Annotated in this window: 39 protein-coding genes and 1 pseudogene (1 of these 40 cut by a window edge); 23 read left to right on the top strand and 17 right to left on the bottom strand. The window is 40.7% G+C overall.

Features of this window, described 5'->3' with window-relative positions; all coding sequences use genetic code 11:
- Positions 1–328: 328 nt before the first annotated feature.
- The 4 genes from U2718_RS28900 (at position 329) to U2718_RS28885 (ending at position 3,906) form a co-directional block, all read left to right on the top strand.
- Positions 329–1,204 carry an SDR family oxidoreductase gene (locus U2718_RS28900; RefSeq protein ID WP_341993613.1) on the top strand — a complete coding sequence of 292 codons (876 nt, stop codon included), beginning with the start codon at positions 329–331 and terminating at the stop codon, positions 1,202–1,204.
- A gap of 2 nt (positions 1,205–1,206) precedes the next feature.
- Entirely contained in the window at positions 1,207–1,851 is a 645-nt protein-coding gene (locus U2718_RS28895) for a cysteine hydrolase (RefSeq protein WP_341993615.1), read from the top strand.
- A gap of 251 nt (positions 1,852–2,102) precedes the next feature.
- A complete protein-coding gene (locus U2718_RS28890) occupies positions 2,103–3,152 on the top strand; it encodes a S1C family serine protease (protein WP_341993616.1) in 1,050 nt (349 codons plus the stop codon).
- Positions 3,153–3,255: 103 nt separating this feature from the next.
- A complete protein-coding gene (locus U2718_RS28885) occupies positions 3,256–3,906 on the top strand; it encodes a restriction endonuclease subunit R (RefSeq protein ID WP_341993617.1) in 651 nt (216 codons plus the stop codon).
- Positions 3,907–4,047: 141 nt separating this feature from the next.
- Here the strand turns inward: U2718_RS28885 and U2718_RS28880 are convergent, their stop codons facing one another.
- The 3 genes from U2718_RS28880 to U2718_RS28870 form a co-directional block, all read right to left on the bottom strand.
- The gene (locus U2718_RS28880) at positions 4,048–4,269 is read right to left on the bottom strand and encodes a hypothetical protein (protein ID WP_341993618.1); all 222 of its coding nucleotides are present in this window, start codon (positions 4,267–4,269) and stop codon (positions 4,048–4,050) included.
- 218 nt (positions 4,270–4,487) lie between these two features.
- The gene (locus U2718_RS28875; RefSeq protein WP_341993619.1) at positions 4,488–4,769 is read right to left on the bottom strand and encodes a hypothetical protein; all 282 of its coding nucleotides are present in this window, start codon (positions 4,767–4,769) and stop codon (positions 4,488–4,490) included.
- Positions 4,770–4,814: 45 nt separating this feature from the next.
- Positions 4,815–5,066, bottom strand: a complete 252-nt coding sequence (locus tag U2718_RS28870; protein ID WP_411813383.1) for a helix-turn-helix transcriptional regulator — start codon at positions 5,064–5,066, stop codon at positions 4,815–4,817.
- Between U2718_RS28870 and U2718_RS28865 the strand changes: the two genes are divergently transcribed.
- The 3 genes from U2718_RS28865 to U2718_RS28855 are packed head-to-tail and all read left to right on the top strand — an operon-like array spanning position 5,016 to position 6,072.
- Entirely contained in the window at positions 5,016–5,258 is a 243-nt protein-coding gene (locus tag U2718_RS28865; RefSeq protein ID WP_341993621.1) for a hypothetical protein, read from the top strand. The genes U2718_RS28870 and U2718_RS28865 overlap by 51 nt on opposite strands.
- Positions 5,243–5,731: an iron-containing alcohol dehydrogenase gene (locus tag U2718_RS28860; RefSeq protein ID WP_341993622.1), complete on the top strand. Its 489-nt coding sequence runs from the start codon at positions 5,243–5,245 to the stop codon at positions 5,729–5,731. Before U2718_RS28865 ends, U2718_RS28860 begins: the two co-directional genes overlap by 16 nt.
- Positions 5,686–6,072, top strand: coding sequence for an EamA family transporter (locus tag U2718_RS28855; RefSeq protein WP_411813382.1), 387 nt, complete (start codon positions 5,686–5,688; stop codon positions 6,070–6,072). Before U2718_RS28860 ends, U2718_RS28855 begins: the two co-directional genes overlap by 46 nt.
- A 219-nt stretch (positions 6,073–6,291) precedes the next feature.
- Here U2718_RS28855 and U2718_RS28850 read toward each other — a convergent pair whose 3' ends face one another.
- Positions 6,292–6,756, bottom strand: a complete 465-nt coding sequence (locus tag U2718_RS28850) for a hypothetical protein (RefSeq protein WP_341993624.1) — start codon at positions 6,754–6,756, stop codon at positions 6,292–6,294.
- A 291-nt stretch (positions 6,757–7,047) separates the two neighbouring features.
- Here U2718_RS28850 and pruA point away from each other — a divergent pair, with 291 nt between their 5' ends.
- The gene (gene pruA / locus U2718_RS28845; RefSeq protein ID WP_341993625.1) at positions 7,048–10,041 is read left to right on the top strand and encodes an L-glutamate gamma-semialdehyde dehydrogenase; all 2,994 of its coding nucleotides are present in this window, start codon (positions 7,048–7,050) and stop codon (positions 10,039–10,041) included.
- 160 nt (positions 10,042–10,201) lie between these two features.
- A complete protein-coding gene (locus U2718_RS28840; RefSeq protein WP_341993627.1) occupies positions 10,202–10,642 on the top strand; it encodes a GNAT family N-acetyltransferase in 441 nt (146 codons plus the stop codon).
- A 181-nt stretch (positions 10,643–10,823) separates the two neighbouring features.
- Here U2718_RS28840 and U2718_RS28835 read toward each other — a convergent pair whose 3' ends face one another.
- Complete coding sequence (locus U2718_RS28835) at positions 10,824–13,067, bottom strand: PAS domain S-box protein (RefSeq protein ID WP_341993629.1); 2,244 nt, start codon at positions 13,065–13,067, stop codon at positions 10,824–10,826.
- Between the two features lie 438 nt (positions 13,068–13,505).
- Between U2718_RS28835 and U2718_RS28830 the strand changes: the two genes are divergently transcribed.
- Positions 13,506–14,435 carry a cobalamin-binding protein gene (locus U2718_RS28830; RefSeq protein ID WP_341993631.1) on the top strand — a complete coding sequence of 310 codons (930 nt, stop codon included), beginning with the start codon at positions 13,506–13,508 and terminating at the stop codon, positions 14,433–14,435.
- A 97-nt stretch (positions 14,436–14,532) separates the two neighbouring features.
- Here U2718_RS28830 and U2718_RS28825 read toward each other — a convergent pair whose 3' ends face one another.
- The 3 genes from U2718_RS28825 to U2718_RS28815 all read right to left on the bottom strand — a co-directional run bounded on the left by U2718_RS28825 (position 14,533) and on the right by U2718_RS28815 (position 17,404).
- A complete protein-coding gene (locus U2718_RS28825; RefSeq protein WP_341993633.1) occupies positions 14,533–14,829 on the bottom strand; it encodes a protealysin inhibitor emfourin in 297 nt (98 codons plus the stop codon).
- Between the two features lie 150 nt (positions 14,830–14,979).
- Positions 14,980–16,059 carry a M4 family metallopeptidase gene (locus U2718_RS28820; protein ID WP_341993634.1) on the bottom strand — a complete coding sequence of 360 codons (1,080 nt, stop codon included), beginning with the start codon at positions 16,057–16,059 and terminating at the stop codon, positions 14,980–14,982.
- Positions 16,060–17,137: 1,078 nt separating this feature from the next.
- Positions 17,138–17,404 carry a hypothetical protein gene (locus tag U2718_RS28815; RefSeq protein WP_341993635.1) on the bottom strand — a complete coding sequence of 89 codons (267 nt, stop codon included), beginning with the start codon at positions 17,402–17,404 and terminating at the stop codon, positions 17,138–17,140.
- 523 nt (positions 17,405–17,927) lie between these two features.
- On the opposite strand from U2718_RS28815, the gene U2718_RS28810 reads away from it, so the two are divergent.
- On the top strand, positions 17,928–19,253 hold the full coding sequence (locus U2718_RS28810) for a sensor histidine kinase (protein WP_341993636.1): 1,326 nt from the start codon (positions 17,928–17,930) through the stop codon (positions 19,251–19,253).
- Positions 19,254–19,301: 48 nt separating this feature from the next.
- On the opposite strand, the gene U2718_RS28805 is transcribed toward U2718_RS28810, so the two are convergent.
- The 5 genes from U2718_RS28805 to U2718_RS28785 form a co-directional block, all read right to left on the bottom strand.
- A complete protein-coding gene (locus U2718_RS28805) occupies positions 19,302–20,282 on the bottom strand; it encodes a glycerophosphodiester phosphodiesterase (protein ID WP_341993694.1) in 981 nt (326 codons plus the stop codon).
- Positions 20,283–20,332: 50 nt separating this feature from the next.
- Complete coding sequence (locus tag U2718_RS28800; RefSeq protein ID WP_341993637.1) at positions 20,333–21,007, bottom strand: hypothetical protein; 675 nt, start codon at positions 21,005–21,007, stop codon at positions 20,333–20,335.
- 23 nt (positions 21,008–21,030) lie between these two features.
- A complete protein-coding gene (locus U2718_RS28795) occupies positions 21,031–21,690 on the bottom strand; it encodes a DUF2834 domain-containing protein (protein WP_341993638.1) in 660 nt (219 codons plus the stop codon).
- Positions 21,691–21,823: 133 nt separating this feature from the next.
- Positions 21,824–22,903, bottom strand: coding sequence for a heat-inducible transcriptional repressor HrcA (gene hrcA, locus U2718_RS28790; protein ID WP_341993639.1), 1,080 nt, complete (start codon positions 22,901–22,903; stop codon positions 21,824–21,826).
- Positions 22,904–23,298: 395 nt separating this feature from the next.
- A complete protein-coding gene (locus tag U2718_RS28785; RefSeq protein WP_341993640.1) occupies positions 23,299–23,658 on the bottom strand; it encodes a rhodanese-like domain-containing protein in 360 nt (119 codons plus the stop codon).
- Between the two features lie 485 nt (positions 23,659–24,143).
- Here U2718_RS28785 and U2718_RS28780 point away from each other — a divergent pair, with 485 nt between their 5' ends.
- The 3 genes from U2718_RS28780 (at position 24,144) to cysE (ending at position 27,477) form a co-directional block, all read left to right on the top strand.
- Entirely contained in the window at positions 24,144–25,799 is a 1,656-nt protein-coding gene (locus U2718_RS28780) for a DUF3352 domain-containing protein (protein ID WP_341993641.1), read from the top strand.
- A 177-nt stretch (positions 25,800–25,976) separates the two neighbouring features.
- Entirely contained in the window at positions 25,977–26,468 is a 492-nt protein-coding gene (locus tag U2718_RS28775; protein ID WP_341993642.1) for a hypothetical protein, read from the top strand.
- A 244-nt stretch (positions 26,469–26,712) separates the two neighbouring features.
- Positions 26,713–27,477, top strand: a complete 765-nt coding sequence (gene cysE / locus U2718_RS28770) for a serine O-acetyltransferase (RefSeq protein ID WP_341993643.1) — start codon at positions 26,713–26,715, stop codon at positions 27,475–27,477.
- A 97-nt stretch (positions 27,478–27,574) separates the two neighbouring features.
- Here the strand turns inward: cysE and U2718_RS28765 are convergent, their stop codons facing one another.
- Together U2718_RS28765 and U2718_RS28760 are read right to left on the bottom strand one after the other, a co-directional pair.
- Complete coding sequence (locus U2718_RS28765) at positions 27,575–28,159, bottom strand: Npun_F5749 family FMN-dependent PPOX-type flavoprotein (protein ID WP_341993644.1); 585 nt, start codon at positions 28,157–28,159, stop codon at positions 27,575–27,577.
- Between the two features lie 3 nt (positions 28,160–28,162).
- On the bottom strand, positions 28,163–29,023 hold the full coding sequence (locus U2718_RS28760) for an alpha/beta hydrolase (RefSeq protein ID WP_341993645.1): 861 nt from the start codon (positions 29,021–29,023) through the stop codon (positions 28,163–28,165).
- Between the two features lie 237 nt (positions 29,024–29,260).
- Here U2718_RS28760 and U2718_RS28755 point away from each other — a divergent pair.
- The 6 genes and pseudogenes from U2718_RS28755 to U2718_RS28730 all read left to right on the top strand — a co-directional run bounded on the left by U2718_RS28755 (position 29,261) and on the right by U2718_RS28730 (position 34,899).
- Positions 29,261–30,076 (top strand): annotated as a pseudogene (locus U2718_RS28755) (DUF1206 domain-containing protein).
- 165 nt (positions 30,077–30,241) lie between these two features.
- Positions 30,242–31,396 carry a glycoside hydrolase family 10 protein gene (locus U2718_RS28750; protein WP_341993646.1) on the top strand — a complete coding sequence of 385 codons (1,155 nt, stop codon included), beginning with the start codon at positions 30,242–30,244 and terminating at the stop codon, positions 31,394–31,396.
- A 12-nt stretch (positions 31,397–31,408) separates the two neighbouring features.
- Positions 31,409–31,876 carry a DUF2358 domain-containing protein gene (locus U2718_RS28745; protein ID WP_341993647.1) on the top strand — a complete coding sequence of 156 codons (468 nt, stop codon included), beginning with the start codon at positions 31,409–31,411 and terminating at the stop codon, positions 31,874–31,876.
- A 459-nt stretch (positions 31,877–32,335) separates the two neighbouring features.
- Complete coding sequence (locus tag U2718_RS28740; RefSeq protein ID WP_341993648.1) at positions 32,336–33,043, top strand: phosphatidate cytidylyltransferase; 708 nt, start codon at positions 32,336–32,338, stop codon at positions 33,041–33,043.
- 96 nt (positions 33,044–33,139) lie between these two features.
- Positions 33,140–33,904, top strand: a complete 765-nt coding sequence (locus U2718_RS28735) for a cyclase family protein (protein WP_341993649.1) — start codon at positions 33,140–33,142, stop codon at positions 33,902–33,904.
- Positions 33,901–34,899, top strand: coding sequence for a fumarylacetoacetate hydrolase family protein (locus U2718_RS28730; protein WP_341993650.1), 999 nt, complete (start codon positions 33,901–33,903; stop codon positions 34,897–34,899). Before U2718_RS28735 ends, U2718_RS28730 begins: the two co-directional genes overlap by 4 nt.
- Positions 34,900–35,053: 154 nt before the next feature.
- On the opposite strand, the gene U2718_RS28725 is transcribed toward U2718_RS28730, so the two are convergent.
- Positions 35,054–36,340 carry a sensor histidine kinase gene (locus U2718_RS28725; protein ID WP_341993651.1) on the bottom strand — a complete coding sequence of 429 codons (1,287 nt, stop codon included), beginning with the start codon at positions 36,338–36,340 and terminating at the stop codon, positions 35,054–35,056.
- Positions 36,341–36,907: 567 nt separating this feature from the next.
- On the opposite strand from U2718_RS28725, the gene pcrA reads away from it, so the two are divergent.
- The 3 genes from pcrA (at position 36,908) to U2718_RS28710 (ending at position 40,343) form a co-directional block, all read left to right on the top strand.
- A complete protein-coding gene (pcrA, locus tag U2718_RS28720) occupies positions 36,908–39,250 on the top strand; it encodes a DNA helicase PcrA (protein WP_341993652.1) in 2,343 nt (780 codons plus the stop codon).
- Entirely contained in the window at positions 39,243–40,004 is a 762-nt protein-coding gene (locus tag U2718_RS28715; protein WP_341993653.1) for a class I SAM-dependent methyltransferase, read from the top strand. The genes pcrA and U2718_RS28715 overlap by 8 nt, the downstream gene beginning before the upstream one ends.
- A 168-nt stretch (positions 40,005–40,172) precedes the next feature.
- Positions 40,173–40,343, top strand: coding sequence for a hypothetical protein (locus U2718_RS28710; RefSeq protein ID WP_341993654.1), 171 nt, complete (start codon positions 40,173–40,175; stop codon positions 40,341–40,343).
- Positions 40,344–40,348: 5 nt separating this feature from the next.
- On the opposite strand, the gene U2718_RS28705 is transcribed toward U2718_RS28710, so the two are convergent.
- Positions 40,349–40,509, bottom strand: partial view of an aldehyde dehydrogenase family protein gene (locus tag U2718_RS28705; RefSeq protein ID WP_341993655.1) — the 3' portion only. It continues 1,309 nt past the right edge of the window; 161 of the gene's 1,470 nt are visible here — the last part of the coding sequence; the start codon falls outside the window, past its right edge; it ends in the stop codon at positions 40,349–40,351.

The raw sequence follows: 40,509 nt of genomic DNA, 5'->3' as shown, positions 1-40,509 counted from the left end.
AGTAGAGACGCGACGGCAGTTGCTACAGTGGGCGGAACGCCCAAGGGTGCGCTACCTAAAATTTCGCGTCTCTACAAGGATTTTAGCTGAATGATAAATTTGGGTGTTGGCGATCGCGTTTGTTGGGATGGACAATCTTTTAATCCTAAAAGCGAAAGAATTAGATATTCGTGGACTATTGGGCGTTTGTTATTTCCAAAGAGAATTGGTAGTAATAATAGCGGTAATATTATCAAAGTATTAAATATACAGCAGTTTGCAAGTAAATGAAGTACAGTGTCTAAATTTAAAAGCTGGGTATAAAGCTGCTTTTACTAGAGAACCATTTATGACTATTCTCATCACTGGGGCAACTGGAAATATTGGTGGCGAAGTTGTTAACCATCTCGTTCAACAAAAATTGCCGCTCCGAGCATTAGTGCGCGATCGCCATAAAGTTTCCCAGCTTGAAGCACAAGGTATTGAACTAGCGCTGGGAGATTTCAGTCAACCAGATACTCTTGATGCAGCACTCCAAGGAATCGACAAGGCATTTCTTGTCATGCCCAATCATCCCCATCAAGTTGCTCTCGAATCAAATTTTATCGATGCAGCTCAAAAAGCAGGAGTTCGACACGTTGTGAAACTATCTGTGATGGGCGCGGGTGAGTTGCCAAGTACTTTCCAGACATGGCATAGACAAATCGAAGAACATCTTGAAACTTCTGGGATGAATTGGACACATCTGCGCCCTAATATGCTGATGCAAAATATGCGCTGGTTTGCTCAAACAATCGCCCAGAGTGGAGCCTTTTACAATTGCGTTGGCAACACCAAAATCTCTCACGTTGATACGCGGGATGTGGCTGAGGTGGCTGCAATTTGTCTAGCCAAAATAGGGCATGAAAATAAACACTATGTCTTGACTGGAGGAAAAGCAATTACATTTGATGAAATCGCTGCTATTTTTGCCAAAGCACTAGGTAGATCGGTGAGTTATGTCGATCTTCCCCCCGCAGATCTCAAAGCCGCACGACTGGCAAATGGAGAGCCAGAGTGGTATTTAGATGCCGAATTAGAATTATTTGCCTGTTGGAAACAGGGTGCGGGTACGGCAGTAACTCAGGCAATTCCAGAACTCACGCACGATCCAGCCACAACTTACGAAGCGTTTGCTCAATACTATGCTCAAACCCGCGCCCAAGATTTCTTTTCAGGGAGTTAATCATGCAAACTGCCTTTGGACTCAATATTGCCACAACACTAGAAGATGTTTGCCATCCTCAGAAAATGGCGCTTCTTGTCTACGATATGCAGGTAGGCATCGCACAACAGTTGCCCGATGGTGCAACGTTTATTCAACAGGTAAAGAACGTTGTTGATGCAGCCCGAACTCATCAAATGCGGGTTTTCTTCTCACGCCACACCACATTGCCCAACCAAGTCGCAGGGGTTTCGCAACTAAAAAGCGCTATGGCATTGCAGCAAGTTACGAATGTTGCAGAGGTTAAGCCAAACTTCTTGCCCGATTCAACTTCTCATGCAATTGTTCCTGAATTATCACCACTCTCGTCGGAAGTTGCATTTGATAAACTCACCATGTCAGCGTTTGTTGGCTCATACCTCGATTTAGCTTTACGCGATGCCCGCATTGAAGCGGTTGCGATCATTGGTGCAGTACTAGAGTTTGGCATCGAACCCACTGTGCGTCATGCGGCAGATCTCGGCTATGTTCCAGTGCTAATTCAGGATGCGTGCTATTCCTTTTCTGAGCAGAGTCGGGCGCGATCGCTAGAAAATCTTCAATCAATTTGTCTAACAACAGACGTTGAGACGTTCAATAAAACGCTAAATAAATTGCACCAAGCATAGCGCACAGACGCAGTATAAATACTCAGTGAAGCGAAAATATCACCCTTTTAAGTGCCTTGTTGGCATTGTCATGGCTTTTTTGGCAGGATTGGAATTACAGGATGAGGAGATAAAGGAAATAAGGTAGACAAGTAGGGTGAGAGAACAACGGTGCAGAGGAGAAAAGAAACTATTTTCTCCCTAATTCTCTACCTTTAAATTTTCCCATCTTGCTTTTTCACAGTGGCCGTGAAACGATAGGAATAGCAGACATGAGAAGAAATTTGGGATGGGTATCAAACGATGATTTCGCTCCAAAGAATGCAGAAATGCCCCAAAATCACTTAAGAACTGATGAACAGCTGCTTGATGCTTATTCCCATGCCGTTATCAATGTAGTGGAGAAAGTCAGCCCTACAGTTGTGAACATTGACGTACAAAAATGGCTAACAGGACGTAGCCGCAATTATCAGCCCTTTGCTCAAGAAGTACGCGGTAATGGTTCTGGTTTTATCTTCACACAAGATGGTTACATCCTGACTAACAGTCATGTAGTGCATGATGCATCTAAAATTGAGGTAACTCTCTCTGATGGACGCAGTTACGACGCCGAGATGATTGGCGACGATCCGGATACTGATATAGCTGTAATTAGAATTTATGCGCCCAACTTGGTAGCAGCACGTTTGGGTGATTCGCAATCATTGCGAGTTGGGCAGTTAGCGATCGCGATCGGGCATCCTCTTGGCTTTCAAACTACGGTGACAACAGGGGTAATCAGTGCCTTGGGGCGCTCTTTTAAATCCCATTCTGGTAAGCTGATCGAGAATATTATCCAAACCGATGCGGCATTGAATCCAGGTAACTCCGGTGGCCCTTTAGTAACTTCTCATGCAGAAGTTATCGGTATTAATACTGCAATAGTGATTGCAGCACAAGGTATCTGCTTTGCCGTACCAATTAACACTGCCAAGATGGTTATTCCTGTCTTGATGAAATACGGTCAAGTTCGACGCGGTTACATTGGTATTGGTGGACAGAATGTGCAGATTTCTCGCCGCATCATGTTATACCATGAATTGGCTGTAGATACTGGAATCTTTGTGATGTACGTTGAACCCAATAGCCCTGCCGAAAAAGCTGGTTTGCAAGAAGGGGATGTGATTGTTGGCTTTAATGGTTTAGCTCTTGAAAATATGGAGGAATTGCAAAAACTATTAACGCCAGAACGTGTGGGAGTGCGATCGCAACTTACTGTTTTGCGTAACAATCGCAAGCTTGTAGTAAGTGTTGTGCCAGAAGAATCACCAAATAGAAGCTAGTAATTGAAAAAACGAGAACCCCGACTTCTTTAAAGCCGGGGTTCTGAGTACCTCACTTTTCATAAGATGGCATAATAGTTACTATTAAGTCAAAAATCGAGCAATGCCGACTACTCTAGACGCAAGAAATTTTAGGCTAAAAGACGTTCAGCGAATTTTTAAATTTGAGCAGCAGTTAATTGACTCATTTACATTTTTATTAAGGCTAGAAAATCTCACAGAATTTGAACAGCAAGAATTACAACAAATCCGCAATCTTTTCAGCGAATACTACTCAGATGGGAAAATCTCTGAAGGACAGATCAAATTTCTCTTCATTGCACCGTTAATGAAATTAGCCGGCTTTTATCATCCCAGTATCAAGATAACTTTGGAAGAAAATATTGCTGATATTTCCATCGAAGATGAAGATACAAATATCAAAGGAAGGATGGATATTTTGGCAATTAATAAAACGCAAGATACAACGTTATATACACCTTTTTGGATACTGGTGGTAGAAGCTAAAAATATTAGTGTTAACGCCTTAGAAGGTTTACCACAATTACTGACCTATACATATAAAAGTCTAGAAAAGCAACAATCAGTTTGGGGACTGACTACTAATGGCATGGATTATCAGTTTGTCTATATCCAGCGAGGAAGTCCCCCTATTTATCAACTATTACCAAAACTAGATATAACTCGTCCTGATTCTTCAACAGAGTTACTGCAAGTTCTCAAGGCAATTCGCTATCAATATAGTATTGAGTAATTGAGTAGCGTAGCAAATTAGCACGAAAAGGTGAGACCGATTGTACTTGTTCTAACAGTTTCTTTGAACCCACCTTAATACTGCTGGAGTTTGAGATCAAAGGCTGTGATCGCTGATTTATAGTTTAACCTCCAATGATATTCAGGCTGAAATATGACGAGGATTGATCGCGGTAATTTCAGTGAATCGTTTGAAATCATCGGTGTTGAAAGTGAGCAAATGGGTAATTTGGTGAACAAGCATGGCAGCCACCAATCGTGTATCGTGAACTTGTTTACCCATCACCTGATGAGTGACAACAAGTTGCTCCCATATTGGCAAGATTTCTGGGATGTCGGGTTGAAGCGCAAATAGCTGTTTCATCTGAGTGAGTTCTTGAGATGCGAGATCGATTGATAAGCCTAATCCGTTGAGAGTTACAGGTCTAGTGGCAACTGCCTAGAACTCAATAATATTTTGCGGTACAATGGTCAACGTTTCACCTTGCAATCGTAATATTGAGTAAGTATTACGAGCATATTTCTGTAAAGGACTGGTACTTTGAGCCAAACGAAGCAGGAAGTTTGTATCAACCAAATAGCTCATAGCTGGCTATCTTCCCGTTCACGATAGATGCTTTCGCGGCTAATGGCTTCGTCTGATAGAAGTGGAACATTTGCAAGAGCAGGATTGTTGGAAAATGCTTCCAGCAGATTAACCCACTCTTGAGGGGTTTGTGTTTGGGAAGGCGATCGCTCTATTTCAGGTATTAAGTTGGTTTCAATCCAAGATTCGAGATATTGCTCTACAGAGACACCTTTTGCAGCCGCTTGGGCAATCAAACGGGCTTCCATTTCTGGCTTCAAATTAAGTAGAATGGTCATGGCTGTTATGGCTGTTACCTCCTGGCTATCCAGCTTAATTGTAAATCAACGCTGGCGGTAGACTTTAGGAGTCGTTCCGGTGAGCTTACGGAAGTGTTTGTTCAAATGAGTTTGATTAGCAAAGCCGCACTCTAGGGCAATATCAACGATCGCTCTATTCCCATCCTTCAACAATTGCTTTGCCCGTTCCACTCGCTGTTGCAATACATATTTGTAAGGGGGAATGCCCATCGATTGGGTGAATAATTGACAGAAGTAATATACGCTCATATTCAGGTGTTGAGCGATCGCCTCCAAAGTCAATTTCTGGTCGAGATTCGCTTGGATGTAATTGATCGCGCCGAAGATATCGATCGGGCAGCCATAGCGGCTCGTCAAGCCTTTGAGCAGGGTTCTTGGTCGCGGATGACACCTTCCGAACGGCAGTTTCTACGGCTGCCACTCCACTCACAAATCCTGGTGCGCTCCATGCCATGCAACTGGTGGTGAAATCCCTGCCCACAGCTTACAAAGATGGCAAGAATGAACAGGCGCGATCGGATATGACCTATGCCGAATTCCTGGCTGGAATGGCGTTTAACAATGCCAGTCTCTGTTATGTTCACGCCATGTCTCATCAGATTGGTGGCGTGTATCACAACCTAGCGCATGGTGCAATCAATGCCGTGTTGATGCCCTATGTTGAAGCTTACAATGCTGAAGCTGTTCCCGATCGCTTTATTGCCATTGCTGAGGCGATGGGAGCAAAGAGGGAACAATCAACAGATCAAGCCATAGACTACGTGTTAACCAAAATTCGCGCACTTAACCAGGAATTGAATATTCCCTCCACTCTTGCTGAACTGGGAGTTGAAGAATCTGCTATCCCACACATGGCAGCAAATGCTTTGAAAGATCCTTGTTGTTATACGCACTCTTGTCCCTGTTTTTGTTTGGCTTCTGGGGATTCTTCAGTAAGTTAGCAACCAATTACATTAACCCCAAAAGTGTATTAATTTATGATATTGTTGGTGCAATTTTTGTTGGTTTATTGTTTATAAGTGTGAACAATTTGGAGTGGCGAGGAGATACTCGCGGCATTTTCTATGCAGTTATAACGGGTGTTACAGGAACATTAGCAACACTTTTCTACTTGGTTGCTGTGAGTAAAGGTTCTAGTTCTATTGTTTTGCCTTTGACATCTTTATATCCTGCAATTACTGTTTTTTTGGCGTTTTTTATCCTCAGAGAACCTATGACTTTACGCCATAGCATCGGTATTATACTTGCTATCTTCGCTATTATCTTGTGTGCGGGAGATTAGGTTTTCAAGAAACAAGGCAGATGGCAGAGGGCAGAGAGCAGCGCGCCCTTGCGGGTTAAGCGCGTCGAGTGCGACTGCAAAGAGGCAGAAGGAATGAAGATTTGACTTGTTTGTTCCATTCGTAGCGGGTAGCAACGCCGTCAGCGGTACTACTTTCAGGCAACACAAGCAAGAAGAAAAATTGATGCGATCGCCTTTCCTAATATTGGTAAATAATCATTAATTTGCATAACCACTTATATATTTAATTACAGGATCTGTTTGCACAACTTTACCATTTTTGAGAATTTCGAGTGCTGCACCGTTGACAACATATTCATAGCTGCCATTTTTAGCAACATATCCTGTTCCTTCTTCTACATATGTTAGGAGGGGACGGGTGCCTTGACCATTTCGCTTAGAAGTACCTGTATAAAAAAGTTTGCCAAGCTTTTTGCAAATATAAATATCAAAATTAGGAGTTTCAATATAGGCGTCTAATTTTCCTCCTCCTGCATACTGAGGACAAGTATATGCATTGGCAATAATGTCATTTTTTGCTGCTAAACTTTTGGTAACTACAAACTCTGAAGCAAAAGCGGAATAAGATGTATCAAATATTGCAGTTAATAATGAAGCTACGCTACAAGTTGTAGCCAAAATAATCGCAAGCGATCGCTTTGGTTTCTGATTCAATTTGTTCATGATAGTTGCTAAATTTTAAGTACTTTTACCTTCAAATTCAACTTGCGGTTTTTCGGATGATGTTGGAAAAATTGCAGTATCTTACTTCACAGCTAATATCGACGAAAGTAGCATGATATTGAACTCTGACTGTAGAAACGCGATAAATTCTGTCTTGAAAGCAAGTTGAGGATTAAGATTTGTGTAATATCCAGAAAATCTAGATGTGGTGGCAGCTTGCATCAAAGAGCGACAATAGAATATAGGGGTTTTGCCAACAAAGCCCGACTTTAAATAAGGAGTTTGTCATCTGTGGTTTTACAAGTACAAACAAGCACCTACGAAGCAAGAACCCAAGAAATTGCTAGACAGTTGCTTGCAGCGACGCAGGAGAATCGTAATTTCTTCTCAGCATTGCGTGATCAGATGCGCTGGGACGATAAATTACTGGCTTGGGCAATGAGCAATCCTGGGTTGCGGGTGCAGCTATTCCGCTTTATTGATACTTTACCTGCTTTACGTAGTAAGCCAGAAATTGCCGCTCATTTACAAGAATATTTAGGTGACGAATCGGTAGAATTACCCGCAGCTTTGAAGGGGATGCTCAACTTTGCTAACCCTGATTCTATGCCGGGACAAGTCGCTGCTACCACCGTTGCCACAGCAGTTGAAACATTAGCTCATAAATATATTGCTGGAGAAAATATTAAACAGGCGCTAAAGACAATAGAACGACTGCGTAAGGAAAAAATGGCTTTCACTGTAGATTTATTAGGTGAAGCAGTAATTACCGAAGCAGAAGCTCAATCTTATTTAGAACGCTATTTAGATTTGATGCAACAATTACAAGAGGCATCAAAAAATTGGACAAACGTACCGCTCATAGATGAAGCAAACAGCGAAGCACTGCCAAAAGTCCAAGTTTCTGTAAAATTAACGGCGTTTTACTCTCAATTCGATCCACTAGATGCTAAAGGAAGTGAAGAACGAGTAAGTTCGCGCATCCGCACCCTTTTGCGTCATGCCCAAGAATTAGGCGTTGCCGTTCACTTTGATATGGAACAGTACGCCTACAAAGATATCACTTTCAGCATCCTGAAAAAACTCTTAATGGAAGAAGAGTTTCGCACGCGCACGGATATTGGCATGACTATTCAGGCATATCTGCGCGACAGCGAACAAGATGCGCGAGAATTAATAAATTGGGCAAACCAGCGTGGTTATCCAATTACAATTCGTTTGGTAAAAGGCGCGTATTGGGATCAAGAAACCATTAAAGCAGCGCAGAAACATTGGCCACAGCCAGTTTACAACGACAAAGCAGCGACAGATGTAAATTTTGAGAAGATTACTCAATTATTGTTAGAGAATCATCCTTATGTATACTCTGCTATTGGTAGCCATAACGTCCGATCGCAAGCCCATGCGATCGCGATCGCTGACACCTTAAAAGTTCCCAGTCGTTGCTTTGAAATGCAAGTTCTCTACGGGATGGGCGATAAACTAGCCAAAGCACTAGTAGATAAAGGTTATCGCGTTCGTGTTTACTGTCCCTACGGCGAACTTTTACCAGGAATGGCTTACCTGATTCGTCGTTTGTTAGAAAATACCGCGAATAGTTCCTTCTTGCGCCAAAATTTAGAAAATCGTCCCATTGAAGAACTACTAGCACCTCCTACTTTGGAACAAGGAGACGGAAAAGTCCCCCCCTCTCCCACTCCCCCCCGCGCCCCCTCCTCTTTCTCCGGTGCAGCAGATACAGATTATGCCGAGGAGGAAGCGAGAAAGAAATCTCAACAAGCTTTCCAAAACGTTCGTCAGCAATTTGGTAGAACCTATCTCCCATTAATTAATGGTGAGTACGTCCAAACCCAAGAAATTATTGATTCTCTTAATCCCTCCAATTTTAGTGAGGTAATTGGAAAAGTTGGACTTATCTCTGTTGAACAAGCACAACAAGCAATGCAAGCTGCCAAAGCCGCATTTCCGAGTTGGCGCAAAACACCCGTTAGCCAACGTGCTGGCATATTGCGCAAAGCTGGCGATTTAATGGAACAACGCCGCGCCGAACTAAGTGCTTGGATAGTTTTAGAAGTCGGCAAACCAGTGCGGGAAGCAGATGCAGAAGTTTCTGAGGCGATAGATTTCTGCCGCTATTACGCAGAAGAGATGGAACGGCTTGACCAAGGTTACAATTACGACGTACCTGGCGAGACAAACCGTTATATTTACCAACCGCGCGGGATTGCAGTGGTAATTTCTCCTTGGAATTTCCCGTTAGCGATCGCAACGGGAATGACTGTTGCAGCTTTAGTTGCTGGTAATTGTACTCTACTCAAACCAGCGGAAACATCTTCAGTCATTGCAGCGAAACTAACAGAAATCTTAGTAGCTGCTGGAATACCTCAAGGTGTATTTCAATACGTGCCTGGTAAGGGTTCTCAAGTTGGTGCATACCTGGTGAGCCATCCCGATACTCATATGATTGTCTTCACTGGCTCCCAAGAAGTCGGTTGTAAAATTTACGCTGAAGCAGCGACTCTCAAACCCCTGCAAAGGCACATGAAACGAGTGATTGCCGAAATGGGCGGCAAGAATACGATTATCGTAGATGAAAGTGCCGACTTAGACCAAGCTGTAGTGGGCGTCGTGCAATCAGCTTTTGGTTACAGCGGACAAAAATGTTCTGCTTGCTCGCGAGTGGTAGTTCTAGAACCGATTTATGATACCTTTGTGCAACGGTTTGTAGAAGCAACAAAATCACTTAACATTGGTTTAGCAGAGTTACCTAGCACCACTGTGGGGCCTGTAATTGATGCTAATGCTCGCGATCGCATCCGCGAGTATATAGAGAAGGGCAAGGCAGAAGCAAAAGTAGCTTTGGAATTACCAGCACCAGATCATGGGTATTTTATCGGCCCTGTGATCTTCAAAGATGTATCGCCAAACGCCATTATTGCCCAACAAGAAATTTTTGGCCCTGTTGTGGCAGTAATTAGGGCGAAAAACTTCCAACAAGCGCTCTCAATTGCCAACGATACTAATTATGCTTTAACAGGAGGGCTTTACTCTAGAACTCCCTCGCACATCCAAAAAGCGCAGGAAGACTTTGAGATTGGGAACTTGTACATTAACCGGACAATTACAGGCGCTATAGTTGCACGTCAACCTTTTGGTGGTTTCAAGCTTTCTGGAGTTGGTTCTAAAGCAGGAGGCCCCGACTACTTGCTACAATTTTTAGAACCGCGTACTGTGACGGAAAATATTCAACGGCAAGGTTTCGCTCCAATTGAAGGGGCAGAATAATCTAGGTTTGATAGGTGGGTAAAACCCACCTTAATTTTATGTAGCAGTTGATAGGTAGATTAGGACATCAATTTATGATAGAAGCTAAACAAAGAGAATTTAAAGCCTGTTCCCTGTTATAAATAAACTGCCAAAATGCAAAAGATACTATAAGATTTTGATGAGTAATTTAATGATTAAATTGGCTGATTATCAGGAAGATTTTCCGAAAATTGAGGAAATTAGAAGAATAGTTTTTCAAAAAGAACAAGGAGTAGATCCAGAATTAGATTTTGATGGTGATGATGAAATTTCTGAACAATTGATTGCTTATTTAGATAACAAAGCAGTAGGAACTGCCAGGATTAGATATTTGAATGATAAAACTGCAAAGATAGAAAGATTAGCTGTTTTGCCAATAGCTAGAGGACAAGGAATTGGCAAGAAAATTATGGAAAAAGCACTTTTAATAATAGCTAATAAAAATATTCCAGAAGTTGTGCTTCATGCTCAAGAGTATGTAAAAGGTTTGCATCAGCAACTAGGTTTTCAGGAAGAAGGAGAAGTTTTTGAAGAAGCCGGAATTCGCCATGTGAAAATGAAGAAATATTTGAATGGTTAGTGATTATGAAATAGAGTTGCGTCTTTCGCGATTAAATCTGTTGCACTTATGATTTTCTAACAAATCGACCACAGATAAACACAGATTTTATCTGTGTCCATCTGTGTCCATCTGTGGTTGTAATTATAAATCGACTGCTTCAGGAAAAGCAGCGTGCGATCGCATCTCTAAAAACCGGAAATTATATCAGACTGGCGTGTGCAGGAGTTAATCTCCCCATCACCTCCTTCTCCCAATCGGGTTGATTGGGCAAAAATATTGTGAACTGGCTACCCTTTCCCAAAGTTGACTCTACTGTCACATCGCCACCGTGCAAACGAGCTAACTTGCGTGTCAAAGCTAAACCCAATCCTGTGCCTTCGTACTGACGGCTAAGTCTGCTATCAAGCTGTTTAAATGGTTCAAACAGGTATTTGAAATGACTTGGATCGATACCAATGCCTGTATCTGATACGGTGAAAGTTATGGTGGAGGACAGTTTTTTAACTTCTAAAGACACTCTACCCGCAGGAGTAAATTTAATTGCATTAGTAAGTAGATTGAGCAGCATTTGCTTGATGCGTCGTTCATCGGCAATGCAAATATCTGCTTGTTCATCAATTTCGGTTACTAGCAGCAGTCCTTTTTCTTCGGCGCGATCGCGTACAGTAGACATAACATGAGCGCACAACTCTTGTACTGGCAATTCAGATAGTAACAGTTCTTCTTTGCCAGCTTCCACTTTTGACAAATCGAGAATATCGTTAATCAGTGCTAGTAGGTGTTCGCCACTACTGTAAATACAATTAATGTACTCTTTCTGCTTGTCGTTAAGACAGCCAGCCATTTCTTGTTGCAGCAGCTGAGACAAACCCATAATTGCATTCAGAGGTGTTCGCAACTCATGGCTCATAGTTGCCAAAAATTTACTTTTTGCTCGACTTCCAGCTTCTGCCGCTTCTTTGCTTTCACATAGTTTCAACTCTGTTTGTTTACGCTCGGTAATATCCTCAATCATGCTGAGAAAATATTGAGGTTCGCCATTTGGACTGGAAATTAAAGAAACGCTCAACTGAGTCCACACTAATCTACCATCTTGATGCAGAAAACGCCTCTCCATTTCCAGGCGATCGCGGATTCCCAATAGTAGTTGTTGATAAAGTTCTAAATCTCCCTCTTGTTTGACAATATAATCTGCAAAGTTACTACTGCATAATTCTTCCCGACTGTAGCCCAGCATTTTACACAGCGCTGGATTGGTATCTACAATCTGTGCTTTTATATCTACCAGTCCGATACCGACAGACGAACGCTCAAAAATTGCCCGAAATTGTGCCTCACTATATCGTAGTGTTTCTTGTGCTGTATTACGTTCGGTCGCTTCTATCGCTAATCCAATAAAATCTGCAACTGTACCAGCGAAGTTCTCTTCTTCCAATATCCATTGGCGAATGCAACCAGTGTGTTCGTGACACACTGCCCCTAATAAAACACCTCCCAACCAAATAGGTGCAGCCAACAAAGATGCAATGCCAAATACACAAAGATAAGGCTCAGATAATTCTTGGGTTCTGTGATCACGGGTGGCATCGTGTGCAGCAATACTGCGTTCTTGCTCTAAAGCCTGAAAATATACAGGAAAATGGGCTTTCCAAAACGCCATGCCAGAGCTATGACAGTGTGTTGTAGCATCGTACAAATCGACACATTCTATTTTTGAGCGCTCTGAATTATATAACCATACACTGACTCGTTCCACCTCTACAGTTTGGGCTGTGGCTTCTGTGATTTCCCTTAATGCCGCCTGTAGATTACCTTGCTGCAATGTCTTGCTTTTGGCTAGCTGTACTATAATTTGGTTCTGTTTTCGCAGAAAATTTTCCCTTCTTTGCAAAATCTCTTCTGTGTGCTTGCGTTCTGTAATATCTCTAATTGCTAATACCTGTATGTTTTGCCCTTGGTAAGGAATGATTTTGCTTTGCATTTCCACCGCAAAAGTAGAACCGTCTTTTTTAACTACAATTACTTCATATGGTTTTTCGTACCCGGAAAGAATACGTTTTCTTATTAACTGTGGTAATGTCAGTGTTAGCAACTTAGAGCTTTTTTTACCAGTCAGTTCTGTAATTTCATAGCCAGTAATTTTTGTGACTATTGGATTTGCGTCTAAAATCAAGCACTCAACAGTTGCCTCTGATAGAAAATGAAATCGAGATTCAATGTTTTTTGAGGCAAACAATGCAAGTCCTTTTAAACTAAGCTCATCTGTTGACTGAAGTTTTGTGGGCATAGAGAATCGAGAGTTGCCCATTGCCCGTTGTTCTAAATCGATGGGCGGCGATTCCTTCCACCCTTTGAAGGCTTGAATTTCCTCGCCGATGTTCATGATTTGTTGGTTTTCAGCCACTGCTTTCGGAGTTTGCTCGCTTTCCTTACACTTCACCATTCTCGGTAAGTCTGTTAACCTTATTTTTCAGTAAAAAGACTGACGATAAAGTAATTTATACACGAAATCTAAGAATTTATTTCAACTTTATAAACACTGATCAGAGTATAAAAACACTCATAATCTTGTTTGCTTCCACTACCCCGTAACATAATATGCCTGATAAGCAGCCTACGCCATAAAGCCTGTAGTTTTGAAAAGCCTGCTTTTGAGCATCTTCACACTCTACGGATAGCCGCTCCCCTGAGAATGTGACAGCTACCGTTCAATTTACCGTATTAACCATGACAGGCAGCCTCAAAAACTCACCTTTGTGCATGAGTCTGAATTTCCCATCCTCATCCTGTGGTAAAACTCTCCTCTCACCTACAGGCAGATACCCAAGTAACTTTAATTTGCAACAATAATTATAGTTGCAACTGTTGTGGAGATGAAGTAATGACCGATGGCAACTTGAGAATTGTCTCCCTAATTCCCAGTGGAACAGAAATTTTAGCTCTACTAGGATTGACTGATGCTGTTGTTGGGCGATCGCATGAGTGCGACTACCCTCCAGAAATTCAAGATCGTCCAATTTGTACCCAACCCAGGCTAAATACGCAGGCATCTAGCAGCAAAATTCATGATGAAGTTAGCAATCTGCTCCAAAATGCTCTAAGTATCTACGAAATTAAAACGGACGTTTTAGAAAAATTGCAGCCTACTCATATTGTCACTCAAGATCAGTGTGAAGTTTGTGCTGTTAGTGTTTCAGATGTAGAAAAGGCTGTAGCTTCACTCACTCACACCGCACCCGAAATTATTTCTTTAAAACCAAATCTTCTCAACGAGGTTTGGGCTGATATTGAACGAGTAGCCAATGTATTCCAAGTAGACTCGGTAAAAGTGCTAGAAAACTTGGAAGCTCGCGTGAAAATTGTCACCCAAAAAACCCAAGGGCTTTCCCAAACAGAAAAGCTACCGACTGTCGCTTGTATCGAATGGATCGATCCTTTGATGGCTGCCGCCAACTGGATTCCTGAATTAGTTACTTTGGCAGGAGGAAAACCATTATTTAGTATTACAGGTCAACCTTCTCCACAATTAACGTGGGAAAATCTGATCACTGGCAATCCAGATATTATCGTGTTTATGCCCTGTGGCTTTGATTTAAATCGCACTCGCCAAGAAGCTGAGTTGTTAACTAAAAATCCAGAGTGGCAAAAACTCCGCGCCAATCAAACTGGCAGAGTCTACATTACTGATGGCAATTCCTACTTCAACCGTCCAGGGCCACGGCTGGTAGAATCTTTAGAGATGTTAGCAGAAATTTTGCACCCAGAAATTTTTCAATATGGTTACAAGGGAGAAACCTGGGAACTACTCTAAAATAGATACCTAAAAAAATTGATTACACATCCTCTGCGCTATTAAGAGTTCCCTTACCTCTACCTGTAATTTTAATTTTGCCTAACCACTTAAGTCGTTACTTTTTAGCTCTGGTTTGTACCCATTCTATTAAAGGTCGTAAGGTTCCTGGTAGTGCTGCCTCACTCACTCTTACCGTGTGTTGTCTGCCGTTGTCTTCCACCATCAAAGTGTACTGAAAGCGATCGGGCTGGTTACGAGGAGTAGTCATATTTGCAGGTAAATTAAAGAAATTCGCGGCTTCCACTAACAGAGGTAGTTGCTTTGCTTCCTCCGAAGCCAAGTTAGCCGTATCAAGGGTTGTTTTTTTACTTATCCCAGCAAAACCGCCTGTGCGTTCAAGTGAAATCCGCATGGTTTCTCTCCGTAGTCATGCTTTTTGCTCGCAAAAAAATACTGGGAGGATTTAGCTTCAACTCCCAGTTTAGCAACACAAAATTCTACCGACACAGGTAATCATCAAAAGTTACTAATGTAGAAACGCGATTCATCGTGTCTCTACTGACTACAGAACTCCAACCTTTTGCCAACCGTTTTTGACTGCGTTTTGTTCTTTACTTCCTTGCCCATAGAGTTCGCCAGCAACTTGGATTGTCGCATTGGCAGCACGTTTAAAATTCGCACGAGAACGCAGGCGATCACGTAAAGTTATGTACCAAATTTTTCCAATTTTGTCCCAAGCATAACCGCCAATTTCGACAGCGGCTAAATAAAAAGCATAATTCGGAATACCTGAATTAATATGTACCCCACCGTTATCTTCAACACCATCATATTTGTCTTTCACGTGGGCAGGTTGAGGATCTTTACCCAGGAGTGGATCATCATATGCTGTTCCTGGTGCTTTCATCGAACGGATACCTACACCGTTGATAATTGGTGCTAATAAACCTTCACCAATTATCCAATCTGCTTGCTCGGCAGTTTGTTTTTTCACCCATTGTTTCACTAAGGAGCCGAAAACATCAGAAAATGATTCATTCAGCGCTCCTGATTCACCAAAATATATCAAACCTGCTTCATACTGAGTTACACCGTGGGTTAACTCATGCCCAATCACATCAATAGATTTGGTAAAGCGTTGAAAGATTTCACCGTCACCATCACCATAAACCATTTGATCACCATTCCAAAAAGCGTTGTCATAATTGACACCATAATGTACTGTCGAGTCTAAACGTAACCCTTTATCATCAATAGAATTGCGCTCATATATTTCATAAAACAAGTCAAAAGTTGCTCCAGCAAAATCGTAAGCTTCGTTTACTGCTTCATCAGTACTGGGAGGATCTCCTTCACCACGCACCAGTCTACCGGGGAGTTCTTCAGTATTTTTGGCATCGTAAATGGTGCGGCGTTTTTCACCAGGGGAAGGTGCAAAATTAATTGCACCGACGACATTTCGTCGTCCCCGAAATTGTGCTGAAACACTTAAGGTGTGAAATGCCCAACTTCTTTGCTGGGGAGTGCCATTTACAGCAATATTTTCCAGCATATGCGGGGGTACAATACAACACATTGGGCATCGAGAATATAGTAGATGCTTACACTTAAGCCCCAATGATTCTTTTACTTTTCTAACCATTTGAGACTTTCTCCTTATTAATTAAATAAAGTGATGACAAATAGTGTTTTAACTCTTTTTTATAAAAGAGTTAAAACCTCATAAAAATAGGAATATTTGGGTTAGTATTTTGAAGATTATTTTCTCCTCTCTAGATTCAGTAGGCTTGTTGGTACGTAAGAATATTCACACAAGCTACTTTTAGTTGGAAATGTCTGATTACCAAAACATAAAATCTATTTAAGCTATAATTTTAAGTTTTAGTTTTGGTTGTACTTCGCGACGCTGTTTTATATATGTAATAGGTTTCTATAATAGTTCCTGTTAAACAATTTATTTTGATTTTTTACTTTCTTTTAACTATAAAAATCATAATATAACTTAATATATACTTAAAATCTGTTGAACTATTTTAGATTTTGCAGAGTTATTTCTAATTGGATTGCTCATTTCTGGAGTACTGAATTTAAATTCTGACAAACAGATAAGATTAGCAGAATTGAGCTTATATTCCCATTAAAAGCCGTTTTCATTCAAATTTTCAGAAATTTGCTTAAATAGCATCAATTTTATCTTATTTTAATGATTTATTTTGCTGAAGATAAGACTCAAACAGCAAAGTTCCTACTTCTACGTAATTATTTTGGGTGTTTGTGCGATCGCTCTTTTCGCGGTTTCAAAAATAAAAGCATCAATTGATGGACTAAAGGCATATGATTTATTTAACATAGTTGTAGACCTCACTAGTTATGTGTGGTTGTGTGTTGTAGAACATAAATGAAATCTAGTCAGGGGGCTGTCTCCTTGACTTTTTCTTTGTTTTCAAGATCCTAACGACAGAACTTAACAGCTCACGTAATGTTTATTTAAACCATTCCCTTCCTTAATTATTTTCTCTACTTAAAGAATTTTAGTTATTACTTGCTGTATTTAGTTGTAATATTCCAAAGTATTCTTAGATCAAAGTTGCATTAATTCCGTAAATATACTTACAAAAAATCTTTAAATTCAGCAAGCCTTAGTCAATGTATAGGTATAGGAAGATTTTGTCATTGGATGCATACTTGTTAAAACTGCCTGCTATTAACCATCAAGCAAGTTACTCTTTGACTTCAGATTCTGGTAAAGAAACAGAAGCAGTGTGTTGAGGTGATAAATCTAATTGCTGGTGTTCTAGTTGCGCTTCTATGCTTGTATCAGTAATATCACTGAAATAAGTTCCAAAAAGCTTATCGTAGTTGGATGCAACAGCTAAAAAAGCACCACCTAATATATAAATAGGTAAGGGTAGCTTCAATTCTTCCATCCAATCAAACAGTTGCGCTAAGGCAAATAACACTAAAAAGCAAGCCAGCCAAACTCTCATTTTTCCATTCCTAAGACTCAGATTACTCTACCAATTGTAGACAGCTTATATCAAATCTTGATGCTACCAACTACTAAAATCCCACCGAGGCAGCATTTAAAAATAGAGCAAACTGACATCTAGCTAGAAAAAAGGGAACTCTTAACAGGGAACAGAAAGAGGTATTTTCATACTTGGTTGTGACAAAACCGAGCGTGAATGGCTGACTTGAGAGAGGGTGTAGGGAAAAATCCTCTTTCATACAGGACTTACGCACGAGCTATGGAATAATAAACTGCAGAGAAGACTGAGGGTAAAAAGTCTAGAGGATTTGAGAGGGATTTTGCGTAAGTCCTATCATACTTTGTTGTGTGATTACTAAGTTCAACTTAGTAACGAGGGTAGGAGGGTGATGAGTTGCTGTCTCTGTGCTGTAGGGGGCAGATTTACTCTTACAGGGAAAACAGCTGGAAACAAATGATTTCAATTTTGAGTTGTAATTTGGGAAATATATAAGCAGATCGGTACTAAAAATCAAAAAGACATGACTTCAGTCATTAAAGAAGCAGAAAAAAATTATGATGAGACTATTTTAGTAATTGATGATAGTCCCACTAATATAGAAGTTTTATATACGACTTTAAGTAATGCAGGCTATAAAGTTTTGGCTGAGAGAAACGGCATCAATGGAATTGAAAAGGTTAAAAATCATCCACCAGATTTGATTTTATTAGATGTGATGATGCCAAAATTAGATGGTTTTGAAACTTGCCGTCTTTTACAAACAGACTTATCAACCAGAGATATTCCAATTATTTTTATTACATCACTTTCAGAGATAGAAGAGAAAATTAAAGGTTTAACCTTAGGTGCTGTTGATTATATTCTTAAACCCTTTCAACAAGAAGAAGTATTAGCTAGAGTTAAATTACATTTAAAAATGCGAAGATTAAATTTAGAGTTAGATGAACAAAAGCAGCAACTAGAAAAAAGAGTACAAGAAAGAACTGCTGAACTTTCTCTAGCTTTAGAGCAACTTAAAAAAACTCAGTTACAACTGGTACAAAGTGAAAAAATTTCCTCATTAGGACAAGTGGTTACTGGTATTGCCCATGAAGTCAACAATCCTATTGGACTGATTTCCACTAATTTATATCATGCTAGTAATTATGTTGAAGAACTTGTTAAATTGATTCATCTTTACCAAAAAAAATTTTTCTACCCAGGAAATGATATTGAAGAAAAAATAGAAGCAATGGATCTAGTTCATATTCTAGAAGATTTACCGAAGCTGATTTCTTCAATGAAAGTAGGAACGGATAGTATCCGTAGCACTATGCAATCTCTACAAAACTTTTCACGAGCGGATGGAGAGCGAAAAAAAGCTGTTGACATTCATGAAGGATTAGAAGTAACTCTGATGATTTTACAGCATCGCTTGAAAGCCAAGCCCAAACGCCCCGCTATTCAAGTTATCAAAGAGTATGGTAATTTACCAAAAGTAGAATGTTATCCAGGACAACTAAATCAAGTCTTTATGAATCTACTCATAAATGCGATCGAGTCTTTGGATGAATCTATATGCCTAGAATACAATACAAAAATTATTTATCCTCAGATTCGTATAACTACTACTATAGATAAACAGCAAGTAACAATTAGGATTGCAAATAATGGCATAGGAATGAAAGATTTAGTACCTAGTCAAATATTTCAACCTTTTTTCCCTCTTCAACCTCAGGAAGCAGGAAATGGATTAGGGCTTTCAATTAGTTATCAAATTATTACCGAGAATCATGGTGGAACATTGCAGTATATTGCCTTGACAGAAGGGGGTACAGAATTTTTAATTCAAATTCCACCTTCTTAAAATTCTTATTTAATTTCTGCTCTTAAATAAATTAGAAAAATAAAAACTTTATTTCATATTTAGAAAAACAGAAATAGCCGTATCAGGATAATCACTGAATACACCATCAATTCCTAAATTAAAAAACAGTTCATACTCTCCTTGAGGATTTTCTTGTAATTCCTGTGGCAAAAATAAATTTTCATTGCGGAAAGTCCATGCATGGATTAGCAAATTAGCCGCATGAGCATCACTAACTAAAGATGTTGGTGATAATAATTTACCGTTATTATCTCTAGGCACAAGTAAATTTTTATGAATACCAATAGCTTGAGCATAACTTGAAATTTTCTTTAATTCTTCTATTTTTACCAAATCTGTATAGATTCGAGTATCGCTATTCACTATAAAATCATAAGGCTTACCACTAATATTAAGCAGTTGTACTAGGGGTAAATCAGTTTTTGTAGATAAGTATTTAAGGTTACTCACCTCAAAGGACTGAATAAAAATAGGTGCATTATTTTCCTCATACCCATTAGCCTGCAAAGTTTCGATCAGAGTATCTTCTAGCGACAAACCAATCGATTGAAAGTAAGTTGGGTGCTTAGTTTCTGGGTAAATTCCAATAACGCGTCCTATTTCTATACTTTTACGCTTTGCTAAATCAATAACTTCCTGCAAGGTAGGAATTTCTAAAAGTCCATCAAACTTTGTATTTTGAGGACGCAATTGGGGAATTCGTTCTTTCGCTTTTAATGTTTTAATTTCTGCCAGAGTAAAATCTTCAGTAAACCAGCCTATTTTGGCTTCCCCATCGATAATCTTGAGAGTTTTACGACTTAAAAATTCTGGACGAACAGCAATATCTGTTGTTTCAGAAATTTCATTTTCATGACGAGCAATTAAAATACCATCTTTAGTGATAACTAAGTCTGGTTCAATGAAATCAGCACCCATCTCAATCGCTAATTCATAAGCAGCTAGTGTATGTTCTGGACGGTAACCGCTTGCGCCTCGATGTGCAATGATAATTGGTTTTTTTTGCATCAAAGTTATAGGCACAATTTCACTAGTATTTTGCTTTGTAATGTATTATCCTAATAGGCATTTTCTGCTTGCCTAACTTGAATACTAGGTTCCGGTAATGGAGGACGCAGACAAAGATAGATAAGAGGGCCAAATAACGGTAAAAACGCTACAGCCCAGAATAGTTGGAGGTTATTCAAGCCGCGCCGTGCCATATCATCACCCAAAACAGTTGGGAATAACAGACAGAACAAGCAAAATGCCAAACTCATGCCATGAATGAAGCGATCGCCCAAAAATTGCTGCCAGTAACCTGCCCAATCGCCAAAAATCACAGCATAGGCAAATAAGCCAATAGTGGTTAAACTCTGGATGACACCAAAAAAGCGAGAATCTAACAACTGTAAAAAAGCATCTTTTTGTCCAGAAAATTCTTGATTGGGTTCGCGAGATGCCAAGTAAGGCAGCAAACCAATTACTCCTGCTCCTACTGTTGCTAAAGCAAAAGGCCAAAAAGGAGTCTTTTGCATTCTGCCATCAACAAACAGAAGGGCGCTATAAATAAATAGCCAGATGCCAATCAGAGAAAATAGTGACAGGATAACGGGATTTACCTCTGTCCAATTCAGGGTGAAGATATTTTTTAGTAGCGTAACTGTGGCTTCTAGATCAAAAGGTGGAGCTAACCACAAAACATAAGCAATAAATCCAGCCCACAGCGACCAAAGTGTTATTCTTCTAGTCATAATTATGAGTTTATACAGTTGTTCTAACTGGGTAACAGCTCTGAACTCGCTTCTGGTAAAGATGGACGTATACATAGATACATCAACGGGCCGAAAAGTGGAATCAGTGCCACCAACCAAAATATTTGAGGATTTTTCAACCCACGACGCACCATATCATCTCCCAGTAATGCAGGAAATAATGCGCAAAGTAGACAAAAATCTAAGCTCATCACATGAATGAAGCGGCTGGTTTGCCACTGCTGTACAAAATTATTCCAATCTCCTTGCCCTAATCCATAGCCAACTAAAATAGCCGCGCCTATAGTCAAAACCACACCAATCCAGCGAGAATCTAGTAGCTTTAGAAAAGTATTCTTTTGCCCAGAAAACTGTGTATTTGGTTCTCGTAGAGCTAAGTAGGGCAGCAGAGCAAAGGCTCCGACGACGAAAGATAGAGCAGCAAAAGGCCAAGCAGGGATTTTTTGCCCTCTACCATCTATAAATATGACTTCACTATAAATTACAGGCCAAACGCCCATAATGTTGAATAGTGAAATAACAAGCGGATTAATACCTTGCCATTGCCCCGTAGAAAGATTTTTAATCAACTCGAATGTGTCAGGTTGATTGGGAGGAGAAAATACAAAGGCATAGGTGATCAATCCTAGCCAGATTAACCAAAATACAGTTTTTTGTTGCATGAAGATTTATTTTACTGAAGCTGGCAAAATAAATAATTCATACTAAAGTTATAATTTTTAACGCATTACAATTGATGATTTCAACACTTTAAAAAAGTGAAGCATCTCATGCTGTGAAAATAGGGATACAAGATTATTGACTCAAGGCTTCCGATAGGTAATCAGCAGCTGCGGCTACGACTGCGATCGCTCCTTCATAATCTAAACGTGTTGGCCCCAAAACGCCTACACTACCTACAGGCACTGAACCACGACGATAGGTAGAAGAAATTAAGCTACAAGTACGTATGGGTTCGAGAGGATTTTCTGAACCGATCCGAACTGTCACTCGTGATTTACCAACTTCCTCTACCTCTGGCTCGTCAACTATTAATTGCCACAATTGTTCTTGTTCTTCTTCCAAGAGTTGGATAATTGCTTGCACTTGTTGGAGGTGCGAAAATTCTGGCTGCCGCAGCACTTCTGAGACACCGCGAACCATTATTTGTGTAGTGTTTGGTGTCAAACTCCGACGACTAAATTCTGCTAGTGACTCTTTTAAGTATTCGCCGTAGTGCTGAAATTCTCGATCCAACTGACTCCAGTCTAGGTTAGCTATTTCTAGGAGACTACGCCCCCGCAAATGATTATTTAGAAAGTTGGAAACAATTTGCAACTCCCGATCTATTACCTCTAGATCGAGTTGTCTTTCTTGTCGTTTTGGTGGCAAATCCATTAATGCCGAATGTGTCTCGTAACTATCCGTTACTACAATCAACATTACCTTTCCCGATTCAATCTGCACCAATTGTAGATGTCGTAGTTGAGCACTCACATTCTGCGGCATGGTAATCAAGCTAATGCAACCACTCAAGGTTGCTAAGATTTGAGCTGCTCCTTGCAATAGAGCTTCCAAACTCCAATCTTCCCACTTGAGGCGGTGTTGCAGTGCATCTTCTACCTGCCGTGCTAAAGTGTCAGAAGGTGTTATCAGCTTATCAACGTAAATGCGATAACCAGAGTCGGAAGGTACTCTGCCCGCAGAAGTGTGGGGCTGATAAAGTAGTCCAACTTTTTCTAACACACCCATCACGTTGCGAATCGTTGCTGAACTAACACCCAAGTTATATTCCTCAACTAAAGCTTTGGAACCAACAGGTTCTGCCGTGGCGATATAATGACGTACTGTTGCCCAGAGTATGTGTTGTTGTCGATTTGTTAGCTGGACTTGCATGGCGAGTAATTATCGAAGCTAAATTTAAATCAATTTTTGAAAAATGAAAAGTTTATCAGATGATTGCAATAACCATTAATAATTAGTTAAGCAAGATATCAAATTTAGAAGGTATCTTGGAATACGTAAAAACAAAGTGACTGTTTTACCTCTAGCAAAAAGTGTTCTCCAAATTAAGAAGTTACAGTATTTGCAATTTACGTATTATTTGTATGAGAGTGCCAAGTAGGCAGGTTTTAGTGATTAGTTTGGCGGATTCTCGCAAAAGTAGATTCAACAGCGGATGGACAAAGTATTTATAAATCAAGTGCTGCTAAGTATTTCCGCTTAGAATCTTGAATTAATATTGTCTTAAGTCCAGAATAGCAAAATCAAGCTGCTTTCGTCATTCCCGATTAATACTGAGGAATGGAAGGATCGACTAAGTTTGAATAAGCATCAATACCACCAGCAATATTTTTAACATTTGTAAATCCTTGATCAATAAGCCACTGACACATCTGAGCAGAACGAATGCCGTGATGACAGAGTACAAAGGTTTCAGCGTGAGGATCGAAGCGGGTTTGGATTTGATCTGCCCAGTCAGCAAATTGACTAAGAGGTAGGTTGACAAAGCCCTCAAGAGAAGCGATCGCTACTTCTTGTGGTTCGCGCACGTCTACCAACTGAAGGCTCGGCTCACCTGCTGATAAGCGTTGAGCAAGTTCTTCTACACTAATCTGGGTAATGAATTGACCAAAAGATTTACCTGTCATGAAGCTTTTGTAAACAATCTGAGAGATTTCCTAGATATTATTTATGTTCGCAGAAAATCTTCACGTTGACATGAGCATATACATTCAGTGCCATTAGCATAATGTAGAAGGCAGAGGGCAGAAGGTCATGTGATTAAATCACACAAGGAGGGCGTGAAAATTTGACTTTTCCTACACCTCTACACCCCCACACCCATTTTCAAGCTAGATGGCAGAAGGTGAGCCAGTGCGCCCTTGCGGGTTAAGCGCGTTGAAGCACCTGGCGTCACCTGGCGTCAAGTGGCGAACCCGAAGGGTAAAAGCCCTTTCTTGCTGAGATTTCAGACTTTGGCATTTTACATTTAATTATGCCCACCTACTTAATATTTGCTTTATTTTCTAAGGTGAACAAAGTTTTCGGATGAAAACCGCTTTTGGTGTAGAAGAAGGCGGTTTAATATTTTTGGGTGTAAGCACTACCCCAGGTAGTTTATGTGAAAAAAATTATGAAGCAAGGTTTATTATTTCGTTTGTTAGCAGCTAGTTTAACTATGCTGCTATCAATTGGTATTACTGGTTGCACTAACTCCTTCGGTAACAATCCTCTTGGAGGCGGAACTGCCACGCAGCCCAAAGCCACAATTTTTGTGTCTAAACAAGCGCCAGTAATGCTATCGATGCTGGTAAATCCAGATAAATTACAGTCTGTAGAACGTAATGGAGAAATTTCCAAGCTTAAAAGCAGCTTACTCGCTAATACTGGTATTGATTACAAACAAGATATTCAACCTTGGTTGGGGAACGAAATTACTTTGGCTGTTAACACCCCAGACATTGATCGCGATCCAGAAAACGGACTCCAGCCAGGGTACTTGATGGCGCTAGCAACTAATAAACCAGAAAAAAGTCGCGAGTTTGTGGATTTGTTATTTTCCAAACGGGCAATAGCTGGGACAAATTTAACAGTGGAACAATATGAAGGCGTAAAACTGATTGCTGATAAATCTCAGCCAGATCAGGTGCTGGCTGGGGCTGCGGTAGGAGATCGCTTTGTCTTGTTTGCTAACGATCCAAAAGTGCTGCGAGAGGCGATTAATAATGTTCAGGCTGCTGAGTTGAATTTGACAAACTCTAACCAATATCAGCAAGCAATCAAACAACTTCCCAAAGGTTCACTAGCAGTAGCTTTCTTGAATCTTCCTCTGGTAGCACAATGGCAAGGGTTAAAACTGCCAGAAACAGTAACCTATGATAGCGAACTAATTTCTCTGGTTTTACCTAATAATAAGGAATTAGTTGCAGAAACTACTTTTTTGGGACAAGGAGAAACTTCACCCCCATTACAGCCATTATCTAAAGCTAGTGGCGCATTACAGTATATTCCGGCTTCAGCAGGGTTAGCAATCGCCGGAGAGAATTTGAGTAGTTTGGATAATAGCAACTTAGCTCAACTCTGGCAACAAGTGGCAACTGCCATCTCTGGATCAGGAAAAGAAAGTTTATCTCGATTGGTACAACCATTAAGCGATGCACAAAAACGCTGGAATATCAACTTAAAAGAAGATATTTTTAGCTGGGTACAAGGAGAATACGCGATCGCATTGCTACCTCGCCCAGAGCAAACAAAACCCGACTGGATTTTTGTGGCAGAAAAAACTGAGGCTGCACCCCCAGGAATTTCCCATTTGGATGCGATCGCTTCCTCAAATGGGCTATCACTGAATACTTTTGACTTAGACAAGCAAAAAATTTCGGCATGGACACAACTCAAAGCTGCGAAAGTTGCCGATACTCAAGAAAAAAGCAAATACACCGTTGAGACAAAAGTATACGGAATACACACCACTCAGGGTAATTACGAAATTTTCGCTTCTAACCTAGAGACAATGGATGAAGTCCTCAATGCCAAAAACAATTCCTTAATTAAAAATCGGACTTTCCAAAATAGTATCGCTGCTATTCCCCAACCAAATCAAGGCTACGTCTATCTTGACTGGACAAAAAGCCAACAGATACTAGAAAGTCAACTACCAATTCTCAAACTCTTGAAAATAGTAGCAAAACCTTTTTTCCAAAACTTGCGATCGCTCACGGTAAGTAGTTACGGCGACAATACGGAATTGTTCAAAGGCGGTGTGTTTTTACAGTTTGATCGGTTGTGAGGTTAAAAGCAACAGATGAGGAGAAAATAGTCCATTTTTCTCCTCTGCACTCTTGCTAACTTAAAGAAACTGCAATTGTGGCACATTTCAATGTGTCACAGAATCTAAAAACTTAGCAAATCTACCTGTTATTCTCTGTATATAAAGCTACATTAATTCTATTTATAAAAAGTTACTATGACCAAACGTTGCCCCCGACTGCTTTTCGGTAGGGGCTTGATTTTAGCTGTATTTTCAATTGTTGTGCCTATACCTGCAATAGCAAACCCAGCTAATTTTGGTACGTTAACGTTGTTACCAGGTTTTGAGCAAACAAAAGGGACAATGACAGGCTATACAGGCGGTTCTTATTCTCTATCAGCTATTAGTAACCGCGATCGCCATAAAAATGCTTGTATTGGTTTTGCCGCTCCTACTCCAGATCACATCTTGGTTTTGAAAAAAAGCTTTTCTCATCTAAAAATACAAGTTAATAGTGGCGGCTACGATACCACTATACTTGTCCAGGGGCCAGATAAAAAAACAATTCGTTGCGGTGATGACACTGGCAAAAGTAAGGATGCCAGCATAGAAGATACTGACTGGAAAGCAGGAACCTATCATATTTGGGTAGCAACCTTTAATCCTGGAGTCAAGCGAGACTATACGCTTTCTGTACAGGAGAGATAGTGGTTAGTGGTGAGCCAGCACTGCGGGAGGGTTTCCCTCCGCAGGTGACTGGCGAACCCGGAGGGTTAGTAGTACAGGAGGCAGCGCGCCCGTGCGGGTTTAGAAGATAAGTTATCGGTTTGAACCGAAAGTTAATCAACAAAACCCGTTCCTACTAACTACTATCTATAACAATAGTTAGACGTTGCACCGATAACGTTAAGATAGAGTGTAGCTTGTTTGGCACAACGAGGGTACAAGAAGCGTGCTGTCTACACTTATTGCTGACTTTCGCATTATATTTGAACGTGATCCAGCTGCTCGTAACTGGCTAGAAGTATTATTTTGCTACCCCGGTTTGCAAGCTCTGCTGTTTCATCGCCTGTCTCACTGGCTCTACAGTATTGGCATTCCCTTCATCCCTCGCCTGATTTCCCATATCGCTAGGTTTTTGACGGGAATTGAAATTCACCCTGGCGCTACGATTGGTAAGAGTGTCTTTATCGACCACGGAATGGGAGTAGTGATTGGTGAAACAGCGATCGTCGGAGATTATGCCCTAATTTATCAAGGTGTCACTCTCGGTGGTACTGGTAAAGAAAGCGGAAAGCGGCACCCTACTTTAGGTGAAAACGTTGTAGTGGGTGCAGGAGCAAAAGTGCTGGGTAATATTCAAATTGGCAACAATGTCCGCATCGGCGCTGGCTCTGTCGTTCTGAGGGATGTACCTTCTAATTGCACTGTAGTAGGTATACCCGGTCGTATTATTTATCGTTCTGGAGTGCGGGTTGCCCCCCTAGAACACAATAACTTACCAGATTCAGAAGCGGAAGTAATTCGCGCTTTAGTTGATCGCCTGGAATTGCTAGAACAACAAGTACAAACCTTACAAGAACGCCAGCCGACAACCACCACTCCTGTTTTAGTAGGTATATTGAATTGCAACGAAGGTGACACACAAAAAAATGCTCCTGCTTGCAATATTAGAGATAAGGCAATTCAACAGTTTCTAGATGGGGCTGGGATTTAAGAAAGACGCGGCGACAATTAGACGTGGTGACGCAAAGAGAACAATTCCCCGTGTCCTCTTCATTCCCCGCGTCAATTTACACGAATTAAGTAACTCATCAAGGATTAATAGCTTCAATCGACCATCCTTGCTGCTCATCGTAACAGTATAGGCAGCGATTTTGCGGCTCACCACGCAATTCTAAATGGTCTACTTGTATTGGAGCAAGCAACAACAAGCAAAAATTTGATAGTGGCTGCATAGGATCTGGTGGAGGTGGTGCAAAGGCAGCTTGATCCTCTATTCTTGGTTTACCAGGATCAGGCCAAGTAAATTGTAAACGTGCCGCATCACTTAGTTTTTGCCAGGTTATATTGCGAGCTACTTGCAGCGTTGATTGAGAATTATCGCTTCCTACAAGAGTTAAGCAGCCAGTAATGCGGAATTGCTCGCGTGTGTTGGGAAAGTACCAGCAAACTTCAGCCCAAGGTTGCTGGTGGATTTGCTCGGCTTTTTCGCTGCGGGCATCGGTGATAAATTTGAGCTTGTTGGTATCTTCTAGAAAGCCGCGAAACACCACAGTACGATTAGCTGGGCAACCATTTGCCCTTACCGTTGCTAGCTGCAAATAGCGGGCATAAACAAGGCTGCGATTTTGATGGAGAGCGCGGGCGATCGCACTTCGCCAAGGAGCCATAGACATTGTTTAAAGCCCTAAAAACTCACGCATATATTCATTAACTAATTCAGGTTTTTCCTGCTGTACCCAATGACTACAATTAGGAATATACCTAATTTGTAAGTCTCTCACATAGGCTTCTGTACCGTAACTGAGTTCTTTTCCTAGCGCGGTATCATTCTCTCCCCAAATCATTAACGTTGGTACTTCTAGAATGCCCCAATTCGGATTGAGTATTTTCTGTTGAAAAACATTACGGTAATAGTTCAACATTGCTGTTAAAGCACCACGTTTGGCTGCTGCATCTTTGTAAGCGTCGATATCCGCTTGGGTAAAAGTACTTTTGTTCACTGCCATACCTTTAAAAGCAGTTTCAATCGCTTGATAGTCTGCCGATTGTATCACTAGTTCCGGTAGCCAAGGCAGTTGAAATAAAAACATATAAAAGCTTTTGAGCAACTGCTGGGGAGTGCGTAAACCTTCGCTAAATTTGGCAGGGTGAGGGATATTGAGAACAATTAATTTCTCTATCATTTCTGGATGAGCATAAGCAAAACACCAAGCGATCGCTCCTCCCCAATCATGTCCAACCAAAACACACTTTTCGTATCCTAACCCCTTAATTAATCCCTCAACATCTTTAATAAATTCATCCATTACATAAGCAGATTGCTGTTTTGGCTTATCGCTATCGTTGTAGCCACGCAAATCAACAGCAACGACCTTAAAATATTTAGCAAATTCAGGAAGTTGATGCCGCCACGAATACCAAAATTCAGGAAAACCATGCAACATCAGCATTAATGGCCCTTCTCCCTGAGTGACGTAATGCAGTTTCACTCCATTGGTGATGATATAATCGTGCTTCCAAGTCACTTGTACAGACATAATTTATCTACCCTACTAGATAAATAATCATGAACTCTTAGTACTTCATAATAATTGAACTTGAAGATTTAAGGCATACAAAAGTTTAGTTTTATTGTCTAATACACAATATATTCTTTATAAAAATTTCTAAAATTTCTCCTTTTTTTAGATTTAATCACGCAATTATCCCTGAGAAAGATGAAATTTGTCGGTGATTATTGCTAAAGGTATACATAATAACAAAATAAGAATAATATGGCACAACAACTAATACATCAACCCTCAGCTTGGATAGAGCGACTCGCTAAATTTGGTTATATATCTAAAGGTGTAGTTTACGGTATTATTGGAATACTGGCGTTACAGGCGGCAACGGGAAGTGGCGGTAAAACTACCGATCCTCAAGGCGCTCTTCGAGAAATTGTCAATCAACCATTTGGTCAATTTTTACTGTTATTAATAGCTATTGGTTTAATTGGATATGTGATTTGGCGCTTTGTAGAGGCAATAAAAGATCCAGATAATAAAGGCACGGATGCCAAAGGTTTGGCACAGCGAGCTGGTTATGCCATCAATGGTTTTATATATGCTGGTATAGCCTTAACGGCAATAAAACTTGCTCTTGGCACTGGAGGGAATGAAAATAGTAACTCTACTCAAGATTGGACAGCACGTGTACTTTCTCAACCTTTTGGTCAATGGTTAATTGGAATTGTAGGAGCATTTATAATTGGTCTAGGGTTTTATCAGTTTTATAAAGCTTTTAGTAATAAAATTCGTAAAGAACTTAACATATCAGAATTAAGTAAAAAAGAACGAAATTGGGTAATGTTTATTTGCAAATTTGGTGCAGCAGCAAGAGGAGTTGTATTCTGCATTATTGGTTGGTTTTTGATTTAAGCTGCAACTAAATCAGATGCCAGTGAAGCTGGAGGTTTAGATCAGGCATTACAGACGCTAGCCCAACAACCTTATGGCCCTTGGCTTTTAGGTATTGTAGCTTTAGGCTTGATTGCTTATGGCGTTTATATGGTAGTTCAGGCGCGCTACCGTCAGTTTGCCACCAGTTAAGTAGGTGTACGTAACTAAAAGTAAAATGCTTATCGCCAGAAACTAGACAGGATAAGCTTTTTTCCTTCTGCCTCTCCGAAGCTTTGAGCGGAGGTTTGCTCCGATCAAACTTCTCTCTGCCGTCTGCCTCCTGCCTTTTACTTAAAAGTTTTCTGCTATTTACACATGACACTTATCGAAACACGGGGCGTTTGGCTCACAACCACCGACAGTAAGGTTCTCCGTTCACAGCAGCGTATTGCTGAAGCGATGGATTTTCTTGCTGAAACTGGATTTAATGTTGTCTTCCCCGTTGTTTGGGGTAGGGGAGCGACACTTTACCCTAGTCAAGTCATGCGGCAGACATTTGGCATTGAAATTGAGCCTTTATCTGCCGGGCGCGATCCTCTAGCAGAAATTGTTGCCCAAGCACATCGAGTTAATCTCAAAGTCATACCCTGGTTTGAATATGGATTTGCCAGTTCCTACAAGATGAATGGCGGGGAGTTATTAGCGAAAAAACCGGAATGGGCAGCCCGTGACTGTCATAGCAAGCTGTTGGAGAAAAATGGCTTTGAGTGGTTAAATTCTCTCAACCCTGAAGTGCAAAATTTCATGTTGAATTTAATCTTGGAAGTTGTGCAAAACTACGATGTTGACGGCATCCAAGGAGACGATCGCTTACCTGCACTACCTTGTGAAGGAGGTTATGATCGCACAACAATGGAACGCTACCGCCAGCAGTTTGGTAAAAATCCCCCCCAAAATTCCAAAGATCCTCAATGGCTACAGTGGCGTGCTAATATTCTCACGGAATTTCTAGCTCGCGTCTATCAATCAGTTAAAGCCGTCAATCCCAATTTATTAATATCCATGACCCCTAATCTACCAGATTGGGGATACCAAGAATATTTACAAGATTCCCGAACATGGATGGGAAGAGGTTTAGTAGATATGTTCCATCCCCAAATTTATCGCCGTGATTTCCTCAGCTACAAAAATGAACTTAATAAGATATTAAACGAGCAGTTATTCGCTAGGATACGACCAAAGTTAGCACCAGGAATTCTGATGAAAATAGGTTCTTACTGCATGAATCCAGAACACTTGTTGCAAGTAGTTAACTACAATCGTGCTTGTGGAATTCCAGGGGAAGTTTTCTTCTTTTATGAAGGGCTACGAGAAAATAACAATGCCTTAGCAAATTTGTTGCGACAAGGCCCTTATGCTCAATCAGCTACCTTTCCATCCCTGGCAGATTTGAATCAAGCTAGTACAACTCAAATAGCTTCTGATTCAATTTTACAACGTGGGCTGAGGATTTTCAGAAATATTTTTTAGAGGAAAATAAGCGTGGATTATCAATTGCAAGTGGAACGGGTAATCAAGACTCTCAAACAAGATTTACCCACACTTTTTGAAAAAGATATTTCCTACAATATTTATACAAAAGATATATATTTTCGAGATCCAGTCAATACATTTAAAGGGAAAATTAATTATCGCATTATCTTTTGGACTTTGCGATTTCACGCTCGCTTATTTTTTACGAAAATTTACTTTGATTTACATGATGTGTGTCAGTCAGATGAAGATATAATTTTGGCAAAATGGACGGTACGTGGCGTGTTACGCCTTCCCTGGAAAGCACGTATTTTTTTCAATGGATATTCCACATATAAACTTAACAAAGATGGTTTGATATATGAGCATATCGACACTTGGGATAGGGAACCAGGAAAGATTTTGCAACAGTTTTTTCGTAAAGGAGAAGATATGAAAAATGAAGCAGATAGTCATACTTATATAATGATGCGATAGAAAAGGCTCGTAGTCGCAATCTATGAGTAGAACTTTACTGCTAAGATAATAGACTTCTTGCAGCAATCACGATCTAGATTAATTACAACCACAGATGGACACAGATAAACACCGATAAAATCTGTGTCCATCTGTGTCCATCTGTGTTCGATTTATTTGCAAATAGAATGAGTGCAAGATGTTTAATGTACCCTTTTAGCCTTGCCACGCCAGTAGGGTGTGTTATGGCTTTAGCCTAACGCACCGCCAAACAATGCGGTGCATTGAGCGCTTGACAGAAAATTTTTCATGACAAATCACATCAAAAATATGCACTTAACACAACACCACCTTTGCCAAGAGCGGCAAAAATCTGCTGAATGAGTTGTATATTATCTTGTGGGGTCATTTTTGTTATATTCTTTGATTGTTAACTGCCAAGGGTGTTATCTGCTACGGCTTTTTTGAGAGTAAATCTTTATGTTATTTTTTACCTCAAGTTTTAGCCCATTGGTGGGCAATCTACTTGTCACACTACTAACTTTTATTTATGTTTTCGGGCTAGTGGCGTTGATGAATTTCTGCGTTACACGTTTTGGTTTATCACAGGATATTAGTCGCAAAATTACGCACATTGGTGCTGGCTCAATTATTGTATTTTTACCACTTTATAACGATTTACATTGGTCTAAATATTTAAATGTCACGATTTTCGTAGTCTGGTTTATTCTTCTGATCCTAAAAGGATTTTTTGCTAGTCCTGATGATGAAGCTGTAAAAACTATGACTCGCACGGGCGATCGCCGCGAACTTCTGAAAGGCCCGCTTTATTTCGTAATTGTAGCAATTATTTGCGGTACGGTTTGGTATAAAGCTTTTCCAGGTATTGTAGCAATGGCGAGTCTTGGTTGGGGTGACGGTTTTGCGCCAATTATCGGCTCTCGATATGGCAGATGGAAATACCAAATTTTGAGCACTAAAACTGTGGAAGGAAGCCTGACGATGTTTATTTCTGCTTTTATTGCTAGTATATTTTTTGTTTGGCTAATTTTACCTAGCGAATTAAATATTAACCGGATTTTGATAATTGCGTTAATTGCTACATTTGTTGAAGGATTTAGCCCCAAAGAAGTTGATAATATTTTGATTCCAGTAGCAGCGATCGCGGCAGCAAATTTTATATTTTAAGTCAGATTAATAGTCGTAACTTATCTTATTATTTAGCAAATAAATAACTTCTAGAATGACACCAAGTTATTACTAGAAAAATTCCAATAAAAAATTATGCGAATCATCGATCTGAGTGATACGCTACAAAATGACAAAAGCTGGGCGCCTTGGTGGGCTAGTAACTCAGTCACTTATCAGGATCATAAATTCGGTAGATTTGCCATTTGGCTACTTTTTGGAATTACACCTAAATATCTGCGTAACAAACTGGGTTGGGCTAATGATGTCATCAAGCTCTCTACTCATGGCACAACTCACATGGATGCACCCTGGCACTATGCGCCTACTTCCGGAGGCAAGCCTGCTAAGACAATCGATCAAGTGCCTTTGGAATGGTGCTACGGCGATGGTGTTGTTTTAGATATGCGCCATAAGGAAGACGGTTCTGCAATTACCGTGGAGGATGTGAAATTAGCTCTGGAAAAAATTGACTATCAACTCAAGCCTTTCGATATTGTATTGATACAAATTGGCAACGATCGCCGACTGGGAACACCAGAGTATTTCACTCATGGGTGTGGAGTGAGTGCAGAAGCGACGCACTGGTTAATCGATCAAGACATCAAAGTGATGGGAATAGATTCTTGGGGTTGGGATGTACCACTACCAGTACAGGCAAAACAGGCGAAAGCAACCGGGAGAAAGGATGTTTTCTGGGCTGCTCATTTTGTGGGCATAGATAAGGAATATTGCCAACTTGAACGGTTAGTTAATTTAGAGCAACTACCGCCCCATAGTTTCAAGGTGGCTGCTTTTCCATTAAAAGTTAAAAATGGTTCTGCTGGCCCAGCGCGGGTGGTAGCAATTATAGAATCATGAAACTTGTAACTTTTTTACCTTGTTCTCAACCTCAAGCTACTCCAACTGTAGGCGTGGTTGTAAATGGCGACACCGTGGTAAATTTGCAAGCTGGCAGAAAAATGATGGCAGGTAGCTCCTCGCCCTTTTTTGTTGATATGCTTGCTTTTCTTGATGCAGGAGAAGCAGCGCGAGAAGAAGCCGAGCAGGTGATAAATTTTGTTTGTACCCAACGCCCACCGGAAATTACTTACTCACTTTGTGATGTTCAATTACTCTCTCCGGTGCCACAACCGCGATCGCTTCGTGATTGTTTGGTGTTTGAGAAGCACCTCATCCAAGCAACTCGTAGTGTAATCGGCTGGTACTTGCCACCGCTTGCTAAATTAGATACTTGGCTAGAAAAGTTACGCGGGCGATCGCTATTTAGCCCACCAAAATTCTGGTATAAATCGCCAGTTTACTACAAAGGAAATCCATTTAGTGTTGTCGGTACAGATGCTAAGATACACTGGCCTGCCTATACACAAAAGCTAGACTACGAATTAGAAATTGGTATATTTATCGGCAAAACAGGACGAAATATTACTGAGGCAACAGCACGCAACTATATTGCCGGTTATACAATTTTCAATGATTTTAGCGCTCGTGACATTCAAATTCAAGAGATGAAATGTCGCCTCGGCCCGGCGAAAGGAAAAGATTTTGACACAGGTAATGCGATCGGCCCTTATCTAGTTACCCCAGACGAAGTTCCACAGCCCTATCATCTGACAATGAGCGCTAAAGTCAACGGCGAAGAATGGTCACAAGGTAACAGTAACAGTATGCACTTCACCTTTGAAGAAATTATCGCTTACATCTCAAAAGATGAAACCTTGTATCCAGGAGAATTTATTGGTTCTGGCACAGTGGGTAATGGTTGTGGATTAGAATTAAACCGATGGTTGAAGCGAACAGATGTAGTGGAATTAGAAGTAGAATCTTTGGGTGTGTTGCGAAATATAATTGTTTGAGGACAAGTTGTTAGTTGTTCTAGGTAAGGGCAGGTTTATCAAATAAAATGTTAGTTCAGTAAAGATATTATCCGTAAAACCTGCCCTCACAGATTTTTCCGGGCATAATACAAAAAGGTTCCTTCTGCCCTCTGTCCTCTGGCTTTTTCTCCCTTTACACCACTTTATTTGGTAGCTCTTTCTTTAAAGTAAAAAAGAATGTACTACCTTGTCCTACCTCTGATTCTACCCACACTTTACCACCATACATCTCGACAATCTTCTTCACTAAAGCGAGTCCAATTCCAGTACTATCTGAATCTTTACTGTCAGATAATTTTTGAAACATTTGAAATATTCGGACAAAATGTTGTTGTTCAATTCCAGGGCCATTATCGGTAACACTTATTTGCCAATCATTATTCTCTTCAATGCAAGCAATCACTATTTTACCTTGAGGTTTATCCATAAATTTAATGGCATTACTTAATAAATTTTGGAAAACTTGTTCTATGCGAGTTTTCTCAAAATAGGCAACAGGTAATTGATTAGCTATTTCTATTTGAATATTTTCTAGAGGTTGAAAAAGCTCGATAACTTCTTTAACTATCTCATTTAAATTTACTTTTTGAATCGTTTCTTTGATGCGCCCAACTCTAGAATATTGTAAAATTGCTTCAATTAAATTGTGTAGCTTTTGCACTCTATGGATCAGCAAATTAATTAATTCTTTTCCCTCAGCATCTAATTTATCGGTATAATCGGCTAATAGCCATTCTGACAAAGAATTAATACCTCGTAATGGCGCTTTCAAATCATGGGAAACTACATATGCAAAATCATTTAATTCTTTATTTGCACTTTTAAGTTCTATCAGTAGCTGCCCCATTTTGAGTTGAGATTGCTGATGTTGAATTATCTCTTGCTGGAGTTTATCATTTGTTTTTTCCAGTTCGGCAGTGCGCTGATTTACCAGTTCTTCCAGATGTTCTTTGTATTGTCGTAACTCATGCTCTACTCGCCTGCGTTCTGTAATTTCCTCTTGTAGAGCTTGATTAGCTACTTCTAACTGTTCAGGGCTAGGAAGTGCAAGTGCTTGGGGAACTAAAGGTATCAGTGTTAAAGCTGTGTAAAAAGAAATCATAGCTGTGAAAGCCTTAATCGCACCTGACAACCAATAATCAGGATGCCAAAGTGTCCACACTTCCATAATGTGAGTTGTACCACAAGAAATAATAAAAGCTCCAAATAAAAGAAAAATACTCTTAAATGGTATATCTTCTCTTTTGCGGACAAAATATAATAGTGTCAAGGGAATTGAGTAGTAGGAAAGTGTGATAATCGCATCTGATAAAATATGTAGTCCCACTAACTCCGGCTTCCAAAGATAACAATGTCCATGAGGAATAAAATTACCTAAAAAGAAAAAGTTGTTAACAAATTCCACTGTCAAGTCCCCCATGCATAGGATATTGTAACTATATAAAAAGGTTTATATAAGAGCGAAAAATTATGAGCATTTAGAGTCTAAATTATCGCTTTGCTAATCGTTCATTTCAAATTCTTACTTAAGAGATTAAATAAGTTTGAAAATAAGCGATCGCCAATTACTTACAGAATCCATTTCTAAATCTTCTGACTCTTGAGTACTATTCTCTGATTACTTGTTCATAAATATTATGTATTGCTTCCAAAAACAAAAACAACACAGTTAAAAGCGGTTGATTGATGCACCGCAACCAAATTTTGTAGAATTTATTTTCTCATGTACTCGGCTGCCAGCCTCAAAAATTTTAAGGAAATCGTAAAATACGTATTACAATATTTACATTTAGTAGTATAGCGAAAATCAAAAAATCTATTGTCTTGTTGGTGTAGAGATTACCGTTGCAATCTGTTCACAAATCCATAAAATCTTTCTTGAGCTAGTTTCGTTAGGATAGTGTAGCCTAAGCAATAGCTGCTTTAATAGTTAAACGCCAAGCGATATATGCGGCTGGTGCCTTAGTCTTACGTAAACCTTGAATCCATGACAGCAACCATTGACTTTCTTAGTCACCTCAACCCCAGTCAACGCCGCGCCGTTGAGCATTTTTGCGGCCCTTTATTAGTTGTTGCTGGTGCAGGTTCCGGCAAAACACGAGCACTGACTTATCGCATTGCTAACCTGATTTTGGAACATCGTGTCGATCCTGAAAATATCCTGGCGGTTACCTTTACCAACAAAGCCGCACGGGAGATGAAAGAACGGATTCAAAAGTTGTTTGCCGAACGGTTAGCGATCGCAGAATTTGGTGAGCGTTTTGAGTTATTGCCAGAATACGATCAAGTCCAACTCAAGTCGCGAGTTTGGCGTACTTATATTAAAGACTTGTGGTGCGGTACTTTCCACAGCTTATTTTCTCGGATTCTCCGCTTCGATATTGAAAAATACCAAGACGAAAAAGGGCGCAGGTGGAATCGTAACTTTTCAATATTTGATGAATCAGACGCTCAATCTCTTGTCAAAGAAATTGTCACAAAACAACTAAATCTAGACGAAAAAAAATTTGAACCCCGTTCTGTACGCTACACAATTAGTAACGCCAAAAACCAAGGTTTATCACCACAAGAATTTGCCAAAGAGCAACCAAACTATCGCGGACGGGTAATCTCAGAAGTTTATAGTTACTATCAAGATAGACTAGCAGAAAATAATGCCCTTGATTTTGATGATTTGATTCTCATGCCTGTGAGATTATTTCAGCAAAATGAGCAGGTATTGGGTTACTGGCATAACAAGTTTCGCCACATTTTAGTAGATGAATATCAAGACACTAACCGCACTCAGTACGACTTGATTAGCCTGTTGGTAACACATGGTGAAACTAAAAGAAGTAATTGGGAATGGCGCGATCGCTCAGTTTTTGTTGTCGGTGATGCTGACCAATCAATATACTCATTTAGAATGGCTGACTTTACCATCTTGCTTGACTTTCAGCAAGACTTTGGGGATGGTTTGCCAGATGAAGACACCCGGACGATGGTGAAATTAGAAGAAAATTATCGCTCCTGCGAAAATATTTTGCAAGCAGCTAACCAACTAATAGAAAATAATACCCAACGAATAGATAAAATTCTCAAAGCAACACGTGGCGCAGGCGAGCAAATTTTTTCTCACAAAGCAGATGATGAAATGGCGGAAGCCGAATTTGTGATTAATCAAATTCGCACTTTAGAACGGCAAAATCCAGAATTGGATTGGGGTAGTTTTGCCATCCTTTATCGCACCAACGCCCAATCTCGTCCGTTTGAAGATATTTTGGTACGCTTAGGAATTCCCTACACAGTTGTGGGAGGCTTGAAGTTTTATGATCGCAAAGAAATTAAAGATGTACTAGCTTATTTAAGAGCTCTAGCTAACCCAGCCGATACAGTCAGTTTATTGCGAGTTATCAATACTCCTCGTCGCGGTATTGGTAAAGCTACAATCGACAATCTAGTCGGCGCTGCTCAACAATTAGGTACAACTTTGTGGGAAATATTAAGTGATGAGACATCAGTTAATACATTAGCTGGGCGCTCTGCTAAGTCTGTGAATAACTTTGCTCAGATGATGAGCCGCTGGCAAGAACAAGTAGAAACACTGCCAGTTTCCGAACTTCTCCAAGGAGTGCTAGAAGACTCTGGTTACGTGCAAGATTTACTCAATCAGGGAACAGATGAAGCCGAAGACAGAGTGCAAAACGTCCAGGAATTGTTTAACGCGGTACTGCAATTTCAAGAAGAAAACGAAGAAGTTACCCTGCAAGCCTTCCTTGCTAGTACCGCACTCAGTTCCGACTTGGATAACTTAAAAGAAGGACAAACAGCCGTTTCATTAATGACTTTACACGCTTCTAAAGGGCTGGAATTTCCTGTGGTGTTTTTGGTGGGGTTAGAACAAGGACTATTTCCCAACTACCGTTCTATGAATGATCCAAGCGCCTTAGAAGAAGAACGCCGCTTGTGTTATGTAGGTATTACTCGCGCTCAAGAAAGATTATTTATTTCCCATGCTCGCGAACGCCGCCTGTATGGAAATCGTGAACCCGCCATGCGATCGCAATTTCTAGATGAGTTACCCGAAGAATTGTTAGCTACTCATCGCTCAAGTTCCATTGCTTATACCAAAGGTGTTGGGAAAAGTACCTCGCAGCGTACCACCGTTGGCAAGCAAAGCTTTGGAGAAAATTGGCAAGTAGGCGATCGGGTTGTTCACAAAAAATTTGGCGAAGGTGAAGTAACGCACATATTTGGCTCAGGAAGAAAAATCTCTTTGGCAATTAAATTTGATAGTTTGGGGCAAAAAATTATCGATCCTCTAGTGGCGCAGTTGCAAAAAGTTGAGTGATAAAGTAGCGATTCACATGGAGAAGGCAGGCCCAAATTTTTATGACGATGAAGCGGTTTTTGCAACCTATATGCAACATCGTCAACGCTCAGATACACCCAATGAAACGCTTGAAAAGCCAGTACTGATGGATCTTATTGGACTCATTACTGACAAACGTATCCTTGATCTTGGGTGTGGTGATGCAGCAATTGGGCGCGAATTCCTCCAACAGGGCGCGGCGAGCTATGTTGGCGTCGAAGGCTCACACAAAATGGCCGCAATTGCCCGTCAAACGCTTGCTGACACTTCCGAGCAAATCATTCAGCAGACGATTGAGGATTGGACATATCCGCACGCAGCGTTTGATTTGGCGATCGCACGACTCTCCCTACATTATGTCGCCGACCTTGTGCCAATTTTTACCAAAGTCTTTGATGCACTCGTCCCGTCGGGACGGTTTGTGTTTTCGGTTGAGCATCCCGTGATTACATCGTGCGATCGCGGTTGGAAATCTGGCACGCCCCGCCAAGATTGGATCGTCGATGACTATTTCACAACCGGACTGCGAGTTACCAATTGGCTTGGTGGCACGGTGCAAAAATATCACCGCACGGTCGAAGACTATTTTCATCTCCTCCAAGAAGCTGGATTTATGATTGCAGATCTGCGTGAGGCGCATCCGCAACGCGAGTACTTTCACGACGTGCAAACTTACGAGCGGCGAAAGCGTATTCCGCTATTTTTGATTCTCGCAGCACACAAGCCTGGGTAGTAACGAACCTTTTATATATTTAAGCGGTACGTTAGGCTTAACGCCGTAACGCACCCTACTGTACGGGCGGGTTTAGAAGATAAATTCTCGGTTTGAACGTCAAAATTATCGGCAAAACCCGCACGGCAGTCGCTACAACCGGGGGAACCCGACGCCAGTTGACGCCAGGTGCTACAACGCGGGAAACCCGCAAGGGCGCACTGGCTCCTTTATGCCGGGGAACCCTTACTTACAGAAGCCGCCTTCGGCGTCTACGCCAGTCGCCTGCGGAGGGAAACCCTACCAAGAGCGCTGGCTCACCACCGCACTGGCTCCGCAACGCGCTGCCTCCCCTACTAACCAACTCACAATTTAATTGTGACAGTCTTAACTTCTGTATATTGCTGCAAGCCATACTCGCCCAATTCACGGCCTATTCCTGATTGCTTGAATCCACCGAAGGGTGCAGCAGCATCAAATACATCAAAGCAGTTTACCCAGACAGTACCGGCGCGGACATTGTTAG

The sequence above is a fragment of the Chlorogloeopsis sp. ULAP02 genome, from assembly GCF_038404745.2.
GTDB lineage: Bacteria > Cyanobacteriota > Cyanobacteriia > Cyanobacteriales > Nostocaceae > Chlorogloeopsis.
This window is presented reverse-complemented; position numbering and strand designations above follow the sequence as displayed.

Excerpts from the sequence above, each read along its gene's own strand:
- U2718_RS28900 (WP_341993613.1), top strand. The coding sequence starts at position 329 with ATGACTATTCTCATCACTGGGGCAACTGGAAATATTGGTGGCGAAGTT.
- U2718_RS28895 (WP_341993615.1), top strand. The coding sequence starts at position 1,207 with ATGCAAACTGCCTTTGGACTCAATATTGCCACAACACTAGAAGATGTT.
- U2718_RS28890 (WP_341993616.1), top strand. The coding sequence starts at position 2,103 with ATGAGAAGAAATTTGGGATGGGTATCAAACGATGATTTCGCTCCAAAG.
- U2718_RS28885 (WP_341993617.1), top strand. The coding sequence starts at position 3,256 with ATGCCGACTACTCTAGACGCAAGAAATTTTAGGCTAAAAGACGTTCAG.
- U2718_RS28880 (WP_341993618.1), bottom strand. The coding sequence starts at position 4,269 with ATGAAACAGCTATTTGCGCTTCAACCCGACATCCCAGAAATCTTGCCA.
- U2718_RS28875 (WP_341993619.1), bottom strand. The coding sequence starts at position 4,769 with ATGACCATTCTACTTAATTTGAAGCCAGAAATGGAAGCCCGTTTGATT.
- U2718_RS28860 (WP_341993622.1), top strand. The coding sequence starts at position 5,243 with ATGCAACTGGTGGTGAAATCCCTGCCCACAGCTTACAAAGATGGCAAG.
- U2718_RS28850 (WP_341993624.1), bottom strand. The coding sequence starts at position 6,756 with ATGAACAAATTGAATCAGAAACCAAAGCGATCGCTTGCGATTATTTTG.
- U2718_RS28840 (WP_341993627.1), top strand. The coding sequence starts at position 10,202 with ATGAGTAATTTAATGATTAAATTGGCTGATTATCAGGAAGATTTTCCG.
- U2718_RS28835 (WP_341993629.1), bottom strand. The coding sequence starts at position 13,067 with ATGGTGAAGTGTAAGGAAAGCGAGCAAACTCCGAAAGCAGTGGCTGAA.
- U2718_RS28830 (WP_341993631.1), top strand. The coding sequence starts at position 13,506 with ATGACCGATGGCAACTTGAGAATTGTCTCCCTAATTCCCAGTGGAACA.
- U2718_RS28825 (WP_341993633.1), bottom strand. The coding sequence starts at position 14,829 with ATGCGGATTTCACTTGAACGCACAGGCGGTTTTGCTGGGATAAGTAAA.
- U2718_RS28820 (WP_341993634.1), bottom strand. The coding sequence starts at position 16,059 with ATGGTTAGAAAAGTAAAAGAATCATTGGGGCTTAAGTGTAAGCATCTA.
- U2718_RS28815 (WP_341993635.1), bottom strand. The coding sequence starts at position 17,404 with ATGAGAGTTTGGCTGGCTTGCTTTTTAGTGTTATTTGCCTTAGCGCAA.
- U2718_RS28810 (WP_341993636.1), top strand. The coding sequence starts at position 17,928 with ATGACTTCAGTCATTAAAGAAGCAGAAAAAAATTATGATGAGACTATT.
- U2718_RS28805 (WP_341993694.1), bottom strand. The coding sequence starts at position 20,282 with ATGCAAAAAAAACCAATTATCATTGCACATCGAGGCGCAAGCGGTTAC.
- U2718_RS28800 (WP_341993637.1), bottom strand. The coding sequence starts at position 21,007 with ATGACTAGAAGAATAACACTTTGGTCGCTGTGGGCTGGATTTATTGCT.
- U2718_RS28795 (WP_341993638.1), bottom strand. The coding sequence starts at position 21,690 with ATGCAACAAAAAACTGTATTTTGGTTAATCTGGCTAGGATTGATCACC.
- hrcA (WP_341993639.1), bottom strand. The coding sequence starts at position 22,903 with ATGCAAGTCCAGCTAACAAATCGACAACAACACATACTCTGGGCAACA.
- U2718_RS28785 (WP_341993640.1), bottom strand. The coding sequence starts at position 23,658 with ATGACAGGTAAATCTTTTGGTCAATTCATTACCCAGATTAGTGTAGAA.
- U2718_RS28780 (WP_341993641.1), top strand. The coding sequence starts at position 24,144 with ATGAAGCAAGGTTTATTATTTCGTTTGTTAGCAGCTAGTTTAACTATG.
- U2718_RS28775 (WP_341993642.1), top strand. The coding sequence starts at position 25,977 with ATGACCAAACGTTGCCCCCGACTGCTTTTCGGTAGGGGCTTGATTTTA.
- U2718_RS28765 (WP_341993644.1), bottom strand. The coding sequence starts at position 28,159 with ATGTCTATGGCTCCTTGGCGAAGTGCGATCGCCCGCGCTCTCCATCAA.
- U2718_RS28760 (WP_341993645.1), bottom strand. The coding sequence starts at position 29,023 with ATGTCTGTACAAGTGACTTGGAAGCACGATTATATCATCACCAATGGA.
- U2718_RS28750 (WP_341993646.1), top strand. The coding sequence starts at position 30,242 with ATGACACTTATCGAAACACGGGGCGTTTGGCTCACAACCACCGACAGT.
- U2718_RS28740 (WP_341993648.1), top strand. The coding sequence starts at position 32,336 with ATGTTATTTTTTACCTCAAGTTTTAGCCCATTGGTGGGCAATCTACTT.
- U2718_RS28735 (WP_341993649.1), top strand. The coding sequence starts at position 33,140 with ATGCGAATCATCGATCTGAGTGATACGCTACAAAATGACAAAAGCTGG.
- U2718_RS28730 (WP_341993650.1), top strand. The coding sequence starts at position 33,901 with ATGAAACTTGTAACTTTTTTACCTTGTTCTCAACCTCAAGCTACTCCA.
- U2718_RS28725 (WP_341993651.1), bottom strand. The coding sequence starts at position 36,340 with ATGGGGGACTTGACAGTGGAATTTGTTAACAACTTTTTCTTTTTAGGT.
- pcrA (WP_341993652.1), top strand. The coding sequence starts at position 36,908 with ATGACAGCAACCATTGACTTTCTTAGTCACCTCAACCCCAGTCAACGC.